The organism is Magnetofaba australis IT-1 (assembly GCF_002109495.1).
In the GTDB taxonomy this organism is placed as follows: domain Bacteria; phylum Pseudomonadota; class Magnetococcia; order Magnetococcales; family Magnetococcaceae; genus Magnetofaba; species Magnetofaba australis.
The window spans coordinates 518,094-575,764 of record NZ_LVJN01000021.1 but is presented as its reverse complement, the minus strand read 5'-3'; the positions used below and the strand labels follow the sequence as shown (position 1 = coordinate 575,764).

The 57,671-nt window shown below is 58.7% G+C and carries 51 protein-coding genes, 3 tRNA genes and 1 pseudogene (2 of these 55 cut by a window edge); 21 read left to right on the top strand and 34 right to left on the bottom strand.

All coding sequences use genetic code 11. The features are described from left to right. On the top strand, positions 1–91 hold the final stretch of the coding sequence (locus MAIT1_RS21155; RefSeq protein WP_085447141.1) for a DUF167 domain-containing protein. The gene continues 215 nt to the left of window position 1, outside the view; 91 of the gene's 306 nt are visible here — the last part of the coding sequence; its start codon lies off the left edge, out of view; it ends in the stop codon at positions 89–91. Between the two features lie 434 nt (positions 92–525). Continuing rightward, positions 526–1,281: a DNA polymerase III subunit epsilon gene (gene dnaQ / locus MAIT1_RS21150; RefSeq protein ID WP_085447139.1), complete on the top strand. Its 756-nt coding sequence runs from the start codon at positions 526–528 to the stop codon at positions 1,279–1,281. A gap of 413 nt (positions 1,282–1,694) precedes the next feature. Here dnaQ and MAIT1_RS21145 read toward each other — a convergent pair whose 3' ends face one another. After that, entirely contained in the window at positions 1,695–3,176 is a 1,482-nt protein-coding gene (locus MAIT1_RS21145; protein WP_085447138.1) for a hypothetical protein, read from the bottom strand. Between the two features lie 238 nt (positions 3,177–3,414). Here MAIT1_RS21145 and thiD point away from each other — a divergent pair, with 238 nt between their 5' ends. Then, entirely contained in the window at positions 3,415–4,200 is a 786-nt protein-coding gene (thiD, locus tag MAIT1_RS21140) for a bifunctional hydroxymethylpyrimidine kinase/phosphomethylpyrimidine kinase (RefSeq protein WP_198947979.1), read from the top strand. A 62-nt stretch (positions 4,201–4,262) separates the two neighbouring features. Here the strand turns inward: thiD and MAIT1_RS21135 are convergent, their stop codons facing one another. Both MAIT1_RS21135 and MAIT1_RS21130 read right to left on the bottom strand, forming a co-directional pair. Continuing rightward, complete coding sequence (locus MAIT1_RS21135) at positions 4,263–4,853, bottom strand: hypothetical protein (RefSeq protein ID WP_085447136.1); 591 nt, start codon at positions 4,851–4,853, stop codon at positions 4,263–4,265. Positions 4,854–5,020: 167 nt separating this feature from the next. After that, a tRNA-Arg gene (locus tag MAIT1_RS21130) sits at positions 5,021–5,097 on the bottom strand. A 198-nt stretch (positions 5,098–5,295) separates the two neighbouring features. Here MAIT1_RS21130 and trxA point away from each other — a divergent pair. From trxA to bioD, 5 genes are all read left to right on the top strand, one after another. Next, complete coding sequence (gene trxA / locus MAIT1_RS21125) at positions 5,296–5,622, top strand: thioredoxin TrxA (protein ID WP_085447135.1); 327 nt, start codon at positions 5,296–5,298, stop codon at positions 5,620–5,622. 125 nt (positions 5,623–5,747) lie between these two features. Further along, on the top strand, positions 5,748–6,221 hold the full coding sequence (locus tag MAIT1_RS21120; RefSeq protein WP_085447133.1) for a methylated-DNA--[protein]-cysteine S-methyltransferase: 474 nt from the start codon (positions 5,748–5,750) through the stop codon (positions 6,219–6,221). A gap of 1 nt (position 6,222) precedes the next feature. Continuing rightward, positions 6,223–6,573 carry a TfoX/Sxy family protein gene (locus MAIT1_RS21115; protein WP_085447131.1) on the top strand — a complete coding sequence of 117 codons (351 nt, stop codon included), beginning with the start codon at positions 6,223–6,225 and terminating at the stop codon, positions 6,571–6,573. Positions 6,574–6,652: 79 nt separating this feature from the next. Continuing rightward, positions 6,653–7,201 (top strand): hypothetical protein, encoded by a 549-nt coding sequence (locus MAIT1_RS21110; protein WP_085447129.1) that lies wholly within the window; start codon positions 6,653–6,655, stop codon positions 7,199–7,201. Positions 7,202–7,227: 26 nt separating this feature from the next. Then, the gene (gene bioD / locus MAIT1_RS21105) at positions 7,228–7,854 is read left to right on the top strand and encodes a dethiobiotin synthase (protein WP_085447244.1); all 627 of its coding nucleotides are present in this window, start codon (positions 7,228–7,230) and stop codon (positions 7,852–7,854) included. On the opposite strand, the gene MAIT1_RS21100 is transcribed toward bioD, so the two are convergent. Continuing rightward, positions 7,838–8,854, bottom strand: coding sequence for a M48 family metallopeptidase (locus MAIT1_RS21100; protein WP_085447127.1), 1,017 nt, complete (start codon positions 8,852–8,854; stop codon positions 7,838–7,840). The two genes, bioD and MAIT1_RS21100, sit on opposite strands and share 17 nt — an antisense overlap. Before the next feature lie 13 nt (positions 8,855–8,867). Beyond that, a pseudogene (locus tag MAIT1_RS21095) lies at positions 8,868–9,958 on the bottom strand (YjgN family protein). A 182-nt stretch (positions 9,959–10,140) separates the two neighbouring features. Between MAIT1_RS21095 and MAIT1_RS21085 the strand changes: the two are divergent. Next, on the top strand, positions 10,141–11,361 hold the full coding sequence (locus MAIT1_RS21085; RefSeq protein ID WP_158089673.1) for a caspase family protein: 1,221 nt from the start codon (positions 10,141–10,143) through the stop codon (positions 11,359–11,361). Positions 11,362–11,446: 85 nt separating this feature from the next. Further along, complete coding sequence (gene rpe / locus MAIT1_RS21080) at positions 11,447–12,112, top strand: ribulose-phosphate 3-epimerase (protein ID WP_085447121.1); 666 nt, start codon at positions 11,447–11,449, stop codon at positions 12,110–12,112. A gap of 280 nt (positions 12,113–12,392) precedes the next feature. Here rpe and rph read toward each other — a convergent pair whose 3' ends face one another. The 4 genes from rph to MAIT1_RS21060 all read right to left on the bottom strand — a co-directional run bounded on the left by rph (position 12,393) and on the right by MAIT1_RS21060 (position 16,277). Then, positions 12,393–13,148, bottom strand: coding sequence for a ribonuclease PH (rph, locus tag MAIT1_RS21075; protein ID WP_085447119.1), 756 nt, complete (start codon positions 13,146–13,148; stop codon positions 12,393–12,395). Between the two features lie 256 nt (positions 13,149–13,404). Continuing rightward, on the bottom strand, positions 13,405–14,907 hold the full coding sequence (gene dsrK / locus MAIT1_RS21070; protein ID WP_085447117.1) for a sulfate reduction electron transfer complex DsrMKJOP subunit DsrK: 1,503 nt from the start codon (positions 14,905–14,907) through the stop codon (positions 13,405–13,407). Between the two features lie 41 nt (positions 14,908–14,948). Next, positions 14,949–15,653, bottom strand: coding sequence for a respiratory nitrate reductase subunit gamma (locus tag MAIT1_RS21065; RefSeq protein WP_241893524.1), 705 nt, complete (start codon positions 15,651–15,653; stop codon positions 14,949–14,951). Between the two features lie 288 nt (positions 15,654–15,941). Continuing rightward, positions 15,942–16,277, bottom strand: coding sequence for a TusE/DsrC/DsvC family sulfur relay protein (locus tag MAIT1_RS21060; RefSeq protein WP_085447115.1), 336 nt, complete (start codon positions 16,275–16,277; stop codon positions 15,942–15,944). 417 nt (positions 16,278–16,694) lie between these two features. On the opposite strand from MAIT1_RS21060, the gene MAIT1_RS21055 reads away from it, so the two are divergent. The 5 genes from MAIT1_RS21055 (at position 16,695) to MAIT1_RS21035 (ending at position 19,656) form a co-directional block, all read left to right on the top strand. Further along, positions 16,695–17,003: a (2Fe-2S) ferredoxin domain-containing protein gene (locus tag MAIT1_RS21055; RefSeq protein WP_085447113.1), complete on the top strand. Its 309-nt coding sequence runs from the start codon at positions 16,695–16,697 to the stop codon at positions 17,001–17,003. A gap of 533 nt (positions 17,004–17,536) precedes the next feature. Then, entirely contained in the window at positions 17,537–17,935 is a 399-nt protein-coding gene (locus MAIT1_RS21050) for a hypothetical protein (RefSeq protein ID WP_085447111.1), read from the top strand. Continuing rightward, positions 17,932–18,558 (top strand): glutathione S-transferase family protein, encoded by a 627-nt coding sequence (locus MAIT1_RS21045; protein WP_085447109.1) that lies wholly within the window; start codon positions 17,932–17,934, stop codon positions 18,556–18,558. Before MAIT1_RS21050 ends, MAIT1_RS21045 begins: the two co-directional genes overlap by 4 nt. Further along, positions 18,555–19,067, top strand: a complete 513-nt coding sequence (locus MAIT1_RS21040; protein WP_085447107.1) for a hypothetical protein — start codon at positions 18,555–18,557, stop codon at positions 19,065–19,067. The genes MAIT1_RS21045 and MAIT1_RS21040 overlap by 4 nt, the downstream gene beginning before the upstream one ends. A gap of 358 nt (positions 19,068–19,425) precedes the next feature. After that, positions 19,426–19,656 (top strand): hypothetical protein, encoded by a 231-nt coding sequence (locus MAIT1_RS21035; RefSeq protein ID WP_085447104.1) that lies wholly within the window; start codon positions 19,426–19,428, stop codon positions 19,654–19,656. An 18-nt stretch (positions 19,657–19,674) separates the two neighbouring features. On the opposite strand, the gene MAIT1_RS21030 is transcribed toward MAIT1_RS21035, so the two are convergent. Then, complete coding sequence (locus MAIT1_RS21030; protein WP_085447102.1) at positions 19,675–20,802, bottom strand: hypothetical protein; 1,128 nt, start codon at positions 20,800–20,802, stop codon at positions 19,675–19,677. A gap of 133 nt (positions 20,803–20,935) precedes the next feature. Between MAIT1_RS21030 and MAIT1_RS21025 the strand changes: the two genes are divergently transcribed. After that, positions 20,936–21,694 carry a Nif3-like dinuclear metal center hexameric protein gene (locus MAIT1_RS21025; RefSeq protein WP_143814996.1) on the top strand — a complete coding sequence of 253 codons (759 nt, stop codon included), beginning with the start codon at positions 20,936–20,938 and terminating at the stop codon, positions 21,692–21,694. 242 nt (positions 21,695–21,936) lie between these two features. Here MAIT1_RS21025 and MAIT1_RS21020 read toward each other — a convergent pair whose 3' ends face one another. From MAIT1_RS21020 to MAIT1_RS21010, 3 genes are all read right to left on the bottom strand, one after another. Beyond that, complete coding sequence (locus MAIT1_RS21020) at positions 21,937–24,027, bottom strand: adenylate/guanylate cyclase domain-containing protein (protein ID WP_158089672.1); 2,091 nt, start codon at positions 24,025–24,027, stop codon at positions 21,937–21,939. A gap of 89 nt (positions 24,028–24,116) precedes the next feature. After that, positions 24,117–25,082 carry a DUF7354 domain-containing protein gene (locus tag MAIT1_RS21015; RefSeq protein ID WP_085447096.1) on the bottom strand — a complete coding sequence of 322 codons (966 nt, stop codon included), beginning with the start codon at positions 25,080–25,082 and terminating at the stop codon, positions 24,117–24,119. A gap of 74 nt (positions 25,083–25,156) precedes the next feature. Next, entirely contained in the window at positions 25,157–29,458 is a 4,302-nt protein-coding gene (locus tag MAIT1_RS21010; protein ID WP_158089671.1) for a tetratricopeptide repeat protein, read from the bottom strand. A gap of 439 nt (positions 29,459–29,897) precedes the next feature. Here MAIT1_RS21010 and MAIT1_RS21005 point away from each other — a divergent pair, with 439 nt between their 5' ends. Next, the gene (locus MAIT1_RS21005; RefSeq protein WP_085447081.1) at positions 29,898–38,051 is read left to right on the top strand and encodes an Ig-like domain-containing protein; all 8,154 of its coding nucleotides are present in this window, start codon (positions 29,898–29,900) and stop codon (positions 38,049–38,051) included. 282 nt (positions 38,052–38,333) lie between these two features. Here the strand turns inward: MAIT1_RS21005 and MAIT1_RS21000 are convergent, their stop codons facing one another. The 10 genes from MAIT1_RS21000 to hemA form a co-directional block, all read right to left on the bottom strand. Further along, positions 38,334–39,968 carry a PilZ domain-containing protein gene (locus tag MAIT1_RS21000; RefSeq protein ID WP_158089670.1) on the bottom strand — a complete coding sequence of 545 codons (1,635 nt, stop codon included), beginning with the start codon at positions 39,966–39,968 and terminating at the stop codon, positions 38,334–38,336. A gap of 142 nt (positions 39,969–40,110) precedes the next feature. Further along, complete coding sequence (locus MAIT1_RS20995; protein ID WP_085447077.1) at positions 40,111–40,548, bottom strand: RNA-binding S4 domain-containing protein; 438 nt, start codon at positions 40,546–40,548, stop codon at positions 40,111–40,113. A 1-nt stretch (position 40,549) separates the two neighbouring features. Beyond that, positions 40,550–40,870 (bottom strand): hypothetical protein, encoded by a 321-nt coding sequence (locus MAIT1_RS20990; protein ID WP_085447075.1) that lies wholly within the window; start codon positions 40,868–40,870, stop codon positions 40,550–40,552. A gap of 11 nt (positions 40,871–40,881) precedes the next feature. Beyond that, positions 40,882–41,442 carry a hypothetical protein gene (locus MAIT1_RS20985; RefSeq protein WP_085447073.1) on the bottom strand — a complete coding sequence of 187 codons (561 nt, stop codon included), beginning with the start codon at positions 41,440–41,442 and terminating at the stop codon, positions 40,882–40,884. Positions 41,443–41,452: 10 nt separating this feature from the next. After that, positions 41,453–43,042, bottom strand: a complete 1,590-nt coding sequence (locus MAIT1_RS20980) for a zinc-dependent metalloprotease family protein (protein ID WP_085447071.1) — start codon at positions 43,040–43,042, stop codon at positions 41,453–41,455. Between the two features lie 77 nt (positions 43,043–43,119). Beyond that, on the bottom strand, positions 43,120–43,932 hold the full coding sequence (locus tag MAIT1_RS20975; protein WP_085447069.1) for a HEAT repeat domain-containing protein: 813 nt from the start codon (positions 43,930–43,932) through the stop codon (positions 43,120–43,122). Positions 43,933–44,324: 392 nt separating this feature from the next. Continuing rightward, positions 44,325–45,308, bottom strand: coding sequence for an IS3 family transposase (locus tag MAIT1_RS20970; protein ID WP_198947753.1), 984 nt, complete (start codon positions 45,306–45,308; stop codon positions 44,325–44,327). Positions 45,309–45,319: 11 nt separating this feature from the next. Next, the gene (locus tag MAIT1_RS20965; protein ID WP_085440078.1) at positions 45,320–45,622 is read right to left on the bottom strand and encodes a transposase; all 303 of its coding nucleotides are present in this window, start codon (positions 45,620–45,622) and stop codon (positions 45,320–45,322) included. Between the two features lie 219 nt (positions 45,623–45,841). Beyond that, a complete protein-coding gene (gene prfA, locus MAIT1_RS20960) occupies positions 45,842–46,924 on the bottom strand; it encodes a peptide chain release factor 1 (RefSeq protein ID WP_085447067.1) in 1,083 nt (360 codons plus the stop codon). An 18-nt stretch (positions 46,925–46,942) separates the two neighbouring features. After that, positions 46,943–48,211 carry a glutamyl-tRNA reductase gene (gene hemA / locus MAIT1_RS20955; protein WP_085447065.1) on the bottom strand — a complete coding sequence of 423 codons (1,269 nt, stop codon included), beginning with the start codon at positions 48,209–48,211 and terminating at the stop codon, positions 46,943–46,945. 231 nt (positions 48,212–48,442) lie between these two features. Between hemA and MAIT1_RS20950 the strand changes: the two genes are divergently transcribed. Together MAIT1_RS20950 and MAIT1_RS20945 are read left to right on the top strand one after the other, a co-directional pair. Beyond that, positions 48,443–48,519 (top strand) — tRNA-Pro (locus tag MAIT1_RS20950). A 33-nt stretch (positions 48,520–48,552) separates the two neighbouring features. Then, a tRNA-Arg gene (locus MAIT1_RS20945) sits at positions 48,553–48,629 on the top strand. 673 nt (positions 48,630–49,302) lie between these two features. On the opposite strand, the gene MAIT1_RS20940 is transcribed toward MAIT1_RS20945, so the two are convergent. Continuing rightward, on the bottom strand, positions 49,303–49,701 hold the full coding sequence (locus MAIT1_RS20940) for a hemerythrin domain-containing protein (protein ID WP_085447063.1): 399 nt from the start codon (positions 49,699–49,701) through the stop codon (positions 49,303–49,305). A gap of 134 nt (positions 49,702–49,835) precedes the next feature. Here MAIT1_RS20940 and MAIT1_RS20935 point away from each other — a divergent pair. Beyond that, positions 49,836–50,574 (top strand): IS1 family transposase gene (locus tag MAIT1_RS20935; protein WP_414673634.1). Its coding sequence is split into 2 segments (ribosomal slippage): positions 49,836–50,132 and positions 50,134–50,574, totalling 738 coding nucleotides; the frame shifts between segments, so codons are not numbered across the junction. Positions 50,575–50,609: 35 nt separating this feature from the next. Here the strand turns inward: MAIT1_RS20935 and MAIT1_RS20930 are convergent. Then, entirely contained in the window at positions 50,610–50,909 is a 300-nt protein-coding gene (locus MAIT1_RS20930; RefSeq protein ID WP_085447061.1) for a hypothetical protein, read from the bottom strand. Between the two features lie 273 nt (positions 50,910–51,182). Between MAIT1_RS20930 and MAIT1_RS20925 the strand changes: the two genes are divergently transcribed. Beyond that, entirely contained in the window at positions 51,183–51,881 is a 699-nt protein-coding gene (locus MAIT1_RS20925) for a hemerythrin domain-containing protein (RefSeq protein ID WP_158089669.1), read from the top strand. Positions 51,882–51,943: 62 nt separating this feature from the next. Here MAIT1_RS20925 and MAIT1_RS21970 read toward each other — a convergent pair whose 3' ends face one another. The 9 genes from MAIT1_RS21970 to MAIT1_RS20885 all read right to left on the bottom strand — a co-directional run. Continuing rightward, positions 51,944–52,081, bottom strand: a complete 138-nt coding sequence (locus MAIT1_RS21970; protein ID WP_158089668.1) for a hypothetical protein — start codon at positions 52,079–52,081, stop codon at positions 51,944–51,946. A gap of 257 nt (positions 52,082–52,338) precedes the next feature. Then, complete coding sequence (locus MAIT1_RS21705; RefSeq protein ID WP_143814995.1) at positions 52,339–52,800, bottom strand: DUF5681 domain-containing protein; 462 nt, start codon at positions 52,798–52,800, stop codon at positions 52,339–52,341. Positions 52,801–53,025: 225 nt separating this feature from the next. Then, positions 53,026–53,376, bottom strand: coding sequence for a hypothetical protein (locus tag MAIT1_RS20915; RefSeq protein WP_085447054.1), 351 nt, complete (start codon positions 53,374–53,376; stop codon positions 53,026–53,028). 293 nt (positions 53,377–53,669) lie between these two features. Further along, on the bottom strand, positions 53,670–54,650 hold the full coding sequence (locus MAIT1_RS20910) for an AAA family ATPase (protein WP_085447052.1): 981 nt from the start codon (positions 54,648–54,650) through the stop codon (positions 53,670–53,672). Continuing rightward, on the bottom strand, positions 54,647–55,015 hold the full coding sequence (locus MAIT1_RS22525; RefSeq protein WP_085447050.1) for an AAA family ATPase: 369 nt from the start codon (positions 55,013–55,015) through the stop codon (positions 54,647–54,649). The genes MAIT1_RS20910 and MAIT1_RS22525 overlap by 4 nt, the downstream gene beginning before the upstream one ends. Continuing rightward, complete coding sequence (locus tag MAIT1_RS20900) at positions 54,999–56,096, bottom strand: DUF7146 domain-containing protein (RefSeq protein WP_158089667.1); 1,098 nt, start codon at positions 56,094–56,096, stop codon at positions 54,999–55,001. Before MAIT1_RS20900 ends, MAIT1_RS22525 begins: the two co-directional genes overlap by 17 nt. Before the next feature lie 68 nt (positions 56,097–56,164). Then, positions 56,165–56,506, bottom strand: coding sequence for a helix-turn-helix transcriptional regulator (locus MAIT1_RS22135; protein WP_198947976.1), 342 nt, complete (start codon positions 56,504–56,506; stop codon positions 56,165–56,167). Positions 56,507–56,559: 53 nt separating this feature from the next. Continuing rightward, complete coding sequence (locus MAIT1_RS20890; protein WP_085447046.1) at positions 56,560–57,339, bottom strand: hypothetical protein; 780 nt, start codon at positions 57,337–57,339, stop codon at positions 56,560–56,562. Then, a protein-coding gene (locus MAIT1_RS20885) for a tyrosine-type recombinase/integrase (RefSeq protein ID WP_085447044.1) crosses the window boundary here: on the bottom strand, positions 57,336–57,671 show its 3' end. Its footprint extends 870 nt past the window's final position; 336 of the gene's 1,206 nt are visible here — the last part of the coding sequence; the start codon falls outside the window, past its right edge; it ends in the stop codon at positions 57,336–57,338. The genes MAIT1_RS20890 and MAIT1_RS20885 overlap by 4 nt, the downstream gene beginning before the upstream one ends.

Here is a 57,671-nt window from a genome sequence, read left to right as displayed (position 1 = left end):
CAGCGGTGAAAAATCCCGTGAAAAGCGGGTGCGCATCGACGGCGTCAGCACAGCGGACTGGGAGACGTTTGTACAGCGTTGGGGCTTGTGAGTCTGCGAAAAATGGGGGGAGAGGAAAGATGCTGGGGCTTCGCCCCAGACCCCGACCAGGGCGCCGCCCTGGACCCTTGTGAGTTGCTCCGGGCTTCGCTTTCGCTAGGTTCTAAACATCAAACTCAGCACCTTCGATGCCGTTATGTTTCAAAAACAAATATAGTCACTAGCATTCAAAAGTGAACAGATGGGCGCCGGAAGATATCGAGGGCTTCGCCCTCGAGCTCCCCAACACCCAAACCGTGGGCGTTGCCCACACCCGCTGGGGGCGCAGCCCCCAGACCCCGCCGCCGACCAGTCGGCGGCCAATAGTCAGCGCAAGCTCGACCGATATCACGCAAACACTTAAGCACTCTGACTTTGTGTCATTCCGGCTTCAAAAGGTTATATGAAGTTTGGACTAAACTCAACGTTATGTCGTGACGGTATAAAATGGCGGAATCAGAAGAAAAACAACCACAACGACTCATCGTGCTGGATACCGAGACCACCGGCTTCGATCCCCGCGAAGGGCATCGCATCGTCGAGATCGGCTGTGTGGAGTTGGTCAATCTGCGCAAGGGCGAAGAGCGTCAGTGGTACATCAATCCCGACCGCGCCATCCCCGAGGAGTCCACCAAAGTCCATGGCATCACCGACGAGATGGTGGCCGGGTGTCCCAAATTCGCCGAGATCGCGCGGGACTTCCTCAAGTTCATCGGCGACGACCAGTTGGTGATCCACAACGCGGCGTTCGACATGAACTTCCTCAACGCCGAGTTGGGCAAGCTCAAGCCCAAGAAGAAGCCGTTGCCCATGGATCGCGCCATCGACACCATTCCGCTGGCGCGGCGCAAGGTGGGCGGGGCCGGTTCAGTGAGTCTGGACGCGCTGTGTAAACGCTTTGGCGTGGACAACTCCGCGCGGGAGTTCCACGGCGCGCTGCTGGACGCCCATTTGTTGGCGGAAGTCTATATTGAGCTGACCGGCGGCAACCAATTCGCGCTGGATCTGGCCGCCAGCGACGCCGCGCGCGCCCAGGCTGCGGAGTCCGCCCAAGCCAGCGCCATCGCCCCGGCATCGGGGCAGACGGCGCGGCCTGCGCGCCAATGGGCGCTCAGCGCCGAGACCGTGGCCGCCCATGACGCCTATCTGGATTTTCTTGATGGTGAGGCGGGTCACGCCATCTGGCGCGCGCCAGACGCGTAATGAAAGCGATGTGTCCGGCCAATAAAACGCCTTAGTTGAGACGCCCAAAGTTCAAGCTATAGCGAGTCAAAACCAGAACTGCACAGAACGGCCAATGTTTGCGTGATATAGATTGAACTTGCGCTGACTATTGGCCGCCGACTGGTCGGCGGCGGGGTCTGGGGGCCGCGCCCCCAGCGGGTGTGGGCGCTGCACACACCCGCTTAAGGGTCACAGACCCTATGACGATTTGGCAGGATTGCCAAATCGGACTCGTGCAGCGAGCCCGCAGGGTGAGGGCCATGGATGGCCCGAATCAATCCCGACAAATTTCCATTGGAAATTTGTCCCATAGTCAGCACAGGCTGAATCAACGTCATGCAAACATTGAGCGCTTTGGATTTGTGTCATTCTGGATTCAAGCGGCTATATCTCTACTTCGCCGCCAATTCGGCCCAGGCTGCGGCCACGTCAGCGGAGTCAGGGGCGATGGAGCCCGCCAGTTGCAAGAACTCCTGCGCCTGGTTCTGCTGGCCTTTGGCGGCGGATTTACGCGCCAACGCCAGATAGCTGGAGACAATCCGCGTTAACCCCGCCTGCGCCTGATCATTGCCGGGGCTGAGGAACAGCACGCGCCGATAGCGGGTGAGGGCGTTATTGCCTTCCGGCTTGGTCAAACGCATAGCCTGCACGTCCTCATCGGCCTGCTGCAACAGCTTGGCGATCTCCGCTTTGCGCGCCTGCCGCAGATCCGGCGTCATGGCCGCCGTAGGGGGCGGGGTCAACGGCGCAATCTCGGTGGGCTCTTCCGGCGCCATAGGCTCCAGCTTGGCGAGGTGATCATCGTTGTCAGCGGTTTTGGCAATCTCCGGGGCGGTGGGCTGAGCGTTCTGCGCCGCGTGTTGCGGCTCTTTATCGGCCATGCTCGGCTGCGTGTTGTCGGTAGTCCACAGATAGGCCACCACCACGCCGATAATCCCCACTGCGGTGACCACAGCGGCCAACACAAGGCGCAACCGACGATTCATGGCGTCGCGGTCCATATGCGCCATGGCGGAATCCAGATCCGGCGGCAAATTGCGATGCGGGTCCAGGGAAAAGGAGGGTTGATCCAACTCCTGGGTGCGAATAACCGGCGGTTTAACACTGGGCGCAGGAGCCGGTTCCGGCGCGATCACCGGCGGCGGCGCAGGACGTTCTGGCTGCGAATCCGGCACAGTCTGCATGGCGTCGTCAGCAGTTTCAGACGCTTCGTCAGCCGATTCAGAAGGCGCAGAGGCTTGGGTGTCGGTTTCAACGGCGGGCGTCTCGGCGGCTTGAGCCGGGGGCGCGGCTTCAGGCTGAGTCGTCGGTGCTTGGTTCTCCGCAGGAGCTTCAGCGGTTGCGCGCGGTTCCGTCGCGTCCTGCTCAACAGCCTGAGGTTGCTCCTCTAAGGGAGTGGGTTCAGCAGGCGTGGGTTCTGGTGTGACGGACTCAGGTTGACTGATCGATTCGGCAGCAGGCTCCGTCGCAGGGGCGGGAGCGGGGGGATTTTCCACCGCTTCCAACAGAGCCGCCAGCGCCTCGGCGCGGGTGTTCAGGCCTCGCGCCTCCTGCCAGGCGCCCAAACGGGCGTGCAGGTCGCCAGGCAGAGCCAGCGTCACACTGTTGGCGGAGTCGGCGTAGCGACGTTGGCGGATCGCCGCCGCCAGCCGCGAACGGTCGGCCTTGTCCACATTGTCATCGACCCACTGCTCTAATACCTCGACATCAGATCCGGGCTGTTCAACGCCTTCGTCCATTGGCGCATTGAGACGCCGAAACGCCGCCTTGGCGCGTTGCGTGGCGGTGAGGCGATCGTCCCGCAGCTTCTTGTCCAGATAACGATGTACGCGGGCGTAATTTTCCGGGGTGACCAACTGCTTTTTGCGCGCCATGATGCCAACTTTCCGACGATATTGCGCCGCCTGAGCGGCTTGAAAATCAATCCGGCATAGGATACGCAAAAATAACGCCAGGAAAAGGCCTCATCAGGCTATCTGGAATCAAAGTCGGTGGAATTGTCGCCGTTACGCCCTGACGTTAATAACAGATGCGACGCCCCCTATTGCGGGCAGGAAAGAGAAAATGGCCAATCACAACAGGCAGTCCGCGCAGATAAAGCATCCCCCGTGCGTGTTGAGCGTGGCAGGCTCGGACCCCACCGCCGGCGCGGGGCTGCAGGCGGATCTCAAAAGTATCCATGCATTGGGCGGATACGCGGCCACAGCAGTAACGGCGGTGACGGTGCAGAACACCCATGGCGTGACCCAGGTGGCGCCTCTGGCGGGCGAGCTGGTGGCGGCGCAGATGCGCGCGGTATTGGCGGATCTGCCTGTGCAGGCGATCAAGTTAGGCATGTTGGGCGATGGCGCCGTCACCAACGCAGTGGCTGACGTGCTAAACGATTACGCGGATATCCCACTGGTGGCGGATACGGTGATGCGCGGCGGCGGCGGCGTGAACGGCGACGCCCTGCTGGCCGATGCGGCGGTGAGTCTGTTCAAACAGCGCATCGCCCCGCGTGCGGCGCTGATCACGCCCAATATCCCAGAGACCGAACGCTTAATCGGCCAGTCGCCGCGCAATGAGGCGCAGATGGCGGGGGCGGCGCGCGCGTTATGCGAACAGTTGGGATGCGGCGCGGCGTTGATCACCGGCGGCCATCTGCCGGGGGAGATGGTGATGGATCTGCTCTATCATGCGGGCCAGGTGCGGGTGTTTCATGCGCCGCGTCTGCCGGACGCCCACGGATTCCATGGCACTGGGTGCGCGTTGGCGTCGGCGTGCGCGGTGGGGCTGGCGCGGGGCGAGGCGATGGAGGAAGCGGTCTCCCACGCCATCGGCTTTGTGCGGGAGGCGATTGTCCACGCTTACAATCTGGGCGGCGGGCAGTGGCTGCTCAACCACAAAGCAGGGTGAACCACGGAACCATACTGCCGTTACACTGTAACGTTATATAAACTATAAATAACGAATTTTCATCACCATTCCAGAACAATGCCGTATTGATTTAGTTCCTGCGGCGTCGGTGGCGCGGTCAACAGGCGCCCATTCATATCCAACAAGGTTTCACGAAACGCTTCCGCCACATTGGCGGAGCCGGGTAATTGTTCAGTGGGTTGATACACCGTCACGGTGAGCCCCTTGCTGGCCAGGGCGGCGGCGGCGCGCAGAGCCTGCTTGTTGCGCTCTTTGGGCGTGGGGCGCGGGATCACAATCGCCACCTGATCCGACGCCTGCCGCATGGCGCTCTCATCGGGCCAATGCAGCGCGGGCAGGGAGAGGGTCAATTGACTCTCGACAATCATACCGGAGAGGTCATACAGACTCCCCGGTTCGGTCTCCTCGGTGGGGGTGGGCGCCTTGAAGTGCTGATGACTGAAGGAGCAGACGATGCGATCCCGTTGTCTGGGGATGACAGTCAGCTCCTCAGTGGCCAGACACGCGCCGCTGTGCACGAAGAAGAGATTGAACTCCCACGGCGCGGGCAGACGGGCGGCGACCTGTTCCAGCAGCGTGGGGGAAAACTCCTGACGGGTGATAATGAGTGTGGCGATGGACGGGTTGGACATGACGTCCCTGCATCAATTTGGAGGAGAAGCGCGCAGCGCCATCCATTTGCGCCGCATGTACTCACTGACAGGCGGTTATACATAAAGTTCTGGTGTGCAACGGCGAGGTTTGAAGCCCCCGAACGAAAAAACGCCGCCCATAGGGGCGGCGTTTGAACGATTCAGAATGGTGCGCGGTACAGGATTCGAACCTGTGACCTTTGGCTTCGGAGGCCAACACTCTATCCAGCTGAGCTAACCGCGCTTAAGGGCTAGGAAACCTAGTCATATCCGAATCAAGCAGCTTATTCCACAGCAACAGGCTTTGTCAAAGAGGAATCCCCAATGTGCGCGGCCTTCTTGACAAAGTGCGGCATAGGGCATTAGGCTGGCCCATTGTGTTGAACCGAATCGCCGCCAGTCCCCCCTGCGGGCTGTTATTTTTCAAGGAGAGATCACGACCATGAGTGACAATGTCATCAAAACCACCGACAGCGCCTTTGAAGACGACGTACTGAAATCCGAGCTGCCGGTTCTGGTGGACTTCTGGGCCGAATGGTGTGGTCCCTGCAAACAGGTTGCCCCTTTCCTCGACGCCTTGGCCGAAGAGAAAGCCGCCAGCCTGAAAGTGGTGAAGCTGAACATCGACGAGAACCCCAACGTTCCCGGTCGCTATGGCGTGCGCGGCATCCCCACTCTGATGCTGTTCAAGGATGGCCAGATCCAAGCCTCCAAGATTGGCGCGATGCCCAAATCCAAGCTGTATGAGTGGGTGGACAGCTCGCTGTAAGCGGTCCGCTTGAGCAATTTAAAAAGCCGCCTTGGGCAACTGGGGCGGCTTTTTTTATGCGGTATTCCGAGCCAATTGGGCGCATTGTCAAAGCGGAAATTGTGTGCAAGGGAAAGGATTGACAGATGGCTGTGGAATCGCACGAGACTCCAATCGGGGCCCTCTGGCTGCGTGTTGAGCAGGGCGCGCTGGCGCAATTGAGCTGGACGCGGCCTGATGGGCCGAAAATGGAGCCCAGTGTGGAGGACGTCCCGGCATTGGCGCAGACGCGCAGCTGGTTGGACGCCTACTTTGGCGGACGGTTTGAACCGTTTCCGATCCTCCTACAGCCTGCCGGGGGCGCGTTCTATCAGCGTGTCTGGCAGGCGCTATTGGCCATTGAGCCGGGCCAAACCCGCACCTATGGCGAAGTGGCGCAAGCGCTGGGCAGCGGCGCGCGGGCAGTGGGCAACGCGGTGGCCGCCAACCCGATTCCGGTGATCATTCCGTGCCATCGGGTGGTGGGCAAGAGCGGATTGGGCGGCTACAGCGGCGACGGCGGGCTGACCACCAAGACGCAACTGCTGCGCCTGGAGGGGGCGCTACCTGGGGAGGCGTAACATGCCATATGATCCAGAGCTGGCGGAGCGATTGGCGGCGATTGTGGATGATCTGCCGGGGATGCGCCCCATACAGATGTTCGGTGGGGTGGGGTTTTTGCTCAATGGCAACATGTGCGTAGGGGTGTGGCGCGAGTGGCTGATTCTGCGCGTGGGCGCGGAGCAGGCGGAGCGCTGCCTGCAGCAGCCGGACATGCGGCCCATGGACATCACCGGGCGGGTGATGACTGGATGGGTGATGGCGGGCCCACAAGCGTGCGCGGAGAATACGCGTTTGCTGGAGTACGTACGCTTGGCGCTGGACTTTACCGGTGCGCTCCCGCCAAAAATGGGCAAAACTCAGCGCAAATAATTTCCGCAGTGGCAAGATTCCGCTACACTTCTGGCTCGGTTGATCCCTTCCTGATTCGCGCCATGCGAGGGCGTTATCCATGTTGAACAAATCTGTGCAATTTCGCTTGTCGGCGCCGGTGGCCGCGCTGTTGATGCTGGGCGGCTGTTTTGACTCTGGCGAGAAGAACGAAGCGGGGGTGTGGGACCCTGTGCAGGAGCGGGTGGTGTATGGCGATGAAGCCAAGGAGGTCAAGCTGGACTCCGCTCAGGAGGCGGCCGCCAGCGACAATGACGACATCTGGGACGCCTTCAGCCGCAAGCTGGAAGCGGGCAAGCAGGCGATGGGGGTGGTCGGCGAGGTGATGGAGCAGAATCCCGAAGCGCTGAATGTGTTACGTGGTGACGTCAGTTCTGCGGATTATCAGAAGCTGGACAAGGACTTCCTTAAGCAGAAGGCGGAGCAGTTGAAGGGGATCGCCAGCGATGCGGGGATCGATTCCAACTACCAGCCGTCGGATACTGAGAGAGCGTTACTGCGTGGCGCTGGCGGCGCGCTGGGAGTGAGCGAATCGCGCATGAATGCGTTAGAGCAGAAGGCCAATGATAACCGGGAGCGCGTGCAGCAGGAGTGGGAGCGTTCGCGGTGACGTTGTTGGTGGAGGCGCTGCCGCCGCTGCAGCGTGGGGTGTTTGTCACGGGCACGGATACGGGGATTGGCAAGAGCGTGGTGAGCGCGTGGTTGGCGCGACGCTATGGGGCGGATTACTGGAAGCCGGTGCAGTCGGGTTTGGCGGGTGAGACCGATTCCCAATTGGTGGCGCGGTTGGCGGAGTTGGCTCCCGAGCGGGTGCATCCTGAACGTTACAGACTGCGGGAACCGCTCTCGCCCCACGCCGCTGCCGAGCGTGATGGGGTAACGCTTGACTTGGGCGATTTTCATTTGCCGGAGACTTCACAACCCCTTGTTGTGGAAGGGGCTGGTGGGGCGTTGGTTCCGCTCAATGGGGCGGAGTTGATGGTGGATTTGATGGTCCACTTGGGCTTGCCGGTGATGGTGGCGGCGCGCAATCGGCTGGGGGTGATCAACCAGGTTTTGATGACGCTGGAGGTTCTGCGCAGTCGGGATTTGAGTGTGCTTGGGGTGATTCTGACGGGGGAGGAGAATCGCGTCAATGAGGAGGCGATTGAGCAGCATGGGCGCACGGCGATTCTGGCGAGGATTCCGTGGATGGAGCCATTAACGCCGCAGGCGCTGCTGGCCGCCAGCATGCACTTTGACTCGACTACAGAGCCTTATTAAACCGCGCAATACGCTCCGGCGTCGGCGGGTGCGACGACAGATACGCTGGCGGCGACGCCTGATCCTCCGACAATCGCGTCAGAATGTCCGTATAGCGCTGCGGATCAATCCCCTGCTGACGTAAATAAATTAGCGCCGCATCATCCGCCTCACGCTCAAAATCCCGGCTGTGACGCATATCCAGCAACACCGCAGGCACGCCGGTGCTCAAATCCGCAATGCGCGTCAAATCCCCCGTCGCCATGGCGATGCTCACCGCCACAATCGAACCCTGCAGAACCCGCCGCAACGTATGACGATGGCGCACATGACCCGCCTCATGGGCCATCACCGCAATGAACTCTTCGTCGTGATGCAGCATCTGGATGAGGTCGTCGGTGACCAAAATTGTCCCGGAAGCAAGCGCCAAGGCGTTGGCCCCCAAATCCTTGCTGTGGCGAAACTGCAAAGTCAGCGGCGTGGCGTCAGGCGAAAGCGCGCCCTGAATCTTGGCGAACAGCTTCCGATAGTGGGCTTTGTCCGCCTCATCAAGCTGGCTGGGCGTGACCAAGTGAGCTTGATCCAACGCTTTCAACGCCTGCTGACCAAACACTCTGTCCCAAGAGGGCGGGATGGAGCCCGCCACCTGCCGCGCCGCCTCGGGCAATACGTAAATCGCGCCAAACCACGTCAGCCCCGTACACATTAGCAATGTGACGGCAATCCAACGCCAGCGACTCTCCAACAGATGCAGCAGGCGCCCACCGCGTTGATCCCTCTGTGCCGCCAACCACGCATCAATGGCGTCATTGTCGCGGGTTTCGAAGGTTGCGCCATCCGGCAGTGTGAAACGGCGCGGAATCGAGCCAATGCGATCGCTCACCTGCCACTGCTCCGCGCCAATACAGCGCATTGCGCTATCTTGGGGCGTGAGGATCAAATCTCCACTCTCGCCCAGCAGCGCCGAGCAAGGTTGACTGAGCAGTTGGTCGGCATGGTGCAGAATCCCCTCGATTTTCATGAATGCATCCTGCTCAGAAGCCCAAGTCCACGTCCAGGATGTCGCCGACCTCCTCGCCGATCGAAGCGACCTGACGCGCCTGTTCGCTCACAGTCGCCTCCAAGGCGCCGCTGGCCAGCAGAGTCAGGCAGGCGGCGCGATAACGCGCCATGCGGATCTGCCCCCACGGCGCCAGCAGTCCCAAGCTGATCAACGAAACAAACAGGTTGCTGATGGTGATCCAAGCCATACGCCAGGGTTTCAGACGGCTGGCAAAGGCGTGGGGGCCCAGCGTCAGATTGTTCCACACCACGTTGAGAATCGCCGAGTGGATCATCGCCGCAAGCGCCAGACTCACGGTGACCGAGAGGGCTGCGGAGATCAATCGCCCATAGACCGAAGCAGGTCCGGGATTCGCCATCATCTCCGGCAAATCAAACCCGACGAAAAGGGCGCCGCCGATCACAACCGCGCTCACCAGAATGAAGGAGAGCAGCCCCAGCAGCACGCCGTAAAAGAGATAGACGCCATAAAATGAGCGGTGCTTGGCGTGATATCCCGCCTTCAGGGAGGCGTAGCGCATTTCGCCAAACATCAAGGCGTTGCGCTTGTTCCGCCACAGCGGATAGAGCGCCCCCAGGGTGAAAACAACCAGCAATCCCCAGAACAGATACAGTTCATAGGCTTGTCCCGCCTTACCGGCAAAACCGAAGTGCAAACCCCGATAGAGACTGTAGCGGGCCTGAAACCGACGCGACTGCACCATGGCCCACGGCATGATCAGGGAGAGCAAAGCAGCGAGCCCGAAGCTGATAAGGATGCCGTTCACGCCCATTGCGCCGCTGTTGAGAAACATCATGGGCCCCACCAACGTCATAATCAGCAGGCGCCCAATGAGAATGCGCACCGGATTGGCCACATAGTCGAAGGCATGGCCGCCAAGCCGGTGTTGCCATAGAAGTAGCGCAGTCGCCGCACCTTGGCCCACGGCGAATAGATCCCCAAGGTGAGGATATTCAGGGCCCAGTTGACGATCCAAATTTTGAAGTATTCGCCCGCCCGTCCAGTAAATTGCAGCGGAAATTCCACTGCGCCAGGCTGGCTTTGCGCGCCCGTTTCCGCCATCGGTTCGACAGTTCGCATGGTTTTTATCTCAAACAATGGATAGGTGAAAAAATGACCAAAGTGTACCCGGTTTTGTCTCTCCCGGGTAGATCTCAATGCGTCAGTTGAAAACAGCCTTCTCCACGTGTCATCTGAAAGCATTGCAGTGCGTCCGGCTATTGGACGCCACATGGCAAAAGCGTATGGTGAAGCCAAACGCCGCTTACCATACGCTCCTCTTCGTCACAGGCTCCCCCATGCGTCTGTCTGTTCTCATCGCCAGTGTGCTGGCTCTCTTTCTGACGCCCCTTACAGCGCAGGCGCGCGGTCTGACGCTGGCCGAGAGTGGCGCGCCCGCCAATGCTGTGCGCGGCGTGGCGCTGGTGATCGGCAACAGCGACTATGCCAATGCGCCACTGCGCAACCCCGCCAACGACGCCGACGCCATGGCCGCCGCGCTGCGGGAGTTGGGGTTTACGGTGATGCACGCCAACAATCTGGAGCGCGCCGGCATGCGGCGGGCGATCCGCCGTTTTGGCGACGCCATCGCCAGCAGCGACGGGGTGGGACTGTTCTACTATGCGGGCCACGGCATGCAGTCCAATGGCCGCAACTATCTGATTCCCATTGGCGCCGACATCGCCCGCGAGGATGAACTCCCCGATGAGGCGGTGGCCGCCGACCTGCCGTTGCGTAAAATGGCCAGCGCTCATAACGGCCTCAACATCGTCATTCTCGACGCCTGCCGCAATAACCCCTTTGCCCGCAGCTTCCGCTCCGGCAATAGCGGACTGGCGCGTATGGACGCCCCCACCGGGACCCTCATCGCCTACGCCACCAGCCCCGGCAGCGTGGCCGCCGATGGGCAGGGCCGCAATAGCCCCTATACGCGCCATCTGCTCACGCAGATGCGTATTCCAGGGCAACCTATAGAGCAGACCTTTAAAAACGTCAGAATCGGCGTTTTGGCGGAAACAACGGGTAAACAGACGCCCTGGGAGTCCTCCTCCCTGGTGGGTTCGTTCGCCTTTACCCCCGGCGATGGCGCGCCTGTGGTTACGGCGCCCGCCCCGTGGGCCAATCCAGACGCTACTCCGAACGCCGCGTCCGCTCCGGCCAACCCCTTTGTTGGCGTCTGGCGCATGTCCGACCAGTGGGACACAGGGGTGATCAGCATCAGCGGCGACGCCAAACAGGTCACCGCCATCTCCTTCAAGGGCGACAAGGCGGACTGGAACGCGCACAACATCACGCAAACCACGCCCGATGTGATCACATTCGAATTTAAACACATCCGGGCGCCGCTGTTCTGGATAGGCGGCACGGCGACCTATACGCGACTGGCCAGTGGGGCCATTCAAGTCAAATGGGTCTCCGGGCTAACCAGCGGCGAATATGTGATGACGCGTGAGAAGAGCCCATGATTCGGTTGAAAATTGCGCCCACTTCCCCTAGAACTGAGCCCCTTCATCCCCTTCATCCCCTTCAACCCACTGTGGAACCCAATCCATGATCAAAATCGCCCCCTCCATTCTCTCCGCCGACTTCGCCCGCCTGGGCGAAGAGATCCGCGCCGTGGAGGCCGCTGGCGCCGACTACATCCATGTGGATGTGATGGATGGCCACTTCGTGCCCAACCTCACCATCGGCCCGCCGGTGGTCAAATCCCTCAAACCGGTGGCCACAAAGCCGCTGGACGTGCACCTGATGATCGAACCGGTGGATCCCTATATCCCCGAATTCGCCGCCGCCGGGTCGGACATCATCACCGTTCACGCCGAGGCCACCAAGCATCTGGACCGCACCCTCAACCTGATCCGCGAAAACGGCAAGAAAGCGGGGCTGTCGTTCAACCCCGCCACCCCGTTGAACTGCCTGGAGCATGTGATTCACTTGGTGGATCTGGTGCTGATTATGAGCGTCAACCCCGGCTTTGGCGGTCAGAGCTTCATTCCGGCTTCGTTGGAGAAGATCCGCACCGTGCGCAAAATGATCACCGCTTCCGGGCGCGATATCGAGTTGCAGGTGGATGGCGGCGTCAAGCCCGACAATATCGGCCCCATCGCGGCGGCGGGCGCCGACGTCTTCGTGGCGGGCTCGGCGGTGTTCTCCCAACCTGACTATGCAACCGTCATCGCCGCGCTCAAATCCGAAGCGCAAAAAGCGCTGGGTTGAGGCAGGTAGGGTCTTATGACGCGCTTAATGATGAAAGAGTAAAGAGACTGGGGCTTTGCCCCAGACCCCACCAGGGCGCCGCCCTGGACCCGGCAGGGCGCTGCCCTGCACCCGCTTAAGGGTCACAGACCCTTAAGAATCCCGCCAAATTGCCTTTGGCAATTTGTCCCCTTACAGAGCGCTCGCTTTACCTCTTTCCCGCACACACTTCTGCATCGGAGTGGTGCGGGCATAAAAAAACCGCCATCAGGCGGTTTTTTTATTCTGCTTTGCTGCGGCTTTAGACCAGTCCCAGCGCGCTCTTTTGCGCCGCAATCAAGGTCTGGATGCCCTGCTCGGCCAAATCCGCCATGGCGTTGAACTCCGCGCGGCTGAACGGCTTCTCCTCCGCCGTGCCCTGAATCTCCACAAACTGCCCGGAGCCGGTCATCACAAAGTTCATGTCCGTCTCACAAGCGGAATCCTCCGCATAATCCAGATCCAGCACCGTCTCGCCATTCACAATGCCGCAACTCACCGCCGCCAGCGAATCCATCAACGGATTGTCGCGCAGCGCGCCGCTGTTGAGCAGCTTGTGAATCGCTTCAGACAGCGCCACATAGGCGCCGGTGATGGAGGCGGTGCGGGTGCCGCCGTCGGCCTGCAACACGTCGCAATCCAACCAGATGGTGCGTTTGCCCAACGTGTTGAGATTGACCACCGAGCGGATGGAGCGGCCAATCAGACGTTGGATCTCCAACGTGCGCCCGCCCTGTTTGCCGCGCGCCGCCTCGCGCCCGCTGCGGCTGTGGGTGGAGCGGGGCAGCATGCCGTATTCGGCGGTGACCCAACCCTGGTCGGAGCCGCGCATCCAGCGGGGTTGCGACTCCTCCACGGAGGCGGTGCAGAGCACGCGGGTATCGCCGAATTCGATGAGGCAGGAGCCTTCGGCGTTCTTGCTGTAGGAGGGCAGAATGGAAATCGCCCGGAGCTGGTCCGGGCGACGGCCGTCATGACGTGTCTGACTGCTCAAGGGGCGGTCCTCGTCGATATGCATTGGTATTGGAAAAGGTTAATTGTATGCGCCAAGCATCAGATAAAGCACGGAGCAAAAACTAACCGAGGTCCAGGAGGGCGTCCCTCCTGGCGGGTCACGGGCAGAGCCCGTGCGGGTCCAGGGCAGCGCCCTGGCGGGTTGAGGGCGGCGCCCTCATGGGGTCTGGGGCGAAGCCCCAGTCTCTTGCATCATCCCCAAAAAACAAAACTGGGGCAACGAGGCCCCAGTTTCTTACATCCTATCCAAGCAGTCTGAATCAGACGATGCCCTTCTTGGCGCCCAACTGGATGGCGTTGCTGACCAACTGGTGCACGCCGCCCACGGTGTCCATGGGGATGCCGTAGTAGGGCAGAACCTTGGTGAACTGCGCTTTACAGATGGCGCAGATCAGGGCCAGGAAGTTGACATTGTCGTTCTCCATCACCTGCTTCAGAGCGGTCACGCGGGGCAGCGCGCCCTGAATGCGCAGGTCCATCAATTCGTCGGTCAACAGACCGCCGCCGCCGCCGCAGCAGAAGGTCTTTTCGTGGATGGTGTCGGGGTCCATGTCCACGTATTTATTGGCCGAGGCCTTGATCAACTCCCGCGGGATGTGGAACTGACCGCCGGGGGTCGGTCCCATGCGCGAGGCGCGCGCCACGTTGCAGGAGTCGTGGAAGGTGATGGTGTAGTCGTCGTTAGCCGACTTGTCCAACGTCAACGCGCCGCGCTTGTAGAGATCGTAGGTGAACTCACAGATATGCTGCGGCACGGGGTAATTGGGGTCCAGATAGTCAAACGGACCGTTCAGCGTATTCCAGAAGCTGTAGGCCACGCGCCAGGCATGGCCGCACTCGCCGACGATGATGCGTTTGACGCCCAATTCGCGAGCTTGATCGGAGATGCGCTTGGCGATCTTCTGCATCTGATCGAAGCTGCCCATGAACATGCCGAAGTTGGCCGCTTCCGAGGCGATGGAGCTGATGGTGTAGGGGATGCCCGCCTGGTGGAACACCTTGGCGTAACCCATCAACGAATCGACGTGGGGCGCGGAGAAGAAGTCCGCCGAGGGCGGAATCAACAGCACTTCGGCGCCAGCCTGGTCCAGCGGCAGCTTCACTTCGTGACCGGTGGTCTCGAGGATATCCTCCTCCATGAACTGGAGGGTGCCTTCCAACGCCGGTTTGGGGATGCCCAGGTTGTTGCCGATGTCGTGCACTTTGGCGACGATTTCGGTGCTGTACTTGTGGCCCACGCCGATGGCGTCCATCAGTTCGCGCGCGGCCATGGTCACTTCGGCGGTGTCGATGCCGTAGGGGCAGAACACCGAGCAGCGCCGACACTGGGAGCACTGGTGGAAATAGGTGAACCACTTCTCCAGCATCTCTTCGTCGAAATCGGCGGCCTTCACCAGATCCGGGGCGATCTTGCCGGGGATGGTGAAGTTGCGGCGATAGACCTGACGCATCAGCTCGGCGCGTTGCACCGGCATGTTGTTGGCGTCTTTGGTGCCCAGGTAGTAGTGGCACTTGTCGGTGCAGGCGCCGCACTTGACGCAGATGTCCATGTAGACTTTGAGCGAGCGGTACTTGCTGAGCAAGTCGCCGAACTTCTCCACGCCCGCTTCCTGCCAGTTGGGCAGGCGCTCGCCGGGGAAGTTCAGGGGCTCCATGTGCTTCTCTTTAGCCGGGATCGGCTTCAAGTGACTCATGGTCCCCGGGGTCACCGGCGGGGTCACGATATCGTTGCCAACCTCGGGCACAAAGGTATCGTCAGCCATCTTCAAGTCTCCTCATTCCATTGACGCCAGGAGGCTGGCGATCAGCTCTTCGCCCACGGATTGACGTGGCGCTCTTCGCGGGGGGTGTCGGTCTGGTTGCGGGTGGGGCTGAAGAAGATGCCGCCCGCATGCATCAGTTTGCTGAAGGGGAAGATCAGCATCAGGACCAACACGCCGATGAAGTGCATGATGAACACCGGGTCGCCGGGGATGTCAAAGATGCCGCCAAAGCGGGTCCAGGTGACCATGGCGTCTTTGATGCCAACGATATCGGGACGCGCGAAGAACTGCATGGTCAGGCCCGACAGGCCGATGGCCATGAGCAGGACCAGCATCAGGTAGTCGGCTTTGGAGGAGATGTGGCGGTAGCGGTCCACCACCAGACGGCGCACGAACAGCATGCCCAGCGCGCCCACCATCACAAAGCCAGCCAGCACGCCGAGAATCTGCAACGGACCGAAGAATTGGGGCAGATCGAAGAAGTAGCGCAGATGACGAATGGTCACCACCGCCAGGGCCACGTGGAAGGCGTAGCCGAACAGCCAGGTCCATTTATTGGATTTGAACAGGCTGTTAAAGAAGGCCACCTCAGTGAACAACCGCCACGCAACGCCCTGTTTGGTCAGGGGGGCCGGCGTGGTGGGGATCTTCAGCGGCGCCGGCGTGCGGTTGTAGACATAGATGCGGTAGGCGAAACCGACGATAAAGATGATCAGGGCCGCATAGGCCAGGAGCGACAGCAGCATCGCGCAACTCCCCGATGGATCAGAATTCGAATCAATGCATGCGCCAAGGGTGATTCGCCAGCGACGGAATTACGCGCTTAAACGGATGTTTAAGGGCCGCGCAGTGGCCATCCTTGGAGCCCGCTGGGGCGAAAGAAAACCGGCTTTCACGGTGAAGCGCCCGCACTGCGATAGCCATCGCGCGGCAGGGTTCAGGCAAAAGCCGGTCTTCCGTAGCTTCCTGCAAACCAAAGCCCGCGCGCAGCGTCTGCTCCGCAAGGGAGCGAGGCGCTGCGCGCGCAGGCGCGATCAGACGCAGCCGGTGGGCTTGGGCAGACCAGCGATTTTACAGGCTTGCTTGGCGGGACCGCCGGGGTACAGGTCGTACAGGTACTTGGTGTTGCCCTTTTCCTTACCCAGCTTCTTGCCGATAGCCTTGGTGAGGATGCGGATCATGGGGGCGATTTTGTACTCGTCGTAGTACTCACGCAGGAAGTTCACCACTTCCCAGTGAGACTCGGTCATGTCGATGCCCTCTTCTTTGGCCAGGTGACCAGCCACGTCCTCATTCCAGGCGCCCAGGTCGACCAGGTATCCATCTTCGTCGGTCTCGTAAGTGGCGCCATTCAGTTCAAAACTCGGCATGTTCGCTTCTCCTCATCGTGACGTTAAAACCACAACCGGCTCCCGAACCCGAACCGGATTCAGGCCGTGTCGGGGATCATGGGATTATGAATTGTATTCATCCTGGCGTCCAGATACAAAGACCTGAAACCCCACTGGCGCCGGGGTGTGTGCATGGCGTTTTCGCCATTTCCAAACCATATCTTCATTAGCATATCATTATTTCCTAACACACGGCAAGCCTTCGTGTTGGGGGGAATTCACATCATTGATATAAAATTCCCCTGAAGGGCCCATTATCTCCCCATTTTCCCGGGAAATTTATATCGACATGTTGACTGTCAATCCAATGCGCAGCACAATCACCCGGTTTGCATGTCACCTGATCGCCTGACCGCGACGCAATCGCGGCTCGCAATTTTTTGGAGGATACGTCCCATGAAGCCGAAGCATCATGTGTTTGTGTGTATGAACCGTCGTCCCGAAGGCCACCCCCGCGGCTCCTGCCAGAGCGTGGGCGCCGAAGAGACCTTCAACGCCTTCTTTGGCGAGTTGGAGAAGCGCGGCATGTTTGAAGAGGTGTTCGTCACCGGCACCTTCTGCATGGGTCCCTGCGACAAGGGCCCCACCGTGGTGGTCTATCCCGAAGGCGTGTGGTACGGCCAGGTCAAGCCCGGCGACGTCACCGAAATCTTCGACAAACACCTGGTCGGCGGCGAGCTGGTTGAGCGTCTGAAGATCATGTAATGATCGCGCCTTCCGGCGCGTATTACAGATTGGAAAAAAGGCGGTCTTGCGCATAGCGTAAGGCCGCTTTTTTGTGAATATATTCAAATTAGTCATTGGCGATTTTGAAAATGTAAGATATCGAGGGCTTCGCCCTCGAGCTCCCAACAACCAAACCGTGATTCGGGCCATCCATGGCCCTCACCCTTCGGGCTCGCTACGCGAGTCCGAATTGGCAATCCTGCCAAATCGTGGGGCGCCGCCCTGGATTGCACACCTTTGGCCGCTGGGGGCGCGGCCCCCAGACCCTGCCGCCGACCAGTCGGCGGCCAATAGTCAGCGCAAGTTTAAACTCCGTCACGCAAACATGAGCCGTTCTGTGCAGTTTTGGTTTTGATTCGCTATAAAATCCAACAAATTACAGGTTTGTCGCTTTCGCGACATCGGCAAAATGTATATTTATATAATAAATTCAACGATATAACTATTGGTTTGAATATTGCTGCAATTCCAGTGAGATAAACAGACGCCTCGCGTCATATTGGAGTCGCCGCATGCCCTATCCCAATCCCGCCCACTCGCCCCTGACGCCTGAACAGGCCGCACAGTGGCTGACGACGCATCCCTTTTCTCCCCAAGAGTGGGACTGCGTGGTCGCCGCCGTGCTCAAAGTGCTGGATGGCAAATGCAAGATGTCCCCAGCGGGCGGCGCGTTGATGGCGGTGATGTGGGAGACGGCGCAGGCCACCGGCCAACAGAGCGACTTGATCGCCCGCTTCGGCGCGCTCATCACCCAGGCGCAGGATGAAATCGACGCCATGCTGCAAATCGCCATCCATCAAGCGCGCCAGGACGCCGAGGCGCACATCCCAAAAGCGGTGATGAAGGGCTTTAAAGGGCGTCTCAAACAGGCCGGGCTGCTGGCGGGCGGCGCTGAGGAGCAGGCGGCATGATGACCTTCTATATGACCCCTGGCTCCTGCTCCACCGGCATCCATGTGCTGCTGGAGGAGCTGGAGCTGGTGTTCTCCGCCCACGTGCTCAATCTGCCCGCCGGCGAGCATCGCCAAGCGGACTATCTGGCCATCAACCCCAAGGGGACCATCCCCACGCTGGTGTTGGACGATGGCCGTGCGCTCACCGATTTCGCCTCCATCGCCTGGCATCTGGCGACCAGCCATCCCCGCGCCAAACTGCTGCCGCAGGATCCGGTGGCGCAAGCCGAATCCATCGGCCTGATCAATCACATCGTGGGGGAGATCCACGGCCAGGGCTTTGCGCGAGTGTTCACCACCGACCGCTTTGCGCTGCGGACTGAAGATCATGAGGCGATTATCGCCCAGGGCCGCCAGCGCGCATTGGAGGGGTTGGAGATCGTCGCCCAGCGACTGCAATCCACCCCTGGGCCGTGGTTCTATGACCACTTCACCGTCGCCGATTGCGCGCTGTTCTACGTAACTTTCTGGGCGCGTCATCTGGAGATGCCCATGCCGCAGGCGTGCCGGGAGCATCTGGACGCCATGCTTCAGCGCCCTACGGCGCGACAGGTTCTCATGGAAGAGGGGTACCGCATATGACCATTCACAATAGCCAATCCGACGCGCTCCACGGCGTAGTGGACAGCTTCTTCTCCCCCCATGCCCCCGCCGATGTGGTGGCGGCGTTGCAGCAGGCCCGCGACACTGACGACTCCAGCCAGCGTGAGGCGCAGTTTCAGGTGATTCTGAAGCGTTGGCCCAGCTGTCTGGATGGGCATATTGTCTGGATCAAATTCCTGTTCGGGCAGAATCGTCTACGCGAGGCCGAAGCGGCGGCGTGGACGGCGTTGCGTGAGGCGTCGCGGCAGGGCGGTTTTCCGCGCAACTATCGCGTGCTCACCAAGGAGCAGGCGCCGTGGCTGGCGGAGGGCTCCTCGGCGCGTCTCTATCTCTTCTGTCTCAAAGCATTGGGCGTGGTGCGTCTGCGTCGCGGGCGGCTGACGCAATCCCATACGGCGTTAAGCAAACTGCTGGAGCTGGATCGCCACGATGAGATTGGCGGCGGCAGCTTCCTGGAGATTGTGGAGAATATGTTAGAGGCGGATTAATCTGAAATAGCCATGCGAAACCAAAACGGCACAATACGGCCAATGTTTGCGTGATGTAGGTGGAGCTTGCGCTAACTATTGGCCGCCGACTGGTCGGCGGCGGGGTGATTCGGGCCATCCATGGCCCTCACCCTTCGGGCTCGCTGCGCGAGTCCGATTCGGCAATCCTGCCGAATCGTCTGGGGGCCGCGCCCCCAGCGGCCACAGGCGAAGCCGTATCTAATAGATTGAGCGGAGCCCACGGTTTGGTTGTTGATCTTGGGAGCTCGAGGGCGTAGCCCTCGATATCTTTCATGACCAATACCCAAACTGTCCGATTCTGATTTCAACTAACAATAGAACCACAAGGATCACCGCAATGACCATCGTTGAATTTGACCACGAGATCGAGCCCGATCGCGAATGGATCGCCTACGATCTGGATAGCTTTCCTGAAGATTTCGATGAGGAGTATGAAGGCGAGCCTGAGCAAGACGACATGCTGCTGGAAGCCCTGCTGGAGAGCGGCGCGCCACAGTGGATTCGCGGCGGCTGGGATCGGTGCGATCTGGTCAACGGACAGTGGATTCTCGAACGCAATCTCAAGTAAGCGCGCCCAGCGACGGGATCACCCCAACACTCGCCACTCGATGCACTCAATACCTTCATTGCGCTTATAGGCCACCGGGTAGTTGATACACGCGCTTACTTCGGGCTTAAGCGGAATCAACGCCTCTTCAGAGATGCGAATCCACTTTTCACGCGGCGCCCACTCTTTGAGACCGCCATCAGGGTTGGGCGTGGCCGCTTCGGTGTGCTGATAACGCACCCGCAACACCGCCACCGGCGGACCGTTGGGGGAGACCAGATAGTCGTTACGGATGTTCAATCCGTGCTCCTTGCCCCACCCCTTGAGCAATTTGCACTCCTCATCCTCCAACGCCAGCAGGATGTACTGCTCAATCTCCACATCCTGCTTTTCGGCATTGCAGGAGAGCACGGTAAAGCGCCGGTCCTGCTGCGAGGTGGAGAAGATATCCGCGCACTGTCCGCCAAAGGTGAGCAGTTGCGCCGCCAAGGCGCTGGCCGAACGGCGTCCGGCGGCGTTGTGGTAGTAGTTGAAATACTCAAAGAATTTGCGTTCGAACTGGTCTACGAACGACTCGCCCTGCTCATACAGACTGCGCTCCACATAGCCCAGATGCAGCGCCATGGCGCGCAAAGCCATATCGGTCAAACGCTCGATCTTAACGTGGAAGTGGGTCAAATAGTGCTCTGGATCCTCTTCGTCGCGCTGCACCAGCAGGGCGAAATCCAGCGGAATCAACATGCGCACCAGAGCCGGAAAGTCGGGATGATCGGCCTTTTTGGAAGCGGGATCAAAAGCTTCCAGATTGGGCAGATCCGGCGCCACGGCGGCGATGTTCTTTTTGATCACCCGGTTGCCTTCCCGGCAACGGAAGTGCTTGCGCAGGGATTTGGGCAGATGGTTGGCCAGCAGCACCACCAGGGCGTGATTGTGCAGCTCATGCTCTTTGGTGGGCACTACCGAACCTGGGCGCAGAGTGGCGCGGGGCACAAAGGGGTATTCGACGCGATTTTTGCGGAATTTCTGGTAGGAGCTGAGCAGACTGTAATCGATCAATTCACGAATAATGGTCTGTCGCGTGGCCCGATACGACTCCGCAGTACTTTGAGCGAATGCTTCATCATGCGCTTCGGTTTCGTCGGCGGGCTCTTCCACATCTGGCGACATAATCTTTGCAAATCCTTGAAAATGGCGTGAGCTGGCGAGAATTTAAATAGGCGGAGACTGAGAATCAAAAGTGAGGGTTTCCGCCACCCCTTATTGAAGCATGAATCTTGCCAAGAAGACAGGAATTGCACACATGGCGCACCTTTCGGCAATCGAATCCCATCTACTGGAACTGCTCAACGTCAGCGCATTTGACGACTACTGTCCCAATGGAGTGCAGGTGCGCGGCGGGGAGGAGGTCACGACCCTCGTCACCGGCGTTTCCGCCAGCGTGGCGCTATTTGAGGCGGCGTTAGCGCATAACGCCCAGTTGATCATCACCCACCACGGGATGTTCTGGAACAAGGACTCCCGGGTGGTGGAGGGGCAATTGAAACAGCGCCTCAAACCCCTGTTGCTGCATGACGTCACCCTGATGGGATTTCATCTGCCATTGGACGCCCATCCCGAACTGGGCAATAACGCACAACTGCTCAAGATGCTGGAGCTGGAGCCGGGCGAGCCGTTTGCAGGCTATCGTGGTTCGGCGTTGTCCCGTTTGGGACGCTGGCGGACGCCGCGCAGCGCCGAGCAAGTCAAGGCGTTGTTGGTGGAGCGCTTGGGCGCTGCGGGACTGTTTTTAGAGTTTGGACCTGAACAGATTCAGACGGTGGCCATCTGCAGCGGCGGCGCGCCGGAGTTGATCGCCGAGGCGCAGCGGGCGGGTGCGGATCTCTATCTGACGGGGGAAGCTTCGGAGCCGGTGTATCACTTTGCCCAGGAGATGGGCATGCACTTTGTGGCGGCGGGGCATCACAGCACGGAGCGATTTGGCGTGCAGGCGTTGGGTGAGCATTTGGCGCAGGAGTTTGGCCTGACCCACCACTATGTTGAGCTTAATAACCCCATATAATAAAACGATAAAACGACGTGCAAATGGAGAGTAAACAGATGCCGTCACACTTCATATTGAGCACAAAGTCAAACTAATCGAGGTCCAGGAGGGCGTCCCTCCTGGCGGGTCGAGGGCAGAGCCCTCGCGGGTCCAGGGCGGAGCCCTGGCGGGTTGAGGGCGGAGCCCTCATGGGGTTTGGGGCGAAGCCCCAATATCTTTCATCTTCCAAACACCGAATATCGACTCACATAAAGCGCGTATTACCCCTTACCACTGAGCGTATAGACGCCATCCCAATCGGCGGGCGGCGGCGCATCGATGTAGTCGCGGCAGCGATCGCGATAGGTGAGCGAGGGTCCATCGTTCTCCACGATCTCCAACGCCTTCTCAAACGCCGCCATGGCGGCTTTGAAATCCCGTCCCTTATAGAGTTGCTGCGCCTTGTGGAACGCCGCCATCAGGTCCGCCTGCTGGCCGGTGACGCCGCCTTTTTTATCCAACAGCTCATACACGGTAATAGGCTCGTTCTTGCCCACCACGCGGATGGTGTCCAGCTCGCGCACGTCGATATGATCCTTGGCCAGCGCATAGGTGAACTCGGAGATCATGGTGTAAGAGGCGAAGAACTTGTTGGCTCCCTCCAGACGCGCGGCCAGGTTCACCGCATCGCCCATCATGGTGTAGTCCATACGCTGTTTGGAGCCCATGTTGCCCACCACCATGGGGCCGCTGTTCAGACCCATGCGCACGTTGAGCAACGGCTGACCGCGCTCCACCAACTCCGCGCGATAGGCGGTCATGTGCTGCTGCATCTCCACGCTGGCCAGACAGGCGCGCACGGCGTGGTCGGATTGATCCAGCGGCGCGCCCCAGAAGGCGATAATGGCGTCGCCCTCGAACTTGTCCACAGTGCCGTCATGCTGCGCGATGATGTCGCACATGGCGGTGAGATACTCATTGAGCAGATTGACCAATTCCGAGGGGGTGAGCTTTTCGGAAATGGTGGAAAAACCCGCCACATCGGAGAAGTAGGCGGTCATTTCACGCTGTTCGCCGCCCAAGGAGAGCTTACTGGGATCCTTGACCAGAATCTCCACCACCTTGGGCGAGAGATATTGGCCAAAGGCGTCCTTGATCATGGACTTCTGATTGCGTTCAGCCAGATAGGATTTGAGATTGATCATGGAGAGCGACAAAATCCCCGCCACCATGGTGTAGGTAACGGAAACGATCAGTCCATACTGAACGTAAAGCCATGTGGCGGCGGCCAAAAAGACGCCGAACAGCAGCGCCACCCCAATAGAGCGCAAAATAGGGTGGCTCACGCCCACATTGATCAACACCAGCAGAATCATGAACAGCACCATCACGCCTGCTTCCTGGAAGAAGGAAGCGGGCCGAAGCGGCGCGCCGCCCATGAGCGAATGGATGGTGTCGGCGATGATCTCCACCCCGTAGACCATACCCACGGGGGTATCGAACCAGTCGTGAGAGACCTCGGAGGTGTCGCCCAGGATGACGATCTTGTCGCGCACCCACAGCTCCAACTCATAACGCTCATCTTCATCCAGATCCTCAACATCCAGGTCGAGGAACTCCATGGCGGACATGCCTTTGAATTCACTTAAAAAGCGCGCGCCATTGGGAAGTTTGGGAAAGTCGATAAAGAAGCGTTTATGGTGATCCAATGGCACGCGAACGTGACCGATGCGCAGAACATTGCCCTCCAAAATGGGCTCTTCGCCCAGATACATGGAGAGCGCCTGCACGGCAAACGGCCAACCATCGGGGTCCTGGGTAATGCGCGGATAAATCTCCAAGCGCGACAGACTGGTGACCAGGGCGCTGGAGGAGCTGATGTTGGTATAACCGCTTTTGGTGACTTCGCGAATCTTCTCGGTGGGGTAGTTCAGACGCAGGTATTTATGGTTCTCATCAAATTGCGCCTGGGACACCATCAGGATATTGCCCGCCTTGCCCAGATACTGCGCGGTGGCGTCGTCCTCGCCGTAGGAGCTGGGGAAGTCCATCAAAACGTCGACGGCGACAACCTTGGCGCCCAACGCGCGCAGGTTGCTGGCGATGGTGGCGATATCAGTGCGGCGCAGCGGATAGCTGCCATACTCTTTAAAGAATGCTTCGTCAGTGTTCACCAACAGAATTTTGTCCGTGAAGCTGGTGACCTCCTCTGGGCCATACTGCTGACGCAGAATCTGGCGCATGGAGTTGACCAGATTCTCCTCCACCGCGTCGAAAACCTCCAAGCGTTCGGCAGGGATCGCCAATAGAAAAAGCAACGCCGCCAGCCATAGATCCCAACGATCAACAATGCGTTTGGTTAGCTTCTTCACCCGTTCTCTCCCCACCGCATAAGCAAAACCCTGACGCGTTACGCGTCAGGGTTTTCCCGTTCCGCCATATGCCCGGTCAATCAACCCGCTTACAGTTGATCGGCTTCCAGCATTTTCTGGTAGTGCTCCGCCTCGGCGTAGCGCAGATCGTTCAGCTTCAGATCGTTGTAGGCTTTAATCAGCACCGGGCGCATATCCACTTCATCGGGATAGGCTTCAAAGAAGCGTTGATAGAAATCCAACGCCGCCACCGACATATCCTGCGCTTCCATCAGACTGCCCACCATCAGGTCGTCGCCGCCGGCCGCGCGCATCTCCGCCACCTGTTTGGCCAACGCCTGGCTCTGCGCGGCGTCCATCCAGGTGATCGTGCTGGGACGTTTGGGCGCATGGGTCACGGCGCCATTCTCCACCAGCGCCACCATGTACTCATGTTTACCCGGTTTCAGAGCCAACTTATGCCGCACCAGATCGCCCGCTTGCGCGGCGATATCCACGCTCTGACCATCCACGGTTAAACGGTAGGCGTAATCGCCACAAGTGGGCCAGATCAATTCAGGATAGGCGTCAGAGAGCGTGACGGTTTTCACCGTGCGGTATTTGCCGGCGTCACACTCGGATTTGGGCGCTTCCGCTTTTTTCGCCGAACGCCGCACCGTGGTATAACGCTGCGCTTTGGCGAAGCGATTATCCAGACCCGCCACCAGGGTTCCGCCTTCCACTGCCGTCAACGAGCCGGAGACCGCCACCGCTTGATCCTTCTCAATACGGATCACGGTGTTGGGGCCCATGGCGCGGGCGTTGCCGGTGCCCTGATTGACCAGGTTGCCGGAACCGTCGGCGCCAGTGCGCACCATGTAGCCTTCAAACAGGAACTTGTTGCGGCGCACCTTCTTCCACTTTTTGCCCTCGTTCTTGCTGTACTCCACCGTGCCCTTGGGCTTCATCAGCATGGTGACCGGGTTGCCCTGGGCCAAGGCCGCGCCGCCGCCAAAGGCGCCCAGCAGGCAGAAACTCAGCAGGAAAATGGCGAAAACTCGCAGATCTCTTTTCATGATGGACGCTCCCTATGGTCCGAAACTCTTTTGCCACAGCATAACGCCGCCCATTGGCTGGGGCAACGCGCAACTCAGTGGCCGATGCTCATAAACGCCGACCAGATATACGGATAACCAAAACGCGGATCGCGAATCAACGCCAACTGCGCCTCACGCAGCGCATCATGCGCCGACTTCCCTTCCATCAACCGTTCATACATGGCGTTCATCATCGCCTGGGTGCCGTCGTCGCTCACCTCCCACAACGACGCCATCACCATATTCACCCCCGCCTCCTGGAAGGCGCGACGCAGGCCGTAAACCCCTTCGCCCTCATGCACCTCGCCGAGGCCGGTTTCGCACGCCGACAGCACCGCCAACTGGGTGCCCTGCAGGTTCAGATCCAGCACCTCCAGCGCGGTCAACACGCCGTCGTTGCGCGTATCGATCTCGCCTAAGAACGGCGCATTGGCGTTGATGCCGGCAAACGCCAGACCGGCGCGCAACATGGGGTTGTCCCCCGGCGGCGGCAGATCGATATTGGCGCTGCGCTGCAACCGCAGCAGACGCTTCTTCAAGCTGTCGTCCGCCTGCAGAAAGAAGCCGTGGGTGGCGATATGCAGCACCTGCGGCGGCTGTTTAAACTGTTTGACCCGCTCCTCCTGGGCATCGTTGCGCAGCAGCAGCACATTATTTTTACCCGCCGCCTGGGTGCTCTCCACAATCAGCTCGCCCTCTTTCTCGGCGCCGGGCAGCGGATCGAACTTCAACCCGCGCATACCGCGCGAAAAGGCGCGCAGACCCGCCCGCAGAGAGGCGGCGCGGGAGTCGGTTTTGACAAACCCGCGCGATGCCCCGCGTGAGCCGGAACGGCGGGACAACACCCCCTTGCGCTCCACCGACGCCACCTGATCGGTGTCGTAGTTGGGACCGGCCAGGGTGATGAAGCCGCCATCGGCGCGGGGAATGCGCGTGGGCAGCAGATCGCGGCTGGTGGTGAGAATATGCAGATCCACCGCCTCGATCAGGTAGAGCTCCTCGTCGGTCACCAGCGCGTTGAACGGCAGAATGTTCAACACCCCATCGGGCGCCAGGAACACTCTTTCACGCTCTTCGCCCAACGCTTCGGTCAACGGCTCCCAGATCTGCGCATACACCGCCATGCCCAGCTCCAGCAGCTCATCCTCATCCATGCCGTCATCCTGAATGGCGGCGCGATAATCCAACACCAGCTTTTCGATGGCGTCCAGATCCTCATAGCACACCAGACTCCGATGCAGCGCATCGCCATCGCGGGTCATCACCCCCGCCAGCAGATGACGCCCGCCGCTCTGGTCGGCGTAGATCAGAAAGTCCACCAGCGCTGCGCCATCGGGCAGATGCTCGGCGATTTTATCCAGCGTCACCTCTGTGGCGCTTTCGCGGAAACGCAGACTGGCGCGTCCCACCTCCCCCTCCAGGGAGTGGATTTTGCTCTCCAACTGGTGCATGCGCGCCAAGTGCGCCTTGGGGTCCTGATGCTCCTGCGGACCCGCCAGGGTCAACGACGCCAGCGCCCGTCGCGCCGCCGCCAGTTCATCGGTCACTTTGCGCAGTTTGGGATCGTTGCTCACCTGCGCAATTTGGCGAATCTGCGAAGTGATTTTGAACAGCAACCCCTTGCGCTGCAGCGAGGTTTCCAGCAACGCCGCGCCCGCCTGCTCGGCATCGGGCAGACGGGTGAGCAGATCCAGCCACGCGTTCAACTCCGGACGATGCAGCCGTGTATACCCTTCACGGGCGTTGTCGCCGGTCACCCACATCATGCGGTTGAGGAACTGGGTGCGCCGCTCGGTGGCCTCTTTGCGCAGTTTGAACGCCTCAGACAGGGCGTTGGTCTCCTCTTGCACCGCCGCCAATGTATTGAGTGTCTCAAACGTATAAGGATGTTGCGGGCCAAGGATCTTTTCATCCAGATCCAGCGTCTCCCGCAGCAGTTTATCGGCCTCTTTATAGCGTTTCTGGTCGCGATAGAGCGCGGCCAGATCGTGCATACTACGCAGCGTATCAATGTGTTGCGGTCCCAACGCTTGACGCCGTCCCGCCAGGGCTTGTTTAAAGTGCGCTTCGGCGCGATCCAGCTTGCCCAGATTGCGCTCCACCCGCGCCAGGTTGTTCAAACTCTTGAAGGTGGTGGGGTGGGCGTCGCCCAGACTCTTGCGCCAAATATCGAACGCTTTTTGGAAGATCGGTTCAGCGGCGGCGTAGTCCTGTCGCATCAGTTGCAGGTAGCCGAGGTTGTTGAGGAACGCCATGGTGTCGGGGTGGTCCGGCCCCAAACGCTCGCTGGAGATGCGGATGGCCTGCTGATAGAGCGGTTCGGCGCGATCGAACACCCCCTGGCTCTCATACAGCAGCGCCAGACTGTTGAGCGCGGCGATGGCGTCGGGATGACCTTCGCCCAAGCTCTCCTGCAGCCCCTTGAGCGCCTCCAGGAACAGCGGTTCGGCCTGATCGAACAGACCCTCCTCCTCAAACGTCAGGCCCAGGTTGTTCATCAGCGCCAGGGTGGTCTGATGCTTGGGGCCCAGCACCGTGCGCGCATCGGCCAGGGCGTTCTGGAAGGTGATCTCCGCCTCGGCGAAACGGCCCATGCGCTTATACAACCCCGCCAATTCGCTCAGAGCGGCGATGGCGTCAGGATGTTGCGCGCCTTTACGCGCAATTTCAGTATCATAAGCGTTTTTCAAAGTGGGCTCAGCCTGCGCCAACTGGCCCTGCTTGATCTGAACCTGAGCCAGTAATCCCAACGTTTTGGCGCGCAGATCGCCCAACGTCTGCGTTTCGGATTCCGTCAGTTTGGCCAACTCATCCAAGTTCGACCGGGCGATGGTCAGATCGCCGCGACGCATTTGCCAATCAGCCAGATCCAGGCGCGTCTCCACCGTGCGCGCATCGTCCAGCGGCATGATGCGAACCATCTTGTCCCGCGCCGCTTCCAGCTTCTGGCCAGCGGCGGCGTAGTCGCCCTGTTGCAGGGCCAAGCGTCCCTGTTGCGCCAGACAGGCGGCGCTATCGGGGTGCCAAGCGCCCAGCGTGCGGGCCGTGGCGGTACAGGTCTGCTCCAGCGTGATGGCGGCCTCTTCCAACTGCCCCAGGTTCTGTTGCAGACGCGCCATTGCGCGTTGGGTCGCCAGTGTGAGCGGGTGCTCCCGTCCCAGACCGGCGGCGTACTGTTCGGCGATTTTCTGACGCACATCCAACGCCTTGGCGTACTGACTGCGGGTTTCATACAGATCCGCCAGCATGCCTGCGCTATCCAGGGTCTCCGGGTGATCGACGCCCAATACCTTCTGCCCGGTTTGCCATATCTGCTGCAAAGCGGACTGCGCCGGGGCGAAATCCCCCTGCACAAACTGCTGCTTGGCCAATATTTTCCGGCTGGCCAGCGTATAAGGGTGATCCGCGCCAAACAGCTTTTGCGCCAACGTCACCGCCTGCTTCGCCGCCGCCAGATCACCCTGTTGCCCTTGTCCCAAAGCCGCTTGCCAGGCGCCCATCTGCGGCGCCGCCGCCGCACTGGGGGAGAGTTGAGCGGCTTTGGCCAGGCGCTCATCCACCCATGCGGGCAGACGGCTCTGAATGCGTTTGATGGCGGCGTTATCCCGCCCGATCAGCGGCCACTGCTGTTCGCGGGAGAGATCCGCCGTATCCAACGTTATGGCAATGGCGCGTTGATACTCAGCGACAGCGTCCTCCCAATGGCGTTGAGATTCCGCCTGCTGCGCCAACTGACGCGCCTGATCCGCCGATTGACCGCTCACATTGCTCGCCATGGACGCTGTTGCCGGAACGTCCGCGGCGCCAAACGGATCCTCATCCGTAGGCGCTGCAGCAGTCGCCGTGGGCGCCGCAGGCGCGCCAAACGGATCCTCATCCAACTGTCCGGCGCGAATGGTGTCGCGTTGCGCCTGGTTGGCGGCGAGAATCTCTTTGGCTTTATCTGGGGAGATCTTGTTCAGCAGCGCCAATTTGCGTTTGGCGGCGGCCACATGGCCCTGCCCGGCGGCGTAATCATACCACTTGAGCGCGCGCTCCAGATTGGCTTTGATGCCCGAACCCTGCTCATACATCAAACCCAAATGGTACTGCGCATCGGCGTGGTGTTTCACCGCCGCCTCTTGGAACCACTTCACCGCTTCGGCGTTATCCTCTTTGACGCCCACGCCCGCATAGTAGAGCACGCCCAATGAGGCTTGCGCCGCCGCATGTCCCTGTTCGGCGGCTTTGTGGAACCACTGCGCCGCCTCCACCAGATGTTGCGGCTCCGGCCCGGTCAAATAGATTTCGCCCACTTGAAATTGCGCCTGGGCATCGCCCGCTTTGGCGGCTTGCAGATAGGGCGCGGCTTTCACCGCTGGATCCGGACCTTTGCCAGGCGGTGTTTGCGCGCCCACGGGGGTGGTCGCACAAAGCGCGATAAACAAAAGGAAAAATGAGACAAAACGCTTCATGACGGCATCCGCATTCTGTAGCGAGGAGAGCGGGAACAATTTTTGCGAGATTGGTAAATAATCGCGCTGCATTCGCAGGATCAACAGCACAGCGCATAACGCAACGTCAACAATAGCATAACGCAAATTGCATAGAGTTCGCCAATCTAGGCCAGTTTACACTGGAATTGGTTCTCTGTGCATAAACGAATCGTATATAGTGTAACTGCGGCAATCCAGGGAGTGGAGCAGCGCTGCATAAAACGGCGTTACCAATCTCAACGCGTTTTACCCTGGTCACGACTCACGGTTTTTTCCATCCCGGCTGGATGCATACGGGATCAATCGGGCAGTGCAAATCATGGACACCACCACCGAATTTCTCGCCTCTTCCAACGATGAGCCCACGGACCAAAACGTCTGGCGGCCCAACCCGGATGCAGCGGCGCCGGAATATGACGCCAGCGCCCAGGTCATTGATGGACAGGTGCGCCTCGATAATCCGCGCTACGCCACCGAAGGCGACTATGTGCGCGATGGCGACGACCTGATTCTGCGTCTGGAGAGCGGCGAGCAGTTGCACATTGCCGACTACTTTACCGAATCCGGCGATCTGCCGCCGCTGATGCTGCCCAATGGTTCGGCCATTAGCGGCGAGATGGTGCAAGCGCTGCTGCCGCCGGGAGCAGGCGGCATGGAAGGGGCGGCGCTGATGGTGGGCGCCGAGAGCGTCGGCAAGGTGGACAACCTGGCTGGTAAGGCGTTTGCGCGCGGCGCTGATGGCCGTTTGCGCATTCTGAACAATGGCGATGAGATCCAGACCGGCGACATGCTCAAAACCGTCACCGGCGGCTTGGTTAAAGTGGTGTTTAAGGATGGCACGGAGTTCCAGCTGGGTGAGAACGCCCGCGCCATCATGGATGATTACCAGTTTGAACCGGCGGCGGGCAAAGGCGCCTTCGCCGCCACTGTGATCACCGGCATCTTCCGCTACAAGAGCGGCGAGCTGGGTCATGTGCACGAAGGCAAGCACTCCACCATCAAAACCCCCGCCGCCATCGTCGGCATTCGTGGTTCAGAACTGGCGGGTGAGGTGACCCCGGATGGTCAAACCACCGTGGTGCACACCGCGGGTATTCTGGATATCTCCGATGTGTTCGGGAATGGCACCGTTACGCTGACGCAGCCCGGTTTGGCCACGGCGGTCTCGGTGACCGGCGGCGCGCCCAGCGCGCCGGCCCCGGCGCCGCCCACCTTTCAGGCCAAATTGAACAGTCAGTTGTCCAACGACAGCTTCCAGCAGAAACAGCAGGAGCACGAACAGAAGGTCGAACAGGAGCGCGAGCAGCGTCAGGACGACCCCGAACCAGAGCCGGAGCCGGAACCGGAACCTGACCCCACTGCGGAACAGACTGCGCCGCCCGAAGGGGAGGGCCAGGGCGCCGAAGGGGAGGGTCAAAATCCTGAGGGCGATGGTCAGAACCCTGAAGGCCAGGGCGCCGAAGGGGAGGGTCAAAATCCCGAAGGCGATGGTCAGAATCCCGAAGGTGAAGGCCAGAACCCTGAAGGTGAAGGCCAGAACCCTGAAGGTGAGGGCCAGGGTCTGGAAGGCGCGGAGGCGGATCCGTTCGCTGAAGGCGGCGCCGAGGGCGGCGAGGGCGATGGCGCGCAAACGGAAGGCGGTCAAGAGGGGCAGGGAATCGAAGGCGGCGAAGCGGATCCGTTTGCTGAAGGCGGCGGCGAGGGCGATGGCGCGCAAATCGATGGTCAAGGCGCGGAAGGCGGTGATGGCCAACAAGCGGGTGATGGCCAGCAGGCGGGCGATGGCGCAGGCGTGGATGGCGGCGCAGACGCCAATGATCCCTTCGGCATAGGCGATGGCGGCGCGACGGGTACGGATGGCGGAACCATTGGCGCCGATGGCGGCGCGACGGGTACGGATGGCGGGACCACCGGCGCCGATGGCGGGACCACCGGCGCCGATGGCGGGACCACCGGCGCCGATGGCGGGACCACTGGTACGGATACAACCTACATCAATGTATTCGATACCGGCGGCGGCGACTTCCTGGGGCTGACCGGCGGCGATACCGGCGGCGTCACCTACACCACTGGCGGCGACACGGGAACGACCTACGATATCGTCACAATCGGCGATACGGGAACGACCGGCGATACGGGAACGACCGGCGATACCACCACGCCAGAAACGAACACCACCACCACCTCGAATTCCGGGCCGGTCGCCAACCCGGACTCCCTCTCCGTGGAGTCATCGGGGGACTGGGAGATCCTGATCAGCGATCTTCTGATCAACGATGGCGATGATAACGGCGTCACCAATCTTCACTTCGTGTTGGATCTTCTGGATACAACCGATCTGCTGGGTAGCTTGAGCGTTAGCAGTGATCAGACTTCACTGATCTATAACGCCAATGGCGCTTTTGATGCGCTGGCGACAGATGAAACGGGCATCGATACCTTTTACTACACCATTGAAGACAGCTACGGCGCTTGGGATGTCGGTCAAGTCAGCCTGTATGTCTCCGCTCCGGGAACCAGCACGGGAATTGATACGGGAACTGACACCGGAACTGATACAGGCAGCGTCACGGGTCCAACCGCCACTGATGACGCCCGCGCCGTTGGCGCCGCGGACGTTTGGACCATCACCCTCGATGGCCTGCTTGCCAACGATACCGATGACAAAGGCGTCTCCAATCTGTCCATCGCGTTGGATGGCTTCGATGTGACGCAACTGCAGGGGGATTTGACCCTCAGCAGCGATCAGACAGAGATCCTCTACCGCGCCAATGGCGCTTATGACTATCTGGCCGACGGCGAAACCGCTGTTGATACCTTCTTCTATGAGGTGGTGGATTCCGACGGCAACAGCGATTTGGGACAGGTCTACTTGCAGGTGACCGGCGTTAATGACGCGCCGAGCCTGGCCGCCAATGCGCAGACCGAATTCACCATCGCCAATGACTCTGCGCTCACCGACTTCGTCGACGTCACCGACCCCGACAATGGCGCGGTTCTCACTTTCAATCTGGTGCAGGACGTCAGCAATGGAACATTGGTGCTGGACGCCAACACCGGGGAGTTCACCTATACGCCCCACGCCACCTATCAAGGCACAGAGAGCTTCATTGTTGAAGTCAGCGACCAATTCAATGCGACGATCTCGGTCACCATCAGCATCACCGACGCCGCGTCCACCTACACCGCGACGGAAGATACGCTGCTGTCCGGTCAACTGCCCAGCGCCAGCGCGGGCTCCAGCTACTATCTGGCCGCCGCGCCGGACCAGGGCGCCCTCTCTCTGCTGAGCGACGGCTCGTTTGAGTACTCGCCGCACCCCAACGCCTTTGGCGATTACACCTTCACCTACTGGACGGGGACGCTACCAACCGGAGTCAAGTGGAGCTCCAACGGGTCGCGCTCCACATCGAAATTTATCAACGACGCCAACATTACAACCGGAGATTCCGACGCCAACGTCTATGGAGGGGGCTCCCTGCCGTTTGGCCGCATCAACGGCGCCATGAACTACAGTTCCGACGCCGATTACTACTCTCTGGCGCTGTTTGCGGGCGAAACGGTGATTTTTGATATCGATGGCGGCGACAGCGGCGCCAATATCAATGCGGACATGGATTTTCAGCTCACGCTGATGGACTCCTCCGGCACGATCATCGCCTCCAACAGCGATGGCGGAACGCTGGATGCGGGCAGTCTCACCACGTTTGATCCCTATCTGACCTATCAAGTCCAGAGCGACGGTTTCTACTTCATCGTTGTCTCCGCAGACGGCAATCCGCTCACCGCCGCCACCTATGGCAGCGACAACTATGGCGAGTACGAACTCAACATTGTGTTCGATAACGCCTCAGCTAATCACAGCTTCTCCTCCAACATTCTTGAAACGATCTCCGATCAAGAGGGGCAACTGACCAGCGGATTCCTGGAGCTGACCACGGATCAACTGCAAACGGCCTCGCTCACCATCACATCGGTGGCCGACTATCCTGTCGCCGTCAGCGACTTTTTGAGCACCACCATGGGCTCCGCCGTCAATGTGGAAACCACGGCTCTGATGGCCAATGATTACGATTCCGACACTGGCGACTCGATCTCTTTTGATTCACTTTCCAGCGCGTTTAATGGGTCATATGTCTTAAACGGAACCACCGTCACCTTTACCCCGGACAGCGGTTTCTTCGGTTCCGCCGGGTTCTCCTACTCCATTCAAGACACCCAATCGCTGACAGGAACCACCAGTGTCGTTGTCCATGTAGCGGCGCCCGGGGAAGCGGACATCTCCACCCTCTCCACTTCCATGTATCGCGCCATTTATGGCGAAAACAGCGGCGATAACGCCGGCAATTCCGCCAACTACATTGGCGATGTGAATGGCGACGGCTACGACGATTTCATCATCGGCGCGCCCACGGCGGACTACAGCGCTGGCGATAATTACGGTAAAGCGTATGTGGTGTTTGGCGGACCAGCGGGCGGAACCGGCGATCTGGTGCTGAGCAACCTGGATGGGACCAATGGTTTTGCCTTGTTCGACACCATGAACGCAAGCGCGGCGAATTTTGGCTGGAGCGTCAATTACGCTGGTGACGTCAATGGCGATGGTATCGATGACTTTATCATTGGTGCGCCCGACTACGGCGCCAGCACGGAGGGCGCCGCCTATGTGGTGTTTGGCGATACCCAATTTGGCGCCGCCTTCAATCTCAAAGATCTTGATGGATATGATGGATTTGTCATCAAAGGCGCAAACAGCGGCGGCAAACTTGGACTCTCCGTCAATGCGGCTGGCGACATCAATGGCGATGGCATCGATGACGTTATTGTGGGGGAGTACTACTCCAGTCCCTATAGCAACAGTCAATCCACTACTGTAACCAGCGGCGGTAGCGCCTATGTGATCTATGGCGGCCGCAACGGGTTCAGTTCGCATATCTATACATCGAGCCTCTATCCAACCAGTTCCACGGATGCCGGTTTCGCCATCATTGGCTCCACCGCTGACGACGCGCTGGGGTGGAGCGTGGCGGGCATGGGAGACTTTAACGATGACGGCTATGACGATCTGATCATCGGCGCCACCCAGGAGTATGGCACAGGATATGGCAAGGTTTACGTTGTCTATGGCCAGTCGGAAGGCAACCAATCCAGCCAAGTGGATCTGTACGATTTCGCCGCCACCGATGGTGTGGTGTTCGCAGCGTCGCAAACGGGCCAACTGGGCTATCGCGTCAGCGATGTGGGCGACATCAATGGCGATGGCGTGGACGATATCGCCTTTAGCGCGCCCAAAGTGGGAACCACCAGTGGCGAAGTTTACGTTGCGTTTGGCAGCTCCTCGGCTTGGAGCGGCATCGCCTCCATGGATCCCGCCGACCTGGTGAGCAACAGCGCCGGCATGATCTTCACTGCGGGTTACACCGACGAAGAGTTGGGGGGCGGTTCAATCTCCTATACGGGTGACGTGGATGGCGATGGCGTCGATGACATGGTCATTGGCGCTTACTATGCCGATACAAACGGCTATACCGACTCCGGGCGCGCCTATCTCATCTTTGGTCAAACCGGCATGACCGCCGCCACCATCTCTTTGGCGTCGCTGGATGGCAGCAACGGTTTTGCCCTCAATGGCGCAGTTGCGGGCGGATGGTTCGGGTATAGCGCCAAGGCGGCTGGCGATGTGGATGGCGATGGCTTTTATGACCTGATCCTCAGCGCGCCCTATGCAAATGGCGAGAACAGCAACTACACGGCGGCAGGCAACTCCTATATTTTCTATGGCGATGACTTCCGTGGCAATTTTACCCAACGTGGGACCACTGGCAATGATGTCATCCAAGCCAGCGATAGCGGTGATTGGATCTTCGCCGACGAAGGCGATGACGAACTCTCCGGCTCCATTGGCAACGATGTGCTGTTTGGCGCCCAAGGCGACGATCTGATTGATGCGGGCTACGGCATCGATCGCGTCTCCGGCGGCGCCGGAGATGACCGCATCCTCATCTCCGACCTGGGCGATGGCACAAACGTCGATAGCATCGATGGCGGCGGTGGATACGATGTATTGCGCTTCTCCAACTACTTCTATGTGGACCTGACCACCAGTTCCGACCCCCTGAATCTGGATGGCATCGAGGTCATTAGTCTCGATAATGAGATCACCGGCGACACCCTGGTGGTCAACAAATGGAGCCCCACCTGGGTCAGCGACGACAGCCGACTGCGCATCACCGGTGATGTGGGCGACAATGTGGAGGTCAATGACAGCGGCTGGTACTACGTGGGCTCCATCTACATCTCCAAATGGGATGTCAGCGCCACCATGGCGCACTATTCCAATGGCGCCTCCAAGCTGTTCATCGATCGGGATATCACCACGAACTTCAGCATGTCGGCGCCCAATCTGCTCAGCACGCGCAATATCACCAACTACGATGATGGCAAACATTACGGCTTTACCGTAGAAGGAGAGCTGGACTATCAAAGCGCAACGAGTTATTTCGGCATCGCTTCCACCATGCTGGACTTCAATGGCGACGGCTTGGATGATTTCGTCATTGGCGCGCCGCACGCTGGAAGCACCGACTTTTCAGGTAAGGTCTACGTTATCTATGGCGGCACAGGCGCCTACCCGTCCGAAACCCTGCTTTCCAACCTCTCTTCCACCAGCTATGGATTTGTCATCGAGGGCGGGAGCAACTATGGAATCGGCGATTCGCTGGCCAAGGCGGGCGACTTCAATGGCGATGGCATTGATGATCTGCTTATAGGCGCCTACTATGCGCCGTCCAACGCCTATGGCGACTCCTACATTGTCTATGGCTCCAGCAGCACTTACAGCGGTTCGCAAACCATTACGTCACTCACCGATGGGACAAGCGGATTTACCATTGAACAAGGCGGCAGTGGCGGAACACAAGCCGATTTTGTCGTAGCAGATGGCGGCGACATTAATGGTGATGGATATAACGATATTGTTCTGCTGGATAAACAGTACAGCTATTCAACGGCCAGTTCACAAGAGGGGGCGGTTTACGTCATTTTCGGCGATGGGAGCAACTTTAATGCGGGTGTTTTCTCCACCAGCACTCTGGATGGAAACAACGGTTTCCAAATTATTGGTCCAAGCGTCAGCGGGCGATTTGCCGCCAGCGCCTCCTTGAGCGGCGATTTCAACGATGATGGTTACGACGACCTGCTCATTGGCTCCGCCGATGGCTCTTTGGGCACCTCTTCGGGAGAAACGTTCGTCATTTATGGCCGCTCCAGCTTCACTACGGTGGCTCCAAGCGGTCAGTTTGATCTCACTTATATCACCGATGTCACCAGCAACTCCGTTGGATTCTACGTTCAAGGCGCCACCGCCAGCGACTTTGCTGGCGACCGGGTGGCATGGTTGGGCGATGTGAATGGCGATGGTTATGACGACTTCGCCATTGGTGCGCCAGGAGCCAATAGCAGCGATGGCGCCGTCACCGTGATCTTTGGTTCAAGCAGCAACCCCGACACCACCGACAACCTCATCACCACAGCAGAGGTGAATGGCTCCAATGGATTCACCATCCATGGCTCGACAGGTTACGCGGCGGCTTTTGGCTCCACGCTAGAGGGCATTGGCGACATCAATGGCGATGGGTGTGATGATATTCTAGTCGCTTCTCAAGACTATTATTACGGCACAGGCGTTGGTTATGTGGTGTATGGCGGAAGCATGTTCTCACAAGACTTCTACGTGGATAATATTGACGGCTCCAACGGTTTTAAAATCTCGGGTTTTCAATATAGTGGTGAAGGCTTCAAATCCGCGGCAGGCGGCGGGGATGTTGACGGCGATGGATTCAGCGATCTGTTTGTTGCTGAGATGTACTCTGGTTACTATGGCGCAGGAGAAGGGTATTTCCTGTTTGGCGGCGATTTCGTCAATGCGGGCCATCTGCTAGGCAGCAACGGCGCCGACACCATGACCGGCTCCACCGACGCCAACACAACCGATTACCTCATGGGACGTGATGGCGACGACGTGTTGGATGGTCAAGCAGGTCCGGACTATATCAACGGTGGGGCGGGCAATGACCTATTGATCTGGGATACCGACGACATCGTGTTGGATGGCGGATCCGGGTTCGACATCCTCAGCGTGCCCGGCGCCGGGGTCAATGTGGCCGATCCCACCAACAACACTCTGGTTCGCCATATTGAGGCGGTGGACCTGCATGGAACCGGCGCCAATAGCATCGATATCAGCGCGTTGGAGATTCTGGATGTCTCCGATGATGACACCTTGGCCATTTTGGGCGATGGCGATGATCTGGCCAATATGACCGACACTGGCTGGGCCTATCAAACCACGGTGTCCTATACGCCGCCGCACTATGATCAGTCTGTTACCCTGGATGTCTACACTAATGGCGGGGCGACGCTCTATCTGGAGACGACCATCAGCACACAATTCGCTGTAGCGGGCGCGATCTAAATATAGTCGCTAGCATCCAAAAGTGAACATATGGGCGCTGGAAGATATCGAGGGCGGAGCCCTCGAGCTCCCCAAGATCAACAACCACACCGTGGGCTCCGCCCACACCCGCTTAAGGGTCACAGACCCTTAAGAATCCCGACAAATTTCCTCTGGAAATTTGTCTCATAGTCAGCGCAAGCTGAACCAACGTCACGCAAACATTGAGATCTTTGGATTTGTGTCATTCTGGATTCAAGCGACTATATATTTTATCTACGTCTGCTCCATCAGGCGATCAACTCACTGCCAGCGAGCGCGGCGTCGTTTCTCCAACTGCTGATCCTGCAGATAGCGATTAATGGCGGTTTGATCCTCCTCCAGCACCCCCAAAAACTCAATAGCAATGCGTCGGGGCGGCAACACATTCACGCCATCCGGGGACTCTGCCTGGCCCAATACGCGCTTGGCCAGGGATTTGACCGCCACCACATGGCCAAAGGCGGTAATCCAACGCCAAGGCGCGGCGGGCAGGCCAATATGCACCGCCACCTTATCCTCTTTGGAGACCGGAATCGGCTTGACCTGTTTGCCCAATGTGGAACCGGATGTTTGACGCGCCAACTCGCGGAACGCCACGCCCCCTGCGCTCAAATTCACATCCAACGGACGATGACCAAAAATCGTCTCCGGCCCCACCGTGCGGAATTTATCAGCCACCGCAGCCAGCGTCTCCACCAATTTCTCCAAACCATCGCGTCCCGTGGGATCCATGCGTTTGAGCGTACGCAGATCGTTGCGAATCCGCTTGAGCTCCTCCCGCTGACGTCGCCGCGCGGTCTGCGGCGCCACGCTGTTGGAGGCCACCAGATCCTCCAGAATCTGATGGCTGCGAGAAAGCACATCAGCCTGCATCATACTGATCCAGTCCAGATTGGCGAAACGGTGCACACACTCGTCCAACTGCTGACGTAACGGGACGAATAGATTCACCTTTTTATGATCCGCCACTTGTGCGCACAAACTGTCCACCCGCACCCAGAAAGCATCCGCAACGTCAGCCACCATGGGATTGGTGCGATCCAGAATATCCAAACTGGCGTCCAAGCGTTCGGTATCGAACACGGCGTATTGATTATCGAACACCGGCAACGGCTGTTGATGCTGTTCGATAGCCTTGATGGCTTTGTCAAACGCCGAAGCAGAGATCAGCTTCCACTTGAACGGCATGGTCCCATCAAAGCGGATATGCCGCCGCTGCTCACCGCCACCGGCATCCTCATGCCGATCCTCCTCCGAAGGCGCATGAATCTCCGGCTCCGCCGCCGCCGTGGGTAGGGGGTCGCCGAAGCGGAAGCGCTTTTTCGGTTTCTGCTTAACGATCTCTTCAACAATGGCGGCGGTGTTTGGAATGCTATCCGCCGCCGAGGCGGCGTCTTGCAGAAACAGCGCCTCCTCCTGATCCAACTCTGCGATCTCCTCTAAAATCTCCTGCTCGTCGTTCCACACGCGATCGGCGCGCTCTTTGAGCTGCTCACGCTGTCGCAGCACGATATATTGCTGAATCCATTCCTGGTCAGTATCACGCAACTCCATGAATCGACAGGAGATTTGAAAAATATTCTCGTCGTTGACGCAACGCACGATCTGCGCATGGTAGGTGATGGGATCTTCGCGCTTCTCTTCAGGAAAGTAGACTTTGATATCCACCTCATCACCCTCCCGCAGCGCTTGAGCAGGAAGCTGAAACGAACAGCCGCCGCCGCTCAAATCCGCCAATTGGGTTGCCTGCCAGATGCCAGCGCCCGCATCCACGCGGCTGGCGCGGATGGCCATACGCCGCTTTTCACTGGAGACGCGCTTACGCACCTGAATATCCAGATTATCTTCCAGACGAAAGTGGCTGCGGCGGGTGTTGTCATCAAAGGCGTCATTCATAGAGGCGAATATCTCAAAGAAATGTGGAAAAATCCGATGGGGAAGAGCATATGCGCCAAAACTCATCCCGTCTCATGATAAACGAGCAGATATTTGGAAAAAGCAAAAAACAGGCCGTGATTTACACAGGCGTATAATCCATTCAACGCTGCTGAACGCGACTGAGCAGACGCCGGTCCCGCTTGTTGGGCCGTCCCGGTTGCAGCGTTGGACGGGAAAGACGCTCCATACGGCGCATCTCCGCCTCCTGCTCACGTTTGGCGGCGCTCTCTGGAGTTTCGCTATAGAGCTGCTGCGCCACGCTGGCGGGGCCGCGCTGTTGACTCAAATCCTGCACTGTCACCACGAAGGTCAACAGCCCCTTTTGAATCTCCAGCTCATCGCCTACGCGCAGGGATTTGGCCGGTTTCACCCGCTGCCCATTTACATGCACATGACCGCCGGTCACCGCCTCCGTGGCCAGGGGGCGGGTTTTAAAAAAACGCGCCGCCCACAGCCAACGATCCAAACGCACGCTGTCATCACTGCTTATGGTTTCATTGGCGTCCGCTTGCCGCCGTCCCTGTCGGCCACGCGCCATACTACTTGTTCTCCCCAGTGGGGGAGTCGCTCTTATCGGCCTCTTCGGTCATGCGGGCGCAGAACGCCTGGACGGCGCTTTTGGAGAGCTGCGCGCCCGGCTCCAGGGCCGACAGCATCTTATCCGTCACCTGCCCGGAGAGGGTCACGCCCTGCTGCTGCAAACCCACATTCAGACCAAACACGCCGCCAATAACCAGCGCCAGCCACAAAAACAGCGACACGCCGTGGCCGATGATCTTAAAAAATCCAATCAATACAGCCAGACCACTGATAGCGATCATGCCGTAAGAGACCAGTTGCGGATCCAGATTCTCCAACATAAATCCATCCTCTACTCGTTTTGTAACGCTTCGATTTCCCAGGATTGGGCGCGATCGGATAAATAGGCGTTCACCGCCACACGCGCCTGCGCAGTATTCAAACTGCGCAACGCCCGCGCCGCCGTGATGCGCAGATGGGGGTTGCCGTTGGCCAGATAGGGCGTCAATGCGCTGGCCACCCGTTGCGGATAGGTCTGCGCAAACCCAGCGGAGAAACTCTCCATGGTGCGGCGCGAAAGGGCGTCGTTGGACCACACCGCCAAACGACTCTCCAGATAGTCCGCCACATCGCTGGTTTGGAACAATTTCAACGCCATCAACGCGCGAATGCGGTAGACGTTCAACAAGGAATCATCATCGGCGATTGCCATCAAGGTCTGCTCGGCGCCATCGCCCAGAGCGGTGATGGCGTCAGTCTCCAGCGTCCACTCCACTCCGGCCAGCGCCTGCATCGCTTCGGCGCGACTGGGCTGCGCCAGCGCCGCAGCGGGCCACAGAGCAACGCCCAGGGTCAAACTCACGCTTAAACAAGCGGCTATGGGCAAAATACGCATGAAATGACGGGTCATCATCACGACTCTCCTACTGCGCCATGGGCGAATAACGCAACACAGTCAATTGATCCGACGTCAGATTGCCCGGATCCAGCGCAAGATCCGTCGGCGCGGTCCAAAACATCAGATTGAGGCCATCTTTGCTCAGGCAATTGGAGACAATATTGATGAATTTGGCGCACTCCGGCGTATCATCCAACGGATCAAACGACGCGCCGCCCGACTCCGATGTGTGGTACAGCCCCAAAAAGTGCCCCATCTCATGCACGATGGTCTCCCCCATCACGGTGGTCTCCAATGAGCCGCCAATCAGGTGCGCGCTCAGACTCACCATATAGCCGTTGCCCGCGCCAGAGAGCCCCAATGTGCCGGGAATGCCGGGAGCGATGCCCAATACGCCGCTGGCGTTGGTGAAGTCATCCACCAGGAACACATTGATCACATCCTTGGAGCCAATGGAGATCAACGAGCTGGTGGTGGCGTCGCTATAGGAGGTGGAGACCGAACGATATTGACTGTCGGGGATGCTGGTCACATCCAACACGTTCAATGTCAATCCGTGGTTGCTCATAATCGCTTTGGCGCGGGTAAACGCCGCTGTGATATCGGACTCCGTATAGGTTCCACTGACGAGATAGGGTTTGAGGATAAAGGTGGCGTTGCTGTTGACCGAACCGCTGCGGGTGGTGAGATAGACCGCATCGCTGCTGCTCAAGGAGTTGCTGAGATTATAGCTCCACAAACCGGTGGAGAGCGGCGCCTGGGTGGGAACCTGCGGTTGTAGCATGGTGCAGAAACTGGCGCCGCAATGATACGTGGCGCCGCTTTTCACCGTGGTCAGCGTGCCGGAGGAGGGGCTGGTGACCGAAGAGACGGAGACGCCGCTGGAGCCCACGGAAGGGCCATTGAGCAGCAGGAGGTAGGAGACGACATTGCTCGAGAGTAAAAACGAGCTCTCATTCACCCCCAATGCGGATACCGACAGATTGCTATTGGTGGATGCAGCGCCCGCGCCGTTGGCGCCGTTATAGTGTTGCAGCGCCGACAGTGACGACACCAGCGAGGAGGAGCCCTTCACATTGCTCAAAAAGCTGGTCAATGCGGAGTCGCTGGCGAAGTTGGAATCGGAGATGGAGACGCCGCCCAAAGAGCTGGCCTGGTCGCGCATGGTCTGCGTGATGGTGATGCCATTATCGGCGTTGTCGTCGGAATCCAACGTCTGCAACAGACGCAGCATATTCAATGCGGTGGTGTTGCCTGCGTCGGTGACGCCCGCCAGAGTCAATGGGGTGATGGAGGACGCGCCGGTGGCGGAGCCCAGGGTGAGATTGCCCAGGGAGAAGGTGACCGTTTCACCGGATTGGTAACTGAAGCTGCCGTCACTGCCGGTGGTGGAGGTTCCCTGGGAGGGGGTGGCGTAGGTCAGCCCGGAGACGGCGCTATCGACAAAATAGCCGGTCACGGTGGTGGCGGTGACAGTGGTGGTGGTGCTGCTGCTGCTTCCTCCCCCGCCGCCGCCACAACCGTTTGCAAACAGGAGCCCGACCAAAGCGGCGCCGAGCGCGCCATGGCGGATGATTCCGCGTTGGCGATGATGTGAACTCTGATGCATGGTCATACCAACAATCCTTCAAGTCATCTGCTCAATTCATACGCAAACATAGACCAGAATTGCTGGAACCAGAATGGTTTTCCTCAAGGCAATCTGGGCGCTGATTGTGTAATAGCGGAGGCCATGGCGTTAGATGCCGCGCCGAGTAAACGCAGGATATTCTGCTCAGTGGCTGAACCACTGTTCATCGATGTTTTTTTCGTCAATGAACCAACGATGTTTTGTTGGGGATATTTCATAATCGACACATCAAGTTTCGCTTTTAACACGCCGTTAAGAAACTCATTGGAAAAAGCAGGCGAGAGATAATAAGCGCGGGTTGCCGGGGACTGTTGTAACAGAGCGGCGTATTGATTGACCGCGCCTGCAGAGACAACCAGCGTATCGCTCTTGGTCAATCCTTGCTTCAAATAAGCAAAAATATGCTGCGTCACTTTTCCGGCATCAACAGAGGAACGATTGCGCACGCCGTTCACAAAAAAGAGATAACGCACGGAGCTCAAAGAAGAGCCACCCTGCCCGGAGCCCATTTTCGCCAAGGCTTGCTGAATGGCGCGTTTCACCCCAGCGTTTGTCTCGGATTGCGCGCGTTGATTCAAACACTCCTGCCCGCCTTGATTCAAACGCCCCAATGAAGCGGCCACAGCGGTGCGCACGGTGGTGTTGGAGTCGTTCAAACCAGTGCACAGAATATTCACCGCCTGTTTGTTCCCACTGGAGCCCAACGCCAAAGCGGCCTGCGTGCGCACGCGAAAATCCGGGGATTGCGTCAAACTGGCGGAGAGTTGGGAGAGACTCGCAGCGGAACCCATAGACGGCGCCGTGAGCAGAAGCAGGAGCGCCAAAGTCGCGATGAAAAACGGGGGGAGCTTTTTAAAAACGCTTGTCCACAGCATCAGGTCTTCTCCTTCAAACGTTCAAGCTCAACAAGAGCGCCAATAAGGAAAAAGATAAAAGGAGAGGCCTAAACAAATAGTGATGAATGAATGCATCATTCGTCCAATATATAGTCACCGCAATTCAGAATTGCACAGGCTCCTCAATGTTTGCGTGACACAGGTAAAGCTTGCGCTGACTATTGGCCTCCGGCTGGCCGGAGGCGGGATTCTTAAGGGTCTGTGACCCTTAAGCGGGTGTGGACAGAGCCCACGATTGGGCAGGAATGCCAAATCGGACTCGCGCAGCGAGCCCGAAGGGTGAGGACCAGGGATGGTCCGAATCACGGTGTAGCTGTTGATCTTGTGCTGGTTCAGCGGAAACATGACAACCGTCTAAACCAAAATATCAGTTAGCTGTTCGCCTTTTCAGCCATTTTTTGGGATGGCTGAAAAGACTGCTTTTGGTGCGTCGTCCGACGCCGTTCTCTGGCCGCCTCAAGCTTTTCATCTCGTTCGGCCAGGATCTGCACATGCCGCCCTTCCAGGCGATCCTGTGGGGTGACGTAGTCGATGGCGCTATGGAGCCGCCGGGTGTTGTAATGCTCGACGTACTTTCCCACAACCCGTTGGGCATCTTCCAGCGATAATGGCGTCTGAGGCCGAATGCACTCACGCTTCAAACTACCGTGAAAACGCTCCAGTTTTCCGTTGCTCTGCGGATAGTAAGGCGAAGTCCTCACATGCGTCATGCCGGATTCCCGGATGAACGCCTTAAAATCGTTGGCAACGAACTGCGGCCCATTGTCTGAGATCAGCCGCGGCTTAGCTTCCGGATAGGCCTCCTGAGCTCGGAGCAGGACCACTTCAACCTCATCTTCCTTCATCGACTCACGAATCTCCCAGTGGAGGATAAACCTGCTACATCCATCCAGGACACTGCACAGATAGTAGAACGTCCCCTGGATATTCAGATAGGAGATGTCCACATGCCAGTGTTTATGCGGCTCCGAAGGCTGTTTGAACCCTGTGCCCTTCTGCGAGGGCGATGGGCTCCAACGACGCATCAGCCCGGCAGTTCTGAGCACACGCAGCACTGAAGAGGGGCTGACCGCCACCACGCCTGCATCCAGCATCATGTAGGTCAGGCGCCGATAGCCCTCTGACGGATGTTCATGGAAAAAGGCGACAATCGCTTCCCTTTCCCAATCGTCCAGCCAAAAATCTCGGGGAATACGGCCATTGTGGTCATTAACCATTCCATAGCGCTTGCGCCATGAATAGAACTTGCCCCTTTGCACGCCTATCCAGTTGATAATTCGGCTCGTGTCGATTTCGCTCTTGTCTGACCAAAACGCCACGAAATTCACCACCGAATCCCGTATGTCCGGCTCCACCCAGCAGCCGTTCAGCTCACCCCAAGACTTTTTTTTAGCGCAACATGCGCCTCAAGAAGCTCAGACATAACTTCATTTTTGGTTGCCAACTTCGCTTCTAGTTCGGCAATCTGTCGGTCACAAGCCTTTTGGCCGCGTTTGTCAGACAAGGCCGCTTCGCCGTTCTCAAACAAAGCCTTTTGCCAGCGATAGTACTGGCTGGGCTGAATGCCCGCCTCGTCGCACAGATCCGAGAGAACCACCTTCTCGACCAGGTGACGGCGCACATAGCCTACCTTCTGCTCAGCCGTAAATCTCCGCTTCTTCCGTTCCATACAAACCTCCGCTTATTATCTACACATTATAAACGGCTTGTTTGTCATTTTCCAACTGAACCGAAACAATCTTGGGAGCTCGAGGGCGGAGCCCTCGATATCTTCTCGCTTCAAATGTCTCATTCTCTTCTGCGGCGACTATATGAACGCGGTCTTTGTATTTCACTGATGGGTGAAAAAATTTCAGCGTGAGTTGCGGATGAGAAAAAATTTATTCTCTCAAGCTTCACCCAACTGCGCCAGCAACTCCGCTTGATGATGCGCCAACAGGGCGTCGACGATCTCCCCCAACGCGCCCTGCATCACCGCATCCAATTTATGTAGAGTCAGATTGATGCGGTGATCGGTTACACGGTTTTGTGGGAAATTATAGGTGCGGATGCGCTCGGAACGGTCTCCCGATCCCACCTGACCCCGCCGCGCTTCGGCGCGCTCATCAGCGGCGGACTGGCGCTCCTGATCCAGCAGACGCGCCTGCAACACCTTCATCGCCTTGGCTTTGTTCTTGTGCTGGGATTTCTCATCCTGGCAGGTCACCACCAGGCCGGTGGGCAGGTGGGTGATGCGCACAGCCGAATCGGTGGTGTTGACGCTCTGTCCACCGGGCCCGGAGGAGCGATAGACGTCGATGCGCAGATCCTTGTCGGCGATATTGACGCTCACTTCATCGGCTTCGGGCAGAATCGCCACCGTGCAGGCGCTGGTGTGGATGCGTCCGCCCGCCTCCGTGGCGGGCACACGCTGCACCCGGTGCACGCCGGACTCGAATTTCAAGCTGGAGTAGACGCCCGCGCCGGTGATCATGGCGATGAGCTCCTTGAATCCGCCTAGATCCGTGGGGCTGCTATCCAGAATCTCCATGCGCCAGCCGCGCTGCTCCACATAGCGCCCATACATGCGAAACAGATCCGCCGCGAACAGTCCCGCCTCATCGCCGCCGGTGCCGGCGCGAATCTCCAAAATAACGTTCTTCTGATCGTCAGGATCCTTGGGCAGTAGCAGAATTTGCAGTTGAGCGTCACTCTCCTCCAATTGATGCTTCAGCGAATCACGCTCCTCTCGCGCCATCTGCGCCATCTCCGCATCGGCGTCAGGCTCGGCCAACATCTCCTCGGCGTCTTTAAGCTGCGCATCCAACTCCTTGTGCTGCGCATAGGCTTCCACAATGGGCTCCAGCTCGGCGAATTCGCGATTCAACTTGGCGAACCGTTCAGGATTGGAGGCGATATCCTGCTGACCCAGCAGAGCGGAGATCTCTGCATGGCGCTCACTCATCACACGGAGTTTATCGGTTAACGCCATAGCGAGACTCTCCAGCCCTTATCCATCGTCCAGTTTGAACAGTCGCCGGGTGGCGGCGGTGATCTGATCGCCATCGGGCTCATGGGCGGCCAGACGCAACTGTTCAGACGGATTGTGCAGAATTTTATTCACCAACAGGCGGGTCAGCTTCTCGATGCGCGCGCGGTCGTCATCGCTCAAGGTTTCCCAGCCGCGCAACTGCTTTTCCAACACCTCGTCACGCACGCCTTCAGCGTGAGCGCGTAACGCTTTGATGGTGGGCGCAACCTCCAGTGCAGAGATCCATTTCAGCAGCCCCGGGATCTCTTCAGAAACAATGTTTTCCGCCGCTTGCGCCGCTTCTGCGCGCTCCTGTCGGTTCTGCTCGACGATCTGATTCAGATCATCCATGTCATACAGAAAAGCGCTGTCCACATCGCCGATCTCCGGGTCCAGATCCCGCGGCACGGCGATATCGATAAAGAACATGGGGCGCTGGCGCCGCTCTTTGAGGGCCTTTTTCACCATGGGCGCATCCACCAGATAGACGGTGGAGCCGGTGGAGGAGATGATGATGTCGGCGCGGTGTAGATTCTCCGCCAGCTTCTCCATGGGGAAAGCGTGACCATCGAACTGGGCGGCCAGATTCTGCGCCCGCTCCAGGGTGCGGTTGGTGACGAACACTTTATCGATGCCGTTGGCCACCAGATGGCGCGCGGCCAATTCGCACATCTCACCGGCGCCGATGAGCAGACAGCTATGACCGTTCAATTCGCCGAAGATCTTGCGCGACAGCTCCACCGCTGCAAACGAAACCGACACCGCGTTTTCGGCAATGGCGGTCTCATTACGCACCCGCTTAGCGGTTTGAAAAGCGTGCTGAAAAAAGCGATTGAGAATAGCGCCGACGCTCTGTTGCGCCACGGCGTGCTGATAGGCCTTTTTCATCTGACCGAGGATCTGCGGCTCGCCCAGCACCATGGAGTCCAGACTGCTGGCCACGCGGAAGCCGTGACGCACCGCCTCCTCTTCCAGATTGATATAGAGATGGGGATTGAGCTCATCCAAGCTCAAATCGTGGGAGTGGGCTAACCAGATGCGGGTCTGCTCCACAGCGGTCTGCACGTCGTGGGCGGCCAGATAGATCTCCACCCGGTTGCAGGTGGAGAGGATCACCCCTTCGCACACCTGCTCCAAACCCACCAATTGCGCCAGACTCTCCGGTAAGCGCTCCTCGGGAAAAGAGAGCTTCTCCCGCAAAGCCACGGGGGCGCTGTTATGGTTGAGTCCTACGGCCGCAATTTTCATAAAGGCAGACGAATGGTCGGGTTCGGCTGAGCGGCGGGGATTTGGACACGGCCTATTTGGCCCAGTTGGTCCAACAAGCGCCGGACGCCGCAATGGTGATTTTGTGCAGAATCCCTAATGATAGACTGAAAAGCGAGAATCCCCAAGGAGAGAATGCGGCTTGCGCTTGCTCCCACAGCGCCAGTGTCGTATAGTTCGCAGCTGTCTTAAGAGTCCACATAAAGAGTCTGACGGGGCGTGGCGCAGTCTGGTAGCGCATCGGCTTTGGGAGCCGAGGGTCGGAGGTTCGAATCCTCTCGCCCCGACCATTTCTCTTTGTTTGGCGTTATGACATAACACAAGCGCCCGTGGCTCAACCGGATAGAGCAACGGCCTTCTAAGCCGTCGGTTGCAGGTTCGAATCCTGCCGGGCGCGCCATCTATTTCAATAGTTTACACAATCTCACAATCAAGCCATCTTGCCTCGGGGTGTACTCTGGGGTGTACTTTGCAGCCCGCTAGTCGCTCCCCCTGAGCCACAAAAAATCCCTGCCTCGGGTGGCCTGTTGATGCTGATGCCCGTCAGAGTTTTTGGCTCCACGCTTTCACATGAACCCCTCTCGCGCTTCTTGAAAACTGATTGGTGAGCATCTAACCTGTTTTCTGCGACGCCTGCCTAGAGCAGAGCGGCAAGAGCCGCAAAGCGCCGCCGCATGAGGATCTGTGCGAGGTGCGCACCTGATCCACTGTGAAAGGCCTCTACTTTGCCCTTGTTCCAGGGCTCCATAAGGGTATCTTGATCCGAGACCTTGAGAGAGAAAAATGGCGTCCGCTGTGGCGAGAAAGTTTACAAAACCGGACATCAGAAGCGAATGCCGGGGTTTTGGATGGTTGGATACTCTCAAGAGATCCGGTGGTTAGGCAGGGTTGATTGAGGTCCGCTTTTTCAAGAAGCGGTCCTGAAAGCAACGAAGGCACCGCATGAAACGGGTTTCAAGCACTGGTTAAGACACTCGGTCAGCATATAGGAAAGATAAAAATCTTCCGTTTCGTGAGCTGACCCCGGGTAGAGTCTACTGGAACAGGGGTATGATAGCCTGTAGTCAGGTTATTCACCGGGTTGGGGTGAACTGGGAAGGATTGGAGAACAGTTCCGCATCTGTCTTGTTGATATGATTGTCTAACCAGTCAATCAAATATTTCCTCATAGAATCGAGAATTTCAATCTTGTTCTCTATTGAAGTTTCTTCCATCAGTTGCTTGGTAAGTCGTGGCATTTCAGCGGCGAATCGTTCATGCGCCTTCAGATGTTGCGTGTAATGCTCGTAGGAAGCAGGGAGCATCAATGACTCTTCATATGAAAAGTGAAACTTCACATATTCATTTAGAGAAGAAACAGCATTATCAGTCTGAGTCACATCGTCAGTCAGGATACAAATAAGATCGAAGAGTGCCTCATGCTGAATGTCTATACTCTCGACACCGGTTCGTTTCAGAGCGAAATCAGACATAAACGAATCTTCCTGGGAAAGCGTAAGTGATGTGATTTACCATTCAAAAATGGGTAGTGGCTCCGTTTAGCTGATTTTGTATAAAACTTGCATGGATTTGGCCATCGTTCTCACATGGATAGTGGAGAAAACAGATGGCCATGATTACCGTGCATTGCCCAGAATGTGGAAGCCAAAACGTTGTAAAGAATGGCAAACAGTCCAATGGGAAGCCGCGCTTCCGCTGCGACAATCCAGACTGTAAACGCCGCTATTTCCAAACGACCTACACCCACAAAGGGCGTCAACCAGAGGTAAAACGTCAAATCCTTGAGATGACTCTTAACGGCGCTGGGATTCGTGACACCTCTCGCGTCCTGGGTGTCGGGCGCAACACCATCACCCGAGAGATAAAAAAACACCGGAATCTCACAGGTGAATCTTCCACTTCTGGCTGAACTGGCTTCCGATACGCCGGTCGACGTGGTTCGGGTTGATCAAGCAGAAGCTGATGAAATGTGGTCCTATGTCGGCAGCAAGGCCAACCCTCGATGGATTTGGCATGCCATCGAACGCCAGTCAGGCCGCGTCCTGGCATATGTCTTCGGAACTCGGAAAGATGCTGTGCTCAAAGAGCTGCGTAAACTGCTGGAGCCTTTTGGCATCGCCAACCTGTTTACCGATGATTGGGGCGCTTACCATCGCGTCCCATTGGCCCCAAATCATTTCGTGGGCAAGCGCAACACTCAGCGTATTGAGCGCAAGCATCTGACTTGGCGCACTCGCATCAAGCGACTGGCCAGAAAGACCATCTGCTTCTCCAAATGCGAGGTGATGCACGACACGGTCATTGGCCTGTTTATCAACCGCTACGAGTTTGGTCTGGAAATATAGTGATCAGCTAAACGGAGCCACTACCCAAAAATGAATCACTCGATAATGAATATTTTATCTAACTGAATCATACAGATGATATTTTTAGCTGATTCTGAGTTCGCTTTAATGGACATCTTATCAGTCGTTTCATCCTGAGCGCGAATGATGGTTCCAATGGTGATGCTATCAACCAAGCAGTTCAGTTCAATCCTGACATGCTTTGGTGTGCTGTTCGCCTTAATACAGGTCTCATGGAAAGTTTTCCAGTCATTGTAAGAGATGGAACCATTCACATGAAATGTTATTGTTTCATCAGTTTCAGATACACAAACATGGTCAAGTGTGGAATACATTTTCGACGCTCCTAAGTTGATTCTGAATCTCACAGAGTTGAGTTATTTTTATTGCGCCGTCGTATCGAATTGTTAGTGAGCTTCCGTTTCTTTCTAAGAAAATACCCATACGCCACATTGCCCCTGGAAAATTTACTGGTTCCATAAGCTTATTGTAGCGATAATATCCTACATAGTCATGGAATAGCTGAAAGCGCACAACTTATGCAGGTGGTAGGGATGATATCTCAGAAAGACTTTCTTAATTACAGAGGCTTAGAGGTATCGTTTGATATGCATCTGAAGCTCGGATTCCCTGAGATTGATGCTCAGCACGAGGGCATATATCAACAAATATGTGCCCTCGTGGATGAAATCCTGGAGCCCAAGGGCAAGAAGCAGTTCCATGTTTTGGTTACGAAACTGCGCGGGAGCATGAAAGAGCATTTCGCCTACGAGGAGGCGGTGCTCCGAAGTAGGGTAGATATCGAATCCCTGGAAAAACATCGTGAGGAGCATGAGGCAGCGATTTCTGACCTAGGGGCGAAATCACGGGCGCTTGAAATTTTGGTGGATAGCGGCACTCTTATCGAGAGCCTAGCGTTCATCCATACGCAGTCCATCATCAACTGGTTTTTCAAACACATCGTTACTCTGGACAAGCAGCACTTCTCCGAGATCGGTTTGTATGACGATGTGAGTAATCGTTCGACCAGATACGAGCTAGAAGGGGCTGTAGTCATTGAGAACAACAGCGAGGGAAAATGCTCGGGGTCTGTGGTAAATGTTAGCGCAACAGGTGCTTTGCTGAAGCACGATGGTGGGGAGAAACTGTTTCGTGCTGGGGACTGGGGTTCCATTGGCTGGAGCTCACCGATACACAGTGACATGACGCCGTGTAAAATTATTCGCTGCGACGAAGAGTTCATTTCTCTGGAATTCAAGGATCCCCAAGCACTATTGCTCGAAGATCTGATTCGGAACTCTGTTTGAAATCACATGTCCGCTTCTATCAATAGCGGACATGAGAGTGCCCTTGGCTCTGCCGGGGGCGGTCACTCTTTCTCCGCCACCCTCTCCGCCAGCGCCTCATAGCCCTGCCGCAGCCGTTTCAACGCTTTTACCGCGCCGGAATCGTCGATATCCGCCCGCGCCTTCCACAACGTCCGCAGCTGCTTGGTTGATGTCAACAAGAGCACCCCCGCCACGGGGGCGGGGTCTGATGTCCAGGCGGCTTACGTTTGCCTAATTTGCGCACCGGTTCTCCATAAGTTCGTATCGCCGCCGCCATTCAGCGGGCCATGTCTCTAACATTCCTGGCCGCTCTTCGGGGCGCGCTCTGGCCATCTCCAGCCACCGCTCAAACTCCTCCAGCGACTCGGGCCGCGCAAATGCCTCCTGAGAGGGCCATTCTACCGGATTTGCGCGGCCCTCCAGCTTGGCCACGCGCTCAGATAGCCTGCTCATTTGCCCGCCTCAAGCACTGCAATACGCTGCTCAAGCTCGGTGATCTCCACCAGCCGCGCCTGTTGGGCCAACAGCGCCATGAGCGCCGCCGCCGCATCGGGAGAGACTGCACCCCCCGCAAGGCAGAAATCAACGCTTCGCCGCGCTGCGTCAGATCGCCGTCGAATCCGGACAGGGAAACGGCGGGCGATTCTGCCTTCAGACTCGGAACGCACCGCTCCAGCAGCAGCCGCGCCGCCTGAATGTCGCCATCCTCGGCTTTTGCAATCAGCGCCGCGACAACGCCGGGCGCGGCGTCCTGAATCCGGCGGCGCATCTCGCCCGCAAAGCCGCTCCCTTTCGGGCGTCCTGCCGGGTTGGCATTGTTTCCTGGTCGGAAGCGCCCTTTATGGTCGCGTTCCGATTCTTCCCCGGATAGATTCGGATTCATTTCAGAACCACTCATGATTCGCTCCACATCTCATTTTGTGCTCTTTGTGATGCCATTCAGCCGACAGCACACTCAAAACGATTCTAGGCCCGTTTCTGGCCCGGGAATCGGCATTCTCGCTGCTCACCAATCGAAGGTGCGCAACTGAACGGGTTTCTCCAGGTTGAGCGGTCGCGGCAGGCTGGCCCGGTGGCACGCCTTGAAAAGCTGCGCGGTCAGACCATCGCGCCAGACGCGCCATCAGCCGTTAGCGCGGGGGTCGCCCATCTCGCGCAGCCGGTCGGCACGCTCGCCGCCGATGCGGTCGATGATCTCCGGCCAGGGTTGCGATGGTTCGGCCTCAAGCTCCCGATCGATGCGGGCCAGCAGCGCCGCCCCGTGTCGGGTGAACAGATCCACCTCGCGGCGGATGGCGCGCAGATCGCCGACGCCCCGCAACAGCTCCGCCGAAAATCGGTCCGCCAGTCGGTCGCCTGCCGGACGGTCATAATCGACCGGCTCTCGCCGCACCTCGGTGTAAAGCTCGACGGCGCGCAAATCGTGGTCGATGGAGCCCAGCCAACGGGAGAAGGTTTTTCGATGTTCTGTCATTCGGTGCGCGCCTCCTTTGACGCTATTCGATGTAGGCAGCTGAGAGGGCGGTGGGCGTTGGCAAGACGCCCGCCCTCCCTCTCCCCCGTAGGGGGAGGGGTAGACTGCCAACGTGCCAAGGTTAGCCAGGGCACTGTATTTGTTCATATTTTCACCTTGGCAGGGGCACTGCCAACGCACCACCCCTGCCAACGCATAACATATTGAATTTATGGCAAGTCACCTTGGCACTTTAGCATTGCCAACGCTTGCCAACGTGCCAATGCCAACGCTTTTGCCAACGCTTGCCAAGGTCAATCAACCTCCTGGCCGGGGGTGTGTTCCGGCTCTCCAAGAGTCAACCACTTCCACGATTTGCCGTGCTCGGGCAGCACCTCCTGCCGTAGACGACCAGCGTTTAGCAGGTCACGCGCAAGGCTGCGCAGACGCTTCTCGCCCATGGTGTGGAACTGTTCCGGCAACCGCTCGCGTTGGGCGTACAATCCCGCCTGACCGCTAAGGGTGAACGGCTTGTCGGCGTCCAGCGCCTCGGCAATCGCGCGTTCCAGAAGATAGGTTAGCGGTTGACTGGATTGCGCCGCCTCGCGCAAGTTGATAGCCTCCAGCAGGCCTGATTGTGCGCGCAGCATGTCCACCGGCTGGCGGTCTGCTTTGGCGTTGGACTTCACCAGCTGGAGCCGATAGGCCGCGTTGTGCTCGAACTCCACGCCGACTCGCTCACATAGTCGGCGCGCTTTGGCTTCCTCCATCGGCGTCAGTGCGACAACCGCGCGCACGCCGTCAACCAACGTCGCAGAGCCACGCACCGCCAACCTAGAGCCTTGTGAGCCATCCTCTCGGGTCTTGCTCATGTGGTGCGCGACAATCACAGTTGCGCGTGTTTCGGCGGCCAACTCGCCCATATAGGAGCACAACGCCTGCGCCACCTCAGCGCGGTTAACGTCACCCGCGACAAGCGCCTGTAATGGGTCCAGCACAATCAGCCGCAGCGGCGGCTCCATGGCCGCAATCTCGATAAGCTGGGCCATTAGCTCTTCTGCCTGCTCGGTGCGCTCCGGTCCGGCCTTGCCCTCGCGGATTAACGTCAGCGGAGCCAGCGGCCAAATCAGCAGCGAGTCGCCCGCCATGTGGCGCAACCTGTCGGTGGGGTCCAGTTGATCCAGGCGGCCATGTGCAGCGGGATCGTCGTCCTCTCGGGTGATAAATATCGCTCGCCCCTGAGCCTCGATTGGTGCACCCATGCTCTGGCGTGGGGTAGCCTGTTGCCCGGTCATGAGCGGTCCTCCATCGGGTTGAGGGTGTACGGCCCCAACGCGACGGACAGGCACAGATCCAGTAGAATGAAGCTCTTGCCACTGTCGCCGGGAGCGGCCAATATCACAGGCACACCCAAGGGGATTTTGCCCTCTATGAGCCACTGTGTCGGCGGCGCTTTGCCCTCGAAACGTGACGCCGGAAGCGTCAGCAGGTCCGGGATTGTGTTCCACCTCGACTCCGGCTCATCGCTCTCCAGCGCCTCTGCAAACGCGCCAGCGGCAGGGCGTGGGGGCATCGGCACAACCCGGCCAAATTCTTCATCCTGGTCGGAGAATTCAAGGTCGCCGCTCGCCAGACGGTCGAGACTAAATCGCTTGCCCATGGCCCGCCTCTTGGTTGAAAATATCCAGCCAATCCAGCGACTTCGAGCCCTCTGGAATCTCTCCCGGCGGCAGATGAACCACCACCGCCATCCGATGGCGCAGACGCTCGACCAACTTGGTCGCCGCCTCCTGGCCCGCGCCGCTTCGGTCCAGATCCGCCCAAATATGGACAGCCTGCACGCCCGGCGGCGGCTCGAAGCTCGCCAAGCCGCTTGCGCTGATTGCGGCCCAGCAGGGCATTCCCGCGCCTAAACGGACGCTTAGAGCCGTTTCGATGCCTTCGCAGACGCCCAAGACGCCGGACCCGTCCAGGGGAAAAAGTTGGATTGCCGCGCCCGAAAAAGCGCCCGGAAACACGCCGCGTGTCAGTTTTTTGGCATCGCGAACCGGGGCTTTTCTTCCGTCCAGGGAAAGAAAGGTTCGGTGATTCCCAACATGGCGGCCTTGCGCATCGACAACCCGCCCAATCATGGCCGGGAATTCGCCAGCTTTGCGGCCATCTTCCCAATAGGTGGCCCGTGGGTCGCACCGCAGCGCGGGGCTAAGGGGCATCGCCTCGCCCAGCCCTCGGGCCTCCAAATAGCGCCTCACAGGCGCGGCGGCGGGGTGATCCAGCCCCACGGCTTCGGCCCATTCGTCGGCGATGGCCCGCTGAATCTCTCGGTCAGGCGTCGGGGCTGGGGGAGGCGTCACCCTGGCCGGGCGAACCACCGGACGCGGCGCGGTGTGGTCCAGCCCCGACACCTCGGCGACGCGCGCCAGCGCCTCGGGAAAATCCCATCCGCGCAACCATTGGAGCGTCGCAAAACCATCGTGGCGCGGGCCGCAGGTCGCGCAGACGCAACCGCCGCTTTCTCGCCAGTCGCCGAACAGGCGGAAACCATCTTTACCGCCATGGACGGGGCAGGGGTGATGCCGCGTCGGCTTGGCCATCGCCTCGGCGAGTTCGGGCGCAAGCTGCGCGTAAACCTCGCCCCATCGGCCAGCGGCGGCGGCCTTCACGTCGGCGGCGTCGAAGGTTCGGGGCGGCGGCCTGTTGCCGGTATCGCGCGCCCGGTTTGGGTGTGGTAAACTACTCATCGCTGTACCTCCCTTTCGCAGTACCGGCCTCGAGGCGTTGCAGCGCCTCGGGGCCATTTCGTTTGCCGTCACTGCCCCGCCGGGCGCAGACTCGCCATCCACGCCTCGACCTCGCTGCGCCGCCAGCCGATTGCATTTGGGCTCAATCGGACAGACTTCGGGAAATCACCGGCACGCTCGCGTCTCCACAGCGTTGTTCCGCTCAGCCCGGTCAGCTTCCGCACCTCTGGTTTCCGCAAAATTCGATCCTGCGATTCGCTCATTTTAGTCGCTCCTGTTGTCGTGCCGACGCCCTGCGCCTCGGCGCATTTCAATGAGAGCACGCGAACTGCGCTGAAATCAATTAAAACCTTTATTACCAATTGCTTAGCATCAGCATAAACCGGGGTGGAACAGCAGGCGGCAGGCATGAAAAAGCCCGCTGTTATGCGGGCTGGCGGGGGAAACCGGGGTGAAATGTAAATCAGTCGATCAAACAGCGGCGTAAAGCCTCTATTTTGGGCGGGTATCCATCCTTTTTGGCTGGCGGGCGGCCTCCTCGACCGAAAGCGCAGCCGCAGTCTTTTCGCAAAGTGTCGGCCAGGGTTTCGAGCGACTGGCCCAGCGCCTGCACCTCCTGGTTGGACGCGCCCAGCGCAGCGGCATGTGTCTTGATGAATCGTGCAAACTCCAGACGCGGCCCCGGCGTGCGGGATCGGTCGAACTCCGGGCAACGGGCAGCCAACTCATCCAGCAGGCGATTGAGCAGTTCCGCTTTTCCTTGCTTGCCCATTCGGCGGGCGCTGTTCGCTTGCTTAGTCCGGGCCGCGTCATAGCCTGCAACCAGCGAATCCCCTCCCAGGAAGCGCAGCACCCCACGCACCCCTTCGGCCCGCTTGATCTTCCAAGCGGCCCGCATCTCCCCCAGCACCGGCAGATGCTTGAATGCAGCAGGCGGCACAACCGGCAAGCGCGCAAACTCGGCGGCATCATCTCTGGCCTGTAGATGCGCCTCTATGGTGTCCAGACGCTCAGGGAGGGCCTGAGTCGGAGGCCAATCGACAGACGCAAGCGCGGCCTCTCTGGCGGCCCTCCAGGCGGTAACGTGGCGCTTTGCGTGATGCGCCAGCCACGGGGGAGGCTTGCCGCGCAGCCCGTCGAACTCTAACGGCTCCACCTCGGCCTTGATGCGGGCGGGCGCATTCTGATGAGCGTCATACACAGCGGACAGCGCCTCATCAAGCGAAAGGTGGCGGTCGGTCATTTGGTGGCCCTCAGCGAAATGACATTCGCGGCGGTCTTGCCGCTGATGACCTCTTGAAGGCGGCGGCCCCATGTCTCAAGGGCGCTTTGCATTTCCATTGAATAGGAATGCAAGTCGTAAACGCCGGTAATCTCACGGTCTACGCCAACATGGTTCAGCAGCTTGCCAACAATCAATCGTGGAACGCCAAGGCCAACCATCATAGTTGCGCCGGTACGCCTCAAATCATGCGGACCAAATCGGGGGAGGCCAAGCCATTCATTCAGCTTGAGCGCATGTCCCAATGCGTTTTGCTGGATTCGGTCACACCCATGGCGCGGGCTTGGAAAAAC

Excerpts from the sequence above, each read along its gene's own strand:
- MAIT1_RS20990 (WP_085447075.1), bottom strand. The coding sequence starts at position 40,870 with ATGTTGGAGAATCTGGATCCGCAACTGGTCTCTTACGGCATGATCGCT.
- MAIT1_RS20995 (WP_085447077.1), bottom strand. The coding sequence starts at position 40,548 with ATGGCGCGTGGCCGACAGGGACGGCGGCAAGCGGACGCCAATGAAACC.
- MAIT1_RS21145 (WP_085447138.1), bottom strand. The coding sequence starts at position 3,176 with ATGGCGCGCAAAAAGCAGTTGGTCACCCCGGAAAATTACGCCCGCGTA.
- MAIT1_RS21015 (WP_085447096.1), bottom strand. The coding sequence starts at position 25,082 with ATGAAAAGAGATCTGCGAGTTTTCGCCATTTTCCTGCTGAGTTTCTGC.
- MAIT1_RS21060 (WP_085447115.1), bottom strand. The coding sequence starts at position 16,277 with ATGCCGAGTTTTGAACTGAATGGCGCCACTTACGAGACCGACGAAGAT.
- MAIT1_RS21045 (WP_085447109.1), top strand. The coding sequence starts at position 17,932 with ATGATGACCTTCTATATGACCCCTGGCTCCTGCTCCACCGGCATCCAT.
- MAIT1_RS21705 (WP_143814995.1), bottom strand. The coding sequence starts at position 52,800 with ATGAGTGGTTCTGAAATGAATCCGAATCTATCCGGGGAAGAATCGGAA.
- rph (WP_085447119.1), bottom strand. The coding sequence starts at position 13,148 with ATGCATATCGACGAGGACCGCCCCTTGAGCAGTCAGACACGTCATGAC.
- MAIT1_RS20940 (WP_085447063.1), bottom strand. The coding sequence starts at position 49,701 with ATGTCTGATTTCGCTCTGAAACGAACCGGTGTCGAGAGTATAGACATT.
- MAIT1_RS20985 (WP_085447073.1), bottom strand. The coding sequence starts at position 41,442 with ATGATGACCCGTCATTTCATGCGTATTTTGCCCATAGCCGCTTGTTTA.
- MAIT1_RS21135 (WP_085447136.1), bottom strand. The coding sequence starts at position 4,853 with ATGTCCAACCCGTCCATCGCCACACTCATTATCACCCGTCAGGAGTTT.
- MAIT1_RS20925 (WP_158089669.1), top strand. The coding sequence starts at position 51,183 with ATGCATCTGAAGCTCGGATTCCCTGAGATTGATGCTCAGCACGAGGGC.
- MAIT1_RS21040 (WP_085447107.1), top strand. The coding sequence starts at position 18,555 with ATGACCATTCACAATAGCCAATCCGACGCGCTCCACGGCGTAGTGGAC.
- MAIT1_RS21035 (WP_085447104.1), top strand. The coding sequence starts at position 19,426 with ATGACCATCGTTGAATTTGACCACGAGATCGAGCCCGATCGCGAATGG.
- MAIT1_RS21120 (WP_085447133.1), top strand. The coding sequence starts at position 5,748 with ATGGCTGTGGAATCGCACGAGACTCCAATCGGGGCCCTCTGGCTGCGT.
- rpe (WP_085447121.1), top strand. The coding sequence starts at position 11,447 with ATGATCAAAATCGCCCCCTCCATTCTCTCCGCCGACTTCGCCCGCCTG.
- MAIT1_RS20930 (WP_085447061.1), bottom strand. The coding sequence starts at position 50,909 with ATGTATTCCACACTTGACCATGTTTGTGTATCTGAAACTGATGAAACA.
- MAIT1_RS20910 (WP_085447052.1), bottom strand. The coding sequence starts at position 54,650 with ATGACCGGGCAACAGGCTACCCCACGCCAGAGCATGGGTGCACCAATC.
- dsrK (WP_085447117.1), bottom strand. The coding sequence starts at position 14,907 with ATGGCTGACGATACCTTTGTGCCCGAGGTTGGCAACGATATCGTGACC.
- hemA (WP_085447065.1), bottom strand. The coding sequence starts at position 48,211 with ATGAAAATTGCGGCCGTAGGACTCAACCATAACAGCGCCCCCGTGGCT.
- MAIT1_RS21050 (WP_085447111.1), top strand. The coding sequence starts at position 17,537 with ATGCCCTATCCCAATCCCGCCCACTCGCCCCTGACGCCTGAACAGGCC.
- MAIT1_RS21065 (WP_241893524.1), bottom strand. The coding sequence starts at position 15,653 with ATGCTGCTGTCGCTCCTGGCCTATGCGGCCCTGATCATCTTTATCGTC.
- MAIT1_RS22525 (WP_085447050.1), bottom strand. The coding sequence starts at position 55,015 with ATGGGCAAGCGATTTAGTCTCGACCGTCTGGCGAGCGGCGACCTTGAA.
- prfA (WP_085447067.1), bottom strand. The coding sequence starts at position 46,924 with ATGGCGTTAACCGATAAACTCCGTGTGATGAGTGAGCGCCATGCAGAG.
- MAIT1_RS21055 (WP_085447113.1), top strand. The coding sequence starts at position 16,695 with ATGAAGCCGAAGCATCATGTGTTTGTGTGTATGAACCGTCGTCCCGAA.
- dnaQ (WP_085447139.1), top strand. The coding sequence starts at position 526 with ATGGCGGAATCAGAAGAAAAACAACCACAACGACTCATCGTGCTGGAT.
- trxA (WP_085447135.1), top strand. The coding sequence starts at position 5,296 with ATGAGTGACAATGTCATCAAAACCACCGACAGCGCCTTTGAAGACGAC.
- MAIT1_RS21110 (WP_085447129.1), top strand. The coding sequence starts at position 6,653 with ATGTTGAACAAATCTGTGCAATTTCGCTTGTCGGCGCCGGTGGCCGCG.
- MAIT1_RS21000 (WP_158089670.1), bottom strand. The coding sequence starts at position 39,968 with ATGAATGACGCCTTTGATGACAACACCCGCCGCAGCCACTTTCGTCTG.
- MAIT1_RS21115 (WP_085447131.1), top strand. The coding sequence starts at position 6,223 with ATGCCATATGATCCAGAGCTGGCGGAGCGATTGGCGGCGATTGTGGAT.
- MAIT1_RS20900 (WP_158089667.1), bottom strand. The coding sequence starts at position 56,096 with ATGAGTAGTTTACCACACCCAAACCGGGCGCGCGATACCGGCAACAGG.
- MAIT1_RS22135 (WP_198947976.1), bottom strand. The coding sequence starts at position 56,506 with ATGCCTGCCGCCTGCTGTTCCACCCCGGTTTATGCTGATGCTAAGCAA.
- MAIT1_RS20915 (WP_085447054.1), bottom strand. The coding sequence starts at position 53,376 with ATGACAGAACATCGAAAAACCTTCTCCCGTTGGCTGGGCTCCATCGAC.
- MAIT1_RS20890 (WP_085447046.1), bottom strand. The coding sequence starts at position 57,339 with ATGACCGACCGCCACCTTTCGCTTGATGAGGCGCTGTCCGCTGTGTAT.
- MAIT1_RS21030 (WP_085447102.1), bottom strand. The coding sequence starts at position 20,802 with ATGTCGCCAGATGTGGAAGAGCCCGCCGACGAAACCGAAGCGCATGAT.
- MAIT1_RS21025 (WP_143814996.1), top strand. The coding sequence starts at position 20,936 with ATGGCGCACCTTTCGGCAATCGAATCCCATCTACTGGAACTGCTCAAC.
- MAIT1_RS21100 (WP_085447127.1), bottom strand. The coding sequence starts at position 8,854 with ATGAAAATCGAGGGGATTCTGCACCATGCCGACCAACTGCTCAGTCAA.
- MAIT1_RS20980 (WP_085447071.1), bottom strand. The coding sequence starts at position 43,042 with ATGACCATGCATCAGAGTTCACATCATCGCCAACGCGGAATCATCCGC.
- MAIT1_RS20965 (WP_085440078.1), bottom strand. The coding sequence starts at position 45,622 with ATGGAACGGAAGAAGCGGAGATTTACGGCTGAGCAGAAGGTAGGCTAT.
- MAIT1_RS21085 (WP_158089673.1), top strand. The coding sequence starts at position 10,141 with ATGGTGAAGCCAAACGCCGCTTACCATACGCTCCTCTTCGTCACAGGC.
- MAIT1_RS20975 (WP_085447069.1), bottom strand. The coding sequence starts at position 43,932 with ATGCTGTGGACAAGCGTTTTTAAAAAGCTCCCCCCGTTTTTCATCGCG.
- MAIT1_RS21005 (WP_085447081.1), top strand. The coding sequence starts at position 29,898 with ATGGACACCACCACCGAATTTCTCGCCTCTTCCAACGATGAGCCCACG.